We start from the raw sequence: 57,671 nt of genomic DNA, 5'->3' as shown, positions 1-57,671 counted from the left end.
AAAGGCGGGCTTAACTTTATAAGCGGCGACACGATTGATGCCGGTGAGTCTGAGTAATCAGGGGAAGTTCTCCGTTTAACATAGCGCCCCGTGCGGGGCGCATAACAGGGAAAGTTATGTCTCAATATTCAATTCAACAGTCATTAGGTAATGCATCCGGTGTCGCTGTTAGCCCGATCAATGCCGATGCGACGTTATCTACCGGTGTTGTATTAAATAGCAGCTTGTGGGCTGGTATTGGCGTATTTGCGCGTGGCAAGCCGTTTACTGTTCTTGCGGTTACTGAGTCCAATTACGAAGATGTTCTCGGCGAACCGCTGAAGCCGTCCTCCGGCTCACAGTTCGAACCAATTCGCCATGTGTACGAAGCTATTCAGCAAACGTCTGGTTATGTTGTCCGTGCTGTTCCGGATGATGCGAAGTTCCCGATTATTATGTTCGATGAATCAGGCGAACCGGCTTACAGTACGTTGCCATACGGTTCTGAAATTGAACTTGATAGCGGCGAAGCCTTTGCTATCTACGTTGATGATGGTGATCCGTGTATTTCTCCTACCCGTGAGTTAACCATCGAAACGGCAACAGCGGACAGCGCGGGTAATGAACGCTTCCTCTTAAAACTGACCCAGACGACTTCGCTCGGTGTGGTAACGACCCTGGAGACACACACTGTGTCTTTGGCGGAAGAAGCGAAAGATGACATGGGCCGCTTGTGTTATCTGCCTACGGCTCTGGAAGCCCGTTCTAAATATCTGCGCGCGGTTGTTAATGAAGAGCTGATTTCGACGGCGAAAGTAACAAATAAAAAATCGCTGGCGTTCACTGGCGGTACCAACGGCGATCAGTCGAACATTTCCACTGCTGCTTACCTGCGTGCGGTGAAAGTGCTGAACAATGCGCCGTACATGTACACCGCTGTTCTCGGCCTGGGTTGCTATGACAATGCGGCGATCACTGCGTTAGGTAATATCTGTTCTGATCGCTTGATTGATGGCTTCTTTGATGTCAAACCGACATTGACGTACACGGAAGCGATCTCTGTTGTTGAAGATACCGGTTTACTTGGTACCGATTATGTAAGCTGTGCTGTCTATCATTTCCCGTTCTCCTGCAAAGACAAATGGACCCAATCCCGCGTGGTCTTCGGTCTGTCTGGCGCGGCGTATGCGGCGAAAGCTCGTGGCGTCAAGAAAAACTCCGATGTCGGCGGTTGGCATTACTCACCGGCTGGTGAAGAACGTGCCGTCATTGCTCGTGCATCACTTCAGCCGCTGTATCCTGAAGACACCCCGGACGAAGAAGCTATGGTCAAGGGCCGACTCAATAAAGTATCTGTAGGTACTTCGGGCCAGATGATCATCGATGATGCTTTAACTTGCTGCACGCAGGACAACTATCTGCATTTCCAGCACGTCCCATCCCTGATGAACGCAATCAGCCGTTTCTTTGTCCAGTTAGCCCGACAGATGAAGCATAACCCGGACGGCATTACTGAGTCTGGCCTGACTAAAGGGATGACCAAACTTTTGGATCGCTTTGTCGCCTCCGGCGCTCTGGTGGCTCCTCGTGATCCTGATGCTGACGGTACAGAACCGTATGTGCTGAAAGTTACGCAGGCGGAATTCGATAAATGGGAAGTAGTCTGGGCCTGCTGCCCGACTGGCGTAGCCCGTCGTATCCAGGGCGTACCGCTGCTTATTAAGTAAGGAAATACAATGAGCAAAAACTTTTTTCAATCCGGGGCATTTTTGGGGAATGGACTGTCTCGTTTCGCTTTGAACTCTGATCCTGTGCAGTTGATGGCGTCTGCCCGAGCAAGCGCCGAACCGACAACAGATCCGGTTATTAATAATAATCCGGAACCGGCGGCACAGACTAACGATAACGCTCCATCTGCCACGGCTCCTGAGCAAATCCTGGAAGGGAAAGACGGTAAAGAATGGACCGTCGAACAGGCGCACCAGATGATTCTGGAAGCTGCAAATCGAAGTGCTATGCAGAATGCGTTGAGTGATGCGGCCGACGCCGTTTTCGCCTGGGCTGATAGCGGTGATCTGACTTTCGACTCCCTTGATGGTTTCGTTCAGGCTATCGCTGGTATCTCTGATGACGACGACTCCGAAGTTACAGAAGAACAGGACGATGCCTATAACGAAGCATGGGCAAATGTTGCTGACTTCCTCGCAGCATGCGGTGTAGATGATGACCTGATCGAAGCACTGGCTGACGATGAAGACGACGACGCAGCTGCTGATGTTGGTGCCTCTATCGCTGGTTTAGATAGCGACGACCGCGACGAACTGGAAGCGGCGTTTGTTGTTGCTGGCACTTCTGATGAAATGCTGACTGAAGCATTTAAGAAGGTTGTTCGTAACGGTGAGATCAAACTCATCCGTAAACGCCTGCGTAAAAAACGTCTGACTGCGGCTCAAAAATCGGCGCTGAAAAAAGCGCGTCGAAAAGCCCAGACCGGCGCGGCAAAACTTGCCCGCAAAAAGTCAATGAAACTGCGCCGTAAGCGCCTTGGCTAAAGGAGGAGGCCGGAGAACTCCGGCCTTTAACTTGAATGGCTCCTATAGCTTATGGGGTTTACAGCCAGGCTGACGGTGTATCGCCATATCTGAAAGTTACTTTAACGAACTCTCAGTACCAGGTTACCGGATATATCAGCCAGGGAGCGGCAATGAACATGGCCCAGAATTGGGAAGCGCCGTTTACCGGTATGTCCATGGGATCTGTTTCTGGTACTCTGGGTGGTTTTGTGCAAGTAGGTACTGAAACAACGTCGGTTGCCCGTTGGAATAGCTTAATGGTTTGGGAAGGGGGGACTCCGCCGACGTTCACGCTGCCTGTAACTTTCATTGCTTTGAACAATCCATTCATTGAAGTTTCAGGCGCTATCGCCGCGTTGACAGCCATGATTAGCCAGGAACTAAAAGCGGCCAATGTTGGTGGTCGAATCCCGGAGCGCGTGACGCTAAACATTGGTCGCCGGATCAACATCACCGATGTCGCCATCCAGGACTTAAGTTTTGATCTCGATGCGCCAAGGGACAGTAATGGATATTTCCTGAAAAACACCGTCAACCTCCAGTTGACCGGTTCTTCGATATATAACAGCTCCGATATTGTTCGGGCGTTCCAGTAAAAGGATTTTATATGGGGCACAATAACACTAAGGGAAACCGTAAATTTATTAAGGGCCGCTATACTGCCAACGCGGCCAAAGGCGAACGACTGGTATCTTCTGAATTCCAGCTCACTTTTGCAGGCCATGAAGATATCAGCGTACTGGTTCGCACGTCGCAAATCCCTGAAATGACTCGAGAGAATGTGGAGGACTATGGTCCGAATGGTGTGAAGTTCAACCAGCACGGACCAATTCGAAACTCTGGGGAAATCCAGGTCCAGTGCGTGGAGACTATCGAAGGCGATATTCTTCAGTTCATTAAGGATCGCATTGCGGCGAAGGACTATGTTGATATCACGATGGCTGCTACCCCTGAATCCAAATCTTCCGGGGTTAACGCTGTGACAAAAGCTGCTACAACAATTGAAATGTTGGACTGCAAAATCTACAGTGATGCAATCGACTTTAGTACCGAAGATGTGACTGCCGCTGTGCGCCCGTCACTTCGTATCGTCTACAACTGGATTGAGTGGGATTAAGAGTCATCCCTTGTATTTTAAAGCTCCTTCGGGAGCTTTTTTATTTGGAGAGGAAAGGGTGCATTGAGGATACCTGACACACGAAGAGTGGCGGGGATCTCTCCCATAAGCGCTAACTTAAGGGTTGTGGTATTACGCCTGATATGATTTAACGTGCCGATGAATTACTCTCACGATAACTGGTCAGCAATTCTGGCCCATATTGGTAAGCCCGAAGAACTGGATACTTCGGCACGTAATGCCGGGGCTCTAACCCGCCGCCGCGAAATTCGTGATGCTGCAACTCTGCTACGTCTGGGGCTGGCTTACGGCCCCGGGGGGATGTCATTACGTGAAGTCACTGCATGGGCTCAGCTCCATGACGTTGCAACATTATCTGACGTGGCTCTCCTGAAGCGGCTGCGGAATGCCGCCGACTGGTTTGGCATACTTGCCGCACAAACACTTGCTGTACGCGCCGCAGTTACGGGTTGTACAAGCGGAAAGAGATTGCGTCTTGTCGATGGAACAGCAATCAGTGCGCCCGGGGGCGGCAGCGCTGAATGGCGACTACATATGGGATATGATCCTCATACCTGTCAGTTCACTGATTTTGAGCTAACCGACAGCAGAGACGCTGAACGGCTGGACCGATTTGCGCAAACGGCAGACGAGATACGCATTGCTGACCGGGGATTCGGTTCGCGTCCCGAATGTATCCGCTCACTTGCTTTTGGAGAAGCTGATTATATCGTCCGGGTTCACTGGCGAGGATTGCGCTGGTTAACTGCAGAAGGAATGCGCTTTGACATGATGGGTTTTCTGCGCGGGCTGGATTGCGGTAAGAACGGTGAAACCACTGTAATGATAGGCAATTCAGGTAATAAAAAAGCCGGAGCTCCCTTTCCGGCACGTCTCATTGCCGTATCACTTCCTCCCGAAAAAGCATTAATCAGTAAAACCCGACTGCTCAGCGAGAATCGTCGAAAAGGACGAGTAGTTCAGGCGGAAACGCTGGAAGCAGCGGGCCATGTGCTATTGCTAACATCATTACCGGAAGATGAATATTCAGCAGAGCAAGTGGCTGATTGTTACCGTCTGCGATGGCAAATTGAACTGGCTTTTAAGCGGCTCAAAAGTTTGCTGCACCTGGATGCTTTGCGTGCAAAGGAACCTGAACTCGCGAAAGCGTGGATATTTGCTAATCTACTCGCCGCATTTTTAATTGACGACATAATCCAGCCATCGCTGGATTTCCCCCCCAGAAGTGCCGGATCCGAAAAGAAGAACTAACTCGTTGTGGAGAATAACAAAAATGGTCATCTGGAGCTTACAGGTGGCCATTCGTGGGACAGTATCCCTGACAGCCTACAAAACGCAATTGAAGAACGCGAGGCATCGTCTTAACGAGGCACCGAGGCGTCGCATTCTTCAGATGGTTCAACCCTTAAGTTAGCGCTTATGGGATCTCTCCCCGCCAGGTCTCTTACCTTTCAGATTCGTAGGCTATGAAGACAGTGACCTCCGTCTGGCCGGTTCGGATTCGTACCTCGCAGAGGTCTTTCCTCGTTACCAGTGCCGTCACAATGACGGTTAAACAGATGACGATCAGAGCGATTAATATCGCTTTTTGCTGCTTCATAGCCTGCTTCTCCTTGACCTTTTGGTCGGTAAGAGGCTAATCTACGTATGCTAAGCATAGATATTGCCTCAGATTAATGTTAAGCGTCTTGCAGGACGCGTAATGTTATCTGGGGCTTTCTTCTATCTGCTTTTCGGGTAATGCCTGAAGCAGATAGCCTCAAGCACCCGCAGCGATTGTATCAATGTCTGGCTTTTTTTCTATAGAAATCACCTGGAAGGGTGAATATCCACATCAGAAGAAACGTTGCAGCAAACATGACCCCTAATGGCCAGACCGCGCCAAAGAAAATCCATAGTGACTGCTCCCCGCCCTGTCGGGCGAGGCTTCTCACTGAATCGCCACAGGTTTAATAGACACCTCAGAGTCATTTAAGATGACTTAAAGAGAGGTGCCCATGAGTGGTAAGCGTTATCCCGAAGAGTTTAAAATTGAAGCAGTCAAACAGGTTGTTGATCGCGGTTATTCTGTTGCCAGCGTTGCAACACGTCTCGATATCACCACCCACAGCCTTTACTCCTGGATAACGAAGTACGGTCCGGATTCTTCCACTAATAAAGAACAGTCAGATGCTCAGGCCGAGATCCGCCGTCTCCAGAAAGAGCTGAAGCGGGTTACCGACGAACGGGACATATTAAAAAAAGCCGTTGTAGATTCAATCTGTCAATGCAACACCCCTTTCAATTATCTCTTTCGGTGTTTTGAACTTCAGTGTCTTTCTCGGTCTGTTGTTTAGCTGAGCAGCAACCAGATCTAGTTCATGTTGAGTATATTGGGCAACACCTGTTGCTGGCCTGTTCGCCTGCTCTGTCGGGTGCTGGATGTTCATCCCAGTGGTTTATACGCCTGGCTTCAGCAGCCGCATTCACAACGCCATCAGGCAGACCTGAGACTGACAGGACAGATTAAACAGTTCTGGCTGGAATCGGGATGCGTCTATGGTTATCGCAAAATCCATTTAGATCTGCGGGACCGCGGGCAACAGTACGGAGTGAACAGAGTCTGGCGACTGATGAAACGTATCGGGATAAAGGCTCAGGTCGGATACCGGAGCCCGCGGGCTCGTAAAGGCGAGGCCAGTATCGTGTCGCCCAACAGGCTTCAGCGACAGTTCAATCCGGATGCTCCGGATGAGCGTTGGGTAACGGACATAACCTACATCAGGACCCACGAAGGCTGGCTGTATCTTGCCGTGGTTGTTGATCTGTTCTCACGCAAAATTATCGGCTGGTCCATGCAATCCCGGATGACAAAAGACATTGTCCTGAACGCACTGCTGATGGCTGTATGGCGGCGTAATCCCCAAAAACAGGTGCTGGTTCATTCGGATCAGGGCAGTCAATGAATGGCAGTCGTTCCTGAAATCACACGGCCTGGAGGGCAGCATGAGCCGTCGCGGTAACTGCCATGATAATGCGGTTGCAGAAAGCTTTTTCCAGTTGTTGAAACGCGAACGGATAAAGAAAAAGATCTACGGAACGCGGGAAGAAGCCCGCAGCGATATTTTTGATTACATCGAAATGTTTTATAACAGTAAGCGTCGGCATGGTTCCAGCGATCAGATGTCACCGACAGAATATGAAAACCAGTATTATCAACGGCTCGGAAGTGTCTAAATTATCCGTGGCGATTCAATTCCACGAAAACCGTCACCACTACCGACGGGCCGATGGAATTACGTACTCCACGTGATCATGATGGTTCCTTCGAACCACAACTGGTGAAGAAAAATCAGACCCGCATTACCGGCATGGACAACCAGATCCTGGCACTGTATGCCAGAGGGATGACTACCCGCGAAATTACCTCAGTCTTCAAAGAAATGTACGATGCAGACGTCTCTCCAGCGCTGATATCGAAAGTAACCGATGCCGTAATCGACTAGGTTGTTGAATAGCAAAACTGTCCTCTGGATGCGATTTATCCCATTGTTTATCTTGACTGTATTGTCCTGAAAGTACGGCAGGACAGCCGGGTTATCAACAAAGCGGTGTTCCTGGCTCTGGGTATTAACCTTGATGGTCAGAAAGAGTTGCTGGGTATGTGGCTGGCCGAAAATGAAGGTGCAAAGTTCTGGCTGAATGTACTGACGGAACTGAAAAATCGCAGCCTGAACGATATCCTTATCGCCTGCGTGGACGGCCTGAAAGGCTTCCCGGAAGCGATTAATGCCGTCTCCCCGGAGACGCAGCTCCAGTTGTGCATAGTACATATGGTACGCAACAGCCTGCGATTCGTGGCGTGGAAAGACTATAAAGCGGTAACCCGTGATCTGAAACAGGTTTACCGCGCAGCCACGGAAGAAGGCGCGTTGCAGGCGCTGGATGCGTTCGGGAAGGAATGGGATGCACGGTACCCGCAGATAAGTCGCAGCTGGCGGGCAAACTGGCCGAATGTTGCCACCGTCTTTGTGTACCCGGAGGCGATCCGCAAGGTTATCTACACCACTAACGCAATCGAATCGCTGAATAGCGTCATCAGACATGCGATAAAGAAACGGAAAGTGTTCCCGACAGATGAATCGGTGAAAAAAGTGGTGTGGCTGGCTATCCAGTCAGCCTCACAGAAATGGACGATGCCACTTCAGGACTGGCGGATAGTAATGAGTCGCTTTATTATCGAATTCGGTGACCGCCCTGACGGTCACTTCTGAGAAAGACATTTACACCGAATGATGGACAGGCTCGAGGTGTCACATTTTCAGGCCCCCGTTTCGTTTCTGATCCGTGCATTGATATATTCCACAGCCTGATTGACGTTCATAATGCCGTTAATCGCATTCGTCACCCCTTGCCCAATGATAATCTCTGCCTGACGCAGGTTAAAAGGCTCACCTTGACTTCCCTGAGACTCACGTATTCCCTTCATGCCTTTTTCATTCAGCAAATTAAACCACGGGTAGAGATTGAGAACGTTTTGATCGTGACATATTCCAGACCAAGCGCTGTTGCCCCCCAACAGAACCAGATGACGCGAAATTTCATCGGAATAAAGCCAATGAAAAAACTGCTCAACCTGTTTTTTCTTCTTACTGTAGCGAGACATTCCAATAGAACCACCACCCAATTGTGGAAGCTGCCCTGGAACGGGAGCATAGCCGATCGTGGGAGCGATGGTCGTATGCGCAACATCGTTAAACAAATTGAGATACATAATCAGCATGGCGAGATTTCCACACTCAAACTGTTTAACAGCATCGTTCCACCACTCACCGGCAATATTCACGGCAACAGGCAACTGTTGTAGATATTCTTCGAGTGCAACGGCAGCAAGCGAAGTATCAAGTTGTATCGGCTCGCCTTCACGCACCAATCGCCCACCTAACGCGTAGTAACGCAGCAAGTACTCAGTGGCAATAAGTCCTGAACTGCCCAACGTTACCGCAGTTCCCATTGGACGCTGTTTATTTTTTGGCTGATGCCGTTGACTAAAGAAAGTAGCAATCTCATCAAATTGTGCGAAATTCTCTGGTAGAGTTAACTCTTTTCCTGTGGATTCATAAAACATCCGTTTAATCGTTGCATCTTCAAACAGATCTCGTCGATAAAACAGAAGCTGCATACTGGCATCAAAGGGAATTGCCCATGCAGTCCCATTCACCAGGCTGAAGTACTGTTGAAGTTGCTCAGAGAAGTTATCCAGCAATAACGGGAGCTCAGGGGAGACCGATTCCAGCGGTAATAATGTTTTTTCTGCAAACCAGGGAAAACACGCCATATCGATTCGCAGTAAATCGTAATAAGGGTGCAAGTGAAGATGAGAGAGAATTTCAAAAACTTCATCATACGGATAAACCGCAAGATTAACCTTAATGCCGGTCTGACGATAAAAGTGGGGTAACAATTTCTTCAGCGCATCGGTCGAAGGGCTGGGCAAAATTAACATATTCAGTGTCGTCTCGGTCTCATGAGACGGAGCGCATTGTCCATTCCAAGAAAAACCGCAATTCGTCAGAATATGGTGCTTCTTTTTACTTTTGGGTTGGCGAATACATGCAGCAATAGTTGTTCCCAGGCGGGCATAATCCATCTGATAGCTGGTGATTCCATCAAAAGATGCAGGAAGATTGTCACTCAGTTGTACTATCGGCGGGCAGGGCTGAGAACTTCCAAACCAAGCCGCCTGCGTCAGTGCGCGCGTCTTCTCACTGTCCTGAACAATAAACAGATCGGGTATGACCCCTTGGAAAAATTCAAACGCGACAGTGTTAACTTCACTGGCATGCGCGGGTATAATTGTAAGCTTTGTGTGCAGGCTTAACTTTCGGCATACCATTTGTATCGCTTGAGTAAAGCGCGCGCTGTGGGAAAATTCCAGCGGTTCACAGAAAACACCAATATGACCCGGGTGCTGCTGCAGTGCCCTCCTTGCAGCTTCTTCCCCTGCGGTCACGTAGTCAAGGCTAAAATAACAAACTGCACTGGCGGGCTGACGATACGCAAAAAACACATTCTCCGGGGAGAGCCTGAGCATGTCGTAATAGGGCTGGCTGTTATCCAAGCAACTCACAGTGACAATAGCCTGGTAAGACTTTGCCGCCAGCGTTTGTAAAATATCCAGTTCCAGATTAGGCAAATCATTAGTCAGGTAAAGATCAATCGGTTCGCAGAGTGAAGGTTGCAAGACCTGGTGTAATCCCCGATAAAGTTGATAGTAACGTTCCGCATTGATGCCTGGCAGAATCAAGGCCACTCCCTGACTTTTGCTAGCTCTCAATGATTGAGCCTGCGCATTTAACTGATAGCCAACTTCTTGGGCCGCACGTTGAACCGCTTCAATCTTCTCAACGCTTACATTTCCTCTGCCATTGAGCACATTTGAGACAGTCCCATGCGACACACCGGCAATTCTTGCTATGTCTTTGATAGTTGGCATTTTTACATCACTCCCCTAATGCTTTTATGCTAGCACTGCGCTCATCAGAAAACTATCTTCAGCAAGATAATTTGAACGTTACAAAATAAAAAAGTGTATTTTATCAACACATCCTTATAACCACTTCTCAACACCACACGACTCATACACATGAGTTAAAATTTCAATATATTGAAAAATAAATATAAATTTTTAAATCTTTGAAGAGGATCACTTTTAAAGAAAAAGATCGTTGTTGGCTTGAGTTTGCAAGATAATAATTGACACGTTCCAATAACGTCTTATTACATTTTTTTTCAAAAAACAACACTCTGTTTTGAGTAAGAGGGAAACATGAAAATTCATTTTCTGGGAACCGCGGCATCCGAAGGGATACCCAATCCTTTTTGTCGTTGTGAGCACTGTCAGCAAGCCCGTATACGTAAGGGAAAAAACATTCGTACACACTCTTCCGCGATTATTGATGATCAACTGTTGATTGACGTCGCGCCGGAATTTAGCCAACAGCTGCTGCGCGACGACATGGATGCAACTGAAATCAGGTCGCTTCTGTTTACCCATACTCATCCCGATCATTTCAACGTCGGCGATCTTTTCAGCCGAATGGAGGGTTACGGATTTGAGATTACCCATCCGCTGAATATCTTTGGTAACGATCGTGCGATTAACGGTGCGGCAGAGGTTTTGCCGGGCTATAGCGCAGAGCGCTTTGCCTTTCATTGCCTGGTACCCTTCGTCACCGTAGATACCCGTGGCTATCGGATAACTCCGCTGCTGGCTAACCATGCTAAATGGGAGCTTTGTTATACCTGGTTTATCGAAAAAGAAGGCCAGTCAATATTTTACGGTCATGACTCTGGCTGGTTTCCTGAGCTCACCTGGCAGTGGCTGGAAGGGAAAAAAATTGATCTGGCCGTTCTGGAGTGTACCTACGGCTTTAATGGAGAAAATCGTACCAATAACCATATGAGTTTGGAAACGGTGTTCGCTGCCAGGGACAGACTGGCGGAACTGGACTGCCTGAAGAAAACAAGTCAACTTGTCGTCTCGCATATTTCACACAGCGGCGGTCTCCTGCACGATGAGCTAGTAGCAGCATGCGATAAAGAGAACATTCTTGTCGCTTGGGATGGGCTTAACCTGAGTATCAACCAATAAAGGATATGCAATATGGACCTGAATAAAACCCCACGTCTGCTGGTTATGATGTTCATACAATATTTCATGCAGGGTGCCTGGAATATGACCATGGGACTGGTATTAAGTACCTATGGTATGGCAACCATTATTGGCTCATCTTATGCCTTGCTTGGTCTGGCGACCATTCTTTCTCCACTCTTTATTGGTATGGTCGCCGACCGTTTTTTCTCGTCACAAAAAGTCATGGCAATCCTGCATTTAATTAATGCTGGTGTACTGTTGTTTGTTCCACAATTTATTGAGGCACAAAACACGGGTATGACGTTGACCATGATCTTCCTAGTCGGTCTGTTGTTTTATCCAACAACTGCGCTGGCTAACAGTATCAGTTTCAGCCACATTAACGGGGTGAAATATTTCCCCTTTATTCGTGTGTTCGGCACATTTGGCTTTATGGTCATCGGTTTTATTATTGGTGAAATGGGCTATTCCGGAAATACCATCACCTGGTATATAGCATCAGCCTCCGGTGTCGTGCTTGGCCTTTACTGCTTTACATTACCACACACACCACCGAAAGCAAAAGGTAGCGTATTTACACTCCGCGATCTGTTATGTCTGGACGCTCTGGCACTCTTCAAGGACCGTAGTTTCTCGGTTTTGATGCTCAGCATTTTTGTCCTGATGATCCCTAAAACAGCTTATTCCGCTTATATCCCAGTCTTTTTAAAAGCGCTTGGATTCGAGAACGCCGCGTCAATGATGCAGGTCGGCATAGCCTGTGAAGTCATTTTTATGTTCCTGCTCTCGTTTTTCTTACTGAAAGCCGGCTTCAAAATTACTCTCATGTTGGGTGCCGTATGCTGGATTATCCGCACCCTGTTGTTTGCTCATGCATCACTGGATGCCAACATGATGTTTGTGCTGATCGGTCTGATGTTGCAGGGATTTTGCTGGGACTTTTTCTTTACCGTGGGCGACATTTATGTTGACCGTAAAGCCGCGCCAGAGATTAAAGCGCAAGCCCAAAGTTTACGATTCATCGTCTCGAACGGCGTCGGTTTGCTATTTGCCTCTACCGTATGCGGGCAAATATTTAACAACACTGTGACGGAACAAGGCCCACAAGCGTTACCGCAATGGGAAACATTTTGGCTGGTTTCAGCAGGCGTTGCCGCAGTGGTCAGCGTATTCTTCCTGATATTCTTCCGGGACGATATTTCAAAACGCAAAGCAGATCTCCCATTGAAAAAAACGCACTACTAATCGTTAAAGACTTTTTTCATTAAGGTAATTGCATGAATAATCTGGCCGCCATCATCAATGAGCAAGGATTGTTGCCTTTAACTACGATCATCAAAATCAGCATTTCATTTATTCTGGGTGGTATTATAGGATTGGAAAGAGAATCGAAAGGGAAACCAGTCGGCTTCAAAACTTGCGTTATTTTATCTGTAGCCAGCTGTGTGTTAACTGTTGTATCAATACAATCTGCTGAATACTATGCTGAAATTTCGATGAATATCCGTAGCGATCCTATGCGCCTAGCGGCTCAGATTATCAGTGGTGTTGGTTTTCTTGGTGCGGGAGTCATTCTGCACCGACACGACGATGCTATTTCAGGTCTCACGACTGCGGCAATTGTCTGGGCATCTGCCGGGGTGGGAATCACCTGTGGCGCTGGTTTTTACTTTCATGCTTTTTTTTCCACGGCTTTATTTTTATTGGCAATCAAACTAAGTCCATTCATTATTTTCTTACAGACTAAAGATCAGTTTCCCGGAAAAGTAAAAGTCCGGGTTATTCTTGATGAACGCGATGCACTCGAAAATCTGATAACACGCATCCATCAGCAGAAAAACATTATTGAAAACATAACAATCAGGGATATTAAGAAGGGTAAAATTGAGGTTAATCTCAAAATAGTAATTCGTAAGAAGATGACTTTGCCTGACTTGTACCACGATCTCACCCATGTTGAACACGTCTGCACTATTGCCCTTGAACATTAATACTCTTTTGTGAAGTCCGGTAATGTCTCTGTCGAAGGCTGAGCGCACTTCTTCTGATACCGGATGAAACAGCCCCTCAGAGTAATAACACTTTCACGCAGAATGTTTTATCACGGGTATCATTCCCGCAGAACGCCATCTGCGTCCGGATGTTTCTGTATTAATTAATACTGGTATTATCACTAGAGTTACAGTTGGCAATTACTGGTGCGCCAGTGAAAAATTACGAACAAACCAAAGCGCTCATTGATGCCGTTGACTTTGGTGTACTCTTTCGCGAAATAAGCAGTGTGCTCCAGCGCATCCTGAAGACAGGCATCATCGCCACACACTCCAGCTACACTACCAGCCAGGCCGGCAGCAACCGTTGCCAGTGTTGAGACCGTCTGCTTCTCTGTCTCGCTCAGTTCACTCACCGGCTTACCGTACATCTGTGTGGCGATCATTCCTACCACCTCGCCGGTGGCAGCACCTGCGGCACCGACAAGGGCATTATTTCCCTGTGCCACCGCCAGTGTGACATTCACCACGGCATGGGCTGCCACATTTGCAACCTTATTCACCTCACCGGTAAACGAGGCTGTGCTCATGGAGTACATTCATTGCAGTGTATTGAGTAACTCAGCCATTACATGAGACGCATCCTTTTTATAAGCTAATTCCCAACGGGTCTGAATCGCCACGGATAATTTAGACACTTCCGAGCCGTTGATAATACTGGTTTTCATATTCTGTCGGTGACATCTGATCGCTGGAACCATGCCGACGCTTACTGTTATAAAACATTTCGATGTAATCAAAAATATCGCTGCGGGCTTCTTCCCGCGTTCCGTAGATCTTTTTCTTTATCCGTTCGCGTTTCAACAACTGGAAAAAGCTTTCTGCAACCGCATTATCATGACAGTTACCGCGACGGCTCATGCTGCCCTCCAGGCCGTGTGATTTCAGGAACGACTGCCATTCATTGACTGCCCTGATCCGAATGAACCAGCACCTGTTTTTGGGGATTACGGCGCCATACAGCCATCAGCAGTGCGTTCAGGACAATGTCCTTTGTCATCCGGGATTGCATGGACCAGCCGATAATTTTGCGTGAGAACAGATCAACAACCACGGCAAGATACAGCCAGCCTTCGTGGGTCCTGATGTAGGTTATGTCCGTTACCCAACGCTTATCCGGAGCATCCGGATTGAACTGTCGCTGGAGCCTGTTGGGCGACACGATACTGGCCTCGCCTTTACGTGCCCGCGGGCTCCGGTATCCGACCTGAACCTTTATCCCGACACGTTTCATCAGTCGCCAGACTCTGTTCACTCCGCACTGTTGCCCGCTGTCCCGCAGATCCAGATGGATTTTGCGATAACCATAGACGCATCCCGATTCCAGCCAGAACTGTTTAATCTGCCCTGTCAGCCTCAGGTCTGCCTGATGGCGTTGTGAATGCGGCTGCTGAAGCCAGGCGTAAAAACCACTGGGATGAACATCCAGCACCCGACAGAGCAGGCGAACAGGCCAGCAACAGGTGTTGTCACGGATAAAGGCGTACCTCAGTCGGACAGCTTTGCGAAGTACGCCGCTCTTGATGTCACACTCCCTGAACAGTTCTCGATAATCGGGAAACTCAGAGCGCATTATCCTGTGGTCACACTCTGCCATGTGTTCGGGGTTCATCGCAGCAGCTACAGATACTGGAAAAACCGTCCTGAAAAACCAGACGGCAGACGGGCTGTATTACGCAGTCAGGTACTTGAGCTACATGGCATCAGCCACGGTTCGGCCGGAGCAAGAAGCATCGCCACAATGGCAACCCGGAGAGGCTACCAGATGGGACGCTGGCTTGCTGGCAGGCTCATGAAAGAGCTGGGGCTGGTCAGCTGTCAGCAGCCGACTCACCGGTATAAACGTGGTGGTCATGAACATGTTGCTATCCCTAACTACCTTGAACGGCAGTTCGCCGTGACCGAGCCAAATCAGGTGTGGTGCGGTGATGTGACCTATAGTGTGCCCGGAGTTCAGGGCGGGCATGGATGCTTAAATGAACCGCGAGTCTGTCTGGAATATTGAACCGGTAACTCACGATGAGAAACCCAACAATCCCACCGGGTGTGACGGTGGAGAACCTGAGCGGCAGTGACCTGCGGCATGCCCGCAGGGTGATGTAACCCGCTGACAACGGGGATTGAGGCGAGATCACTAAGCCGAGATGATCCTCAAGGTTAAGTACTGAAAGGCTGAAGAACATGAACCCGTTAATCCGCCTCTGTGGGTTGAAAACGTCACCACGGCCTACGTGATTAATCCGCCTCTGTGGGTTGAAAACGTCACCACGGCCTACGTGATCTGACAGGCCGTGCAGGAGGAACTGGCAGTGATACGTAAGCACTGCCGGTCGAAGGTGTTTTGACATGTATGCGAAACACCGGGGCAGCAGCGTCTATCACGCTTGCGTTGCTGACTTCTGCCAACTTGCGGCAAGCAAGGATAAAGAGTGCGACGGGCAGCCTCCTCAGTATGCCTGAGTCCAGGCAGGTAAACCGGGGAAGGTCAGCGACGGATGTTAAGGGGGCATGGCTCCGATGACGCGCTGGCTGGCGGAGCTTCCGTAGTAGTCCGCGATGGGGAAAGCCCATTACATGGCGAAGGGAAGCAGTTTGAATGTGTTTGCGACGTGAATTAACTGACCTAACTAGGTGAAGACCTTTGATAATCAGCGAAATGCAACGCAAGCTTGCCACATGGGCAGTCACCGATCCGTCCCTACGGATTCAACGGCTGCTGCGTCTGATAACACAACCAGAATGGCTGGCTGAAGCGGCGCGGATCACGCTTTCATCAAAGGGGGCCCATACCCCCGGCGTTGATGGCGTGAACAAAACAATGCTACAGGCCAGACTGGCTGTTGAGCTGCAAATCCTCAGGGATGAATTACTCTCAGGCCACTACCAGCCCTTGCCCGCCAGACGGGTTTACATCCCTAAAAGCAACGGCAAACTGCGACCACTGGGTATCCCCGCGTTGCGGGATCGTATTGTTCAGCGGGCCATGCTGATGGCGATGGAGCCGATATGGGAGAGTGATTTTCATACGCTCTCATATGGCTTCCGGCCTGAGCGCAGTGTCCACCACGCGATCCGCACGGTGAAATTACAGCTCACGGACTGTGGTGAAACCCGGGGACGCTGGGTGATTGAAGGCGACCTGTCCAGTTACTTCGACACCGTACATCATCGACTGCTGATGAAGGCTGTACGCCGCAGGATCAGTGACGCACGTTTCATGACTCTGCTGTGGAAAACCATCAAGGCGGGACATATCGATGTCGGTCTCTTTCGGGCGGCCAGTGAAGGTGTGCCACAGGGCGGTGTTATATCGCCGCTATTATCGAACATCATGCTGAATGAGTTCGATCAATACCTGCATGAGCGCTACCTGAGCGGGAAAGCCAGAAAAGATCGGTGGTACTGGAATAACAGTATCCAACGGGGCCGAAGTACGGCGGTCAGAGAAAACTGGCAGTGGAAACCCGCGGTGGCGTACTGCCGCTATGCCGATGATTTTGTCCTCATCGTCAAAGGCACCAAAGCACAGGCGGAAGCCATCAGGGAGGAGTGTCGGGGTGTGCTCGAAGGCAGTCTGAAACTCAGGCTGAACATGGATAAGACTAAAATCACCCATGTTAATGACGGCTTTATCTTTCTGGGGCACAGGATCATTCGCAAACGCAGTCGTTATGGCGAGATGCGAGTGGTCTCAACGATCCCGCAGGAGAAAGCCAGAAACTTCGCCGCATCGCTGACAGCACTGTTATCAGGCAACTACAGTGAAAGCAAAGTCGATATGGCTGAACAACTCAACCGAAAACTGAAAGGCTGGGCCATGTTCTATCAGTTCGTTGATTTTAAGGCCAAAGTCTTCAGTTATATCGACCGTGTCGTGTTCTGGAAGCTGGCTCACTGGCTGGCCCGCAAATACCGTACAGGTATCGCTTTCCTGATGAGGTGGTGGTGTAAATCACCGAAACCGGGTCAGAGCAAAACGTGGGTTTTATTTGGTAAAACCAATCACGGCAAGCTCAGCGGCGAAATACTGTACCGGTTGGTGGGGCAAGGCAAGAAGCTGTTCCGCTGGCGGCTACCCGAAGGTAATCCCTATCTGAGGACGGAGACCAGAAACACGTATACATCGCGCTTTACAGAAGTGGCAATGGCGTTCGCCAGCATTTAAATGGAGAGCCGGATGCGCTGAAAGGTGCACGTCCGGTTCGGGGAGGAGAGGCAGGGAAATAGTCCGACTACGCCCTGCCTCTTACTCTACTAAGGACCCACGAAGGCTGGCTGTATCTTGCCGTGGTTGTTGATCTGTTCTCACGCAAAATTATCGGCTGGTCCATGCAATCCCGGATGACAAAAGACATTGTCCTGAACGCACTGCTGATGGCTGTATGGCGGCGTAATCCCCAAAAACAGGTGCTGGTTCATTCGGATCAGGGCAGTCAATGAATGGCAGTCGTTCCTGAAATCACACGGCCTGGAGGGCAGCATGAGCCGTCGCGGTAACTGCCATGATAATGCGGTTGCAGAAAGCTTTTTCCAGTTGTTGAAACGCGAACGGATAAAGAAAAAGATCTACGGAACGCGGGAAGAAGCCCGCAGCGATATTTTTGATTACATCGAAATGTTTTATAACAGTAAGCGTCGGCATGGTTCCAGCGATCAGATGTCACCGACAGAATATGAAAACCAGTATTATCAACGGCTCGGAAGTGTCTAAATTATCCGTGGCGATTCATTGTTAACCAGCTAAGAAACTCAGCTTTCTGGTTCACCAGCTAAAACTGCGGTTCACGTTCCCTGATTCTTTGCTCGGGGAGGGGAGAGCAGTCCGAGTCACAGGCTATTTCCTCCTCACCTTTTTCAACCAGGTCAACAACGGCTATTTTAGAGGATAATCACGTTGGGGGCGTTTGAACTCAGTCATCGTCACGTTCTCCGGATTTAAGTCAGGAACATGTCAACGATATTCAGGGCGGGTTACTTTCTTACTAAGTGAAAAATCATGTTAACTATAAAATATATTCTATTTGTTTGTGTTGTTAATTCGATTTTTTCTACCAATTAGAAGTTTGCATGGAAATTTTTGTAACGTGTAAAGCTCGTATATACAATGGAGTTGAAATATTAACACCATCAGGTAAAGAAATATAAATCTTAGTTACACAAGCATCAACGATATTGAGGATATAATGTTTTGAATGTAATTTATCTAATAAGAACTGAAGAACATCTTCATATCTATAATATCATGTGTCTTTATAAATGGGGGTATTCAGGCTATCAGAAAACTAATCACAGAAAAGGAAACCACTGTATAATATATTGTTTATTCGGTAATTTTCACATGGTGTAAAGTTTTCATGAATAAAGACAACAATGATTCTCATTCACTTCAAGCATCTAGAATATGGGTTAAAAGGATTATTATGCAGTCTATTTTCGAACACTGGATGCGACAACGCTATGGAAAACGTTACAGTCTTCAGCGCGATTGCCATGGATTTTATTGCTGCGAAGTTGTGAAGAGAATGTATGATGTTTGGTGTTTCTGTAATCAAAAACACCTGCATTAAAGTAAATTTAAATTATTGAAACGAGAGTTACTATTTCAGTTAGTAACTCTCAGAACTACAAAATTGTAGGGACATGATAGGCGTCTTTCCTAAAGCTACCAGAGCCATACTTATACTAGCTATTGTTTAAGCATGGTAAGGTAAGCACTGTTGACGATAACTTGATTTTTCCATTTATATAATAATGTACAGCAGACACCAATACATGTGGTAACTTCATAAGTGGATACTCTTTGTGTATAAGTTCTATGATTGCCAGCTGTTTCACTTCTGGTTGGACGAGTGCATTGGGATTAGTTTTACTGGTAAATATACGTCGTCTGTTGTAATGAATTTTATCAACCCAGCGATCGTGCACATCACTGCAGCTATAACCCAGCATCCTGAGTGAAAACGCAAGGCAGCAGCCGGATTAACATATGGGTGATGCTGCCAACTTACTGATTTAGTGTATGATGGTGTTTTTGAGGTGCTCCAGTGGCTTCTGTTTCTATCAGCTGTCCCTCCTGTTCAGCTACTGACGGGGTGGTGCGTAACGGCAAAAGCACCGCCGGACATCAGCGTTATCTCTGCTCTCACTGCCGTAAAACATGGCAACTGCAGTTCACTTACACCGCTTCTCAACCCGGTACGCACCAGAAAATCATTGATATGGCCATGAATGGCGTTGGATGCCGGGCAACTGCCCGCATTATGGGCGTTGGCCTCAACACGGTTTTACGTCACTTAAAAAACTCAGGCCGCAGTCGGTAACCTCGCGCATACAACCGGGCAGTGATGTGATTGTCTGCGCTGAAATGGACGAACAGTGGGGCTACGTCGGTGCTAAATCACGTCAGCGCTGGCTGTTTTACGCGTATGACAGGATACGGAGGACAGTTGTGGCGCACGTTTTCGGTGAACGCACTCTGGCCACACTGGAGCGTCTTCTGAGCCTGCTGTCGGCCTTTGAGGTCGTGGTATGGATGACGGATGGCTGGCCGCTGTATGAATCACGCCTGAAGGGAAAGCTGCACGTTATCAGCAAGCGTTACACTCAGCGCATTGAGCGACATAATCTGAATCTGAGACAACATCTGGCAAGGCTGGGACGGAAGTCACTGTCGTTCTCAAAATCGGTGGAGCTGCATGACAAGGTCATCGGGCATTATCTGAACATAAAACACTATCAGTAAGTTGGAGTCACTACCCGTAACCAGAGTTGAATAAACATCCATTTTTTTGTGTTTTTTTAACCTCCCCGGGTTTTTAATTCCTGTCGATTAAAAGTGTTAGATTATTTGGTTAAGAGTTCTCTCGTCCTATTTATTCAGGCGTTATCACGGATATGCAGATCGCTAAGTCAGTTGTAAGAAAACCAGACAGTGCACATCATTATACCTAGGTCTTCTCTGGAAAAATACTTAGGAATAATTTATGTAAAACAGGTTGTCGTCTTCATGATTTAAACGCAGTACATATATATACTCTATAATAAATTAGACTGGCCCCCTGAATCTCCAGACAACCAATATCACTTATTTAAGTGATAGTCTTAATACTAGTTTTTAGACTAGTCATTGGAGAGCAGATGATTGATGTCTTAGGACCGGAGAAACGCAGACGGCGTACTACACAGGAAAAGATCGCTATTGTTCAGCAGAGTTTTGAACCGGGAATGACAGTCTCCCTTGTTGCCCGGCAACACGGTGTGGCAGCCAGCCAGTTATTTCTCTGGCGCAAGCAATACCAGGAGGGAAGTCTTACTGCTGTGGCCGCAGGAGAACAGGTCGTTCCTGCCTCTGAACTTGCAGCCGCCATGAAGCAGATTAAAGAACTCCAGCGCCTGCTCGGCAAAAAAACGATGGAAAATGAACTCCTTAAAGAAGCCGTTGAATACGGGCGTGCAAAAAAGTGGATAGCGCACGCGCCCTTATTGCCCGGGGATGGGGAGTAAGCTTAGTCAGCCGTTGTCTCCGGGTGTCGCGTGCGCAGTTGCACGTCATTCTCAGACGAACCGATGACTGGAAAGATGGTCGCCGCAGCCGTCACTCAGATGATACGGATGTGCTTCTCCGTATACACCATGTTATCGGAGAGCTGCCCACATATGGTTATCGTCGGGTATGGGCGCTGCTTCGCAGACAGGCCGAACTTGATGGTATGCCTGCGATCAATGCCAAACGTATTTACCGGATCATGCGCCAGAATGCGCTGTTGCTTGAGCGAAAACCCGCTGTACCGCCATCGAAACGGGCACATACCGGCAGAGTGGCTGTGAAAGAAAGTAATCAGCGATGGTGCTCTGACGGGTTCGAGTTCCGCTGTGATAACGGAGAAAAACTGCGAGTCACGTTCGCGCTGGACTGCTGTGACCGTGAGGCACTGCACTGGGCGGTCACTACGGGCGGCTTCAACAGTGAAACAGTACAGGACGTCATGCTGGGAGCGGTGGAACGCCGTTTCGGCAACGAGCTTCCGGCGTCTCCAGTAGAGTGGCTGACGGATAATGGTTCATGCTACCGGGCTAATGAAACACGGCAGTTTGCCCGGATGTTGGGGCTTGAACCGAAGAACACGGCGGTGCGGAGTCCGGAGAGTAACGGCATAGCAGAGAGCTTCGTGAAAACGATAAAGCGTGACTACATCAGTGTCATGCCCAAACCAGACGGGTTAACGGCAGCAAAGAACCTTGCAGAGGCATTCGAGCATTATAACGAATGGCATCCGCATAGTGCACTGGGTTATCGCTCGCCACGGGAATATCTACGGCAGCAAGCCAGTAATGGGTTAAGTGATAACAGGTGTCTGGAAATATAGGGGCAAATCCAGGTTGATAAAAAATGCATCACTAAAGAAAAAACAGTATGAATAAGAATATACGAATTTTACAATTTCTGGTCAGTATAATTTATTCTGTGCAGTCTCATTTTTCTGGTGCGCAAACAATACAACTGAATGGTAATGGTATACCTAAAAGTATAACCAGGAGTATTACAGGTGTTGATGGAAACGCGGCGCTTAATATCAGCGTGCCGTATAAAACAAGTTATACTCAAAATATACTATCTGTTGAAAGCAGTATTAACATCAAAGGAGGAACAAGCAATACATCAATCGGTGGTGCAGGTGTCTACGGTGAAAACTTTACGCTAAATAATAATGGTAGTGTTTGGGGAGGAGATGGATATAATGGTGGAATTGCTGTTAGTGGCAACAAAATATCTATAAACAATTACAGAAATGTATATGGGGGTAATGGTCTTGGTGGCTCAGGAAGTAGCGGAGGTGCAGGGTTAAGCGGGGATGATATTATAGTTGATAATTACAGAAGTATATACGGAGGTGATGATGTAGGTGGGACAGGTGGTTCCGGTGTAACCGGTAGCAATATTACAGTGCATAATTCCGGAGGAATATTGGGCGGTAATGGCGTAAACGGTGGTGATGGTATTAATGGTAGTAATCTTTTCATTACTAACGACAACATGATATCTGGAGGATATGGAATAAAACAAGGGGGAGATGCTATTTCTGGAAATCAAATCACTTTGAATAATAACGGTATTGTTCAGGGGGGATATGGCCCCGACGGTGGTTGCTCTGTTTATGGAGAAGATATCCATATTAATAATCATGGTAATCTTTCAGGATTATATAATAGCCAAAAAGATGCTTATAATACATCAATAATTTTTTCTGGCGGGTATAATTCATTAGATATTTATTCAGATTCTGTGATTAATGGTGATATTAAACTAGCTAGTATACCTGTTAATGGTACAAATGAATTAATTATTAAAAACATCAATAACGCAACAGCAATTAATGGTGGGCTAATGATTGGGAATGGCTCATCTGTTTATCTGTCAGGCAAGAACTCCATTTTTAACGGAAATATAAGTATTGATGAAGACGCATCTATGAACCTGTCTGTAGGAAATGCTAATGTTCACGCAAATACTATTACATTAAAAAGTGATTCATGGCTTAATATAGACACATCAATTAAGAACTGGACTCAGGACTATTACACATTATTGTCGTCAGACACAGGTATCTCGATCGCTGATAATAGTCACATTGTACAATACAATGTATTACTGACAGAAGGTGCTGAAAGTTATGTTTATACGTCTTTAAATGACGACGATAACAAACTGATATCCATGCTGAGATGGAATAATACAAAAGGCATGGGATATGGAACCTTTAATATAGAAAAAGATGCCACTCTGAACATAGGCGTTTCTCTTTCCGATAATCTTTCACCTTTATTATATGATGGCTGGGACGGCAAAAGTCTGACAAAATCAGGTAATGGTACTCTTATACTTTCTGCAACAAACAATTATACAGGAAATACAGAGGTTAAATCTGGCGTATTAATTCTTGCTGCACCTGATGCTCTTGGTCGGACTGAGTATTTATATTTATCCCGTGGCGCAGAACTGGATATGAATGGGTATCCTCAGACAATAAGCAAACTACTGACGGCTGCAGGCTCTGTGCTGAACATTCATGGCGGAAGCCTGATACTGAATAATGGAGGAGAATCTGCAGGTACTATTGCAGGGGATGGTTCTCTGAACATAAATGGGGGAATGCTTGATATAACGGGTAATAATCGTAATTTTTCCGGTGTTTTTACCGTGAATAAGGGGGCTCATTTGGCTGTATCCACGGCTGATAATCTGGGGACAGCCTTTGTTGATAACTATGGCACATTAACTCTGAACAGTACATCAGCATGGCAGCTTACCAACAATATCAGTGGTTATGGTAATGTTCGCAAGACGGGAGCAGGTGCACTGAACATTAGCGATAACGCAAAATGGACCGGGATGACAGATATTATTCAGGGGACAGTGATACTGGGGAACGCAGATTCACCGGTGATGCTCGGCAGTAACCAGGTCATTGTTGAAGAGCAGGGCAAACTCTCCGGGTTTGGGGGCGTTGCAGGAAATCTGAGCAATAGTGGTATAGTCGATCTCACTACATATATGCCGGGTAATATACTGACTGTCGGAGGGAATTACACTGGCAGAAATGGACTTATTCTCCTCCAGACAGAAACAGGTGGTGACAATTCGAAAACAGATCGTCTGGTGATTAAAGGTAATGCCAGTGGCCGTACCCGTGTCGCTGTTACTCAGGCCGGTGGTACTGGTGCAGAGACACTTAATGGGATTGAAGTGATTCACGTCAGTGGCAATGCTGATAATGCTGAATTCATTCAGACGGAACGTATTACAGCCGGAGCTTATGATTACATACTGAAACGTGGTCAGGGGATTAACAGCACTAACTGGTATCTGATTAGCAGAAAAGACATTCCTGTACCACAACCTGAAGCTGTACCGGAAAACCATGATAATAATTTGCGTCCTGAGGCAGGTAGCTATGTTGCCAGTATTGCTGCTGCAAATAATCTGTTTGTAACGAATCTGTATGAACGACAGGGACAGGAGTTGTATATCAGCCACATGACAGGAGAAGAAAATGAAGCAGGTATCTGGATGTATAATAAAGGAAAACATAATCGCTGGCGTGACAACAGTAGTCAGCTGAGAACCCGGGGGAATAGCTACGTTGTGTTAATAGGGGGAGATATAGCTCAGTGGAGCCTGAATGGTACCGATCGCTGGCATACAGGTATGATGGCTGGCTATGGTCATAATAATAACAGTACGAATGCCCTGAGCACCGGATACCATTCGGAAGGAAGAATGAATGGATACACAGCGGGTCTTTATGCAACATGGTATGCCAATGATGAAACACACAATGGTTCTTATCTTGATAGCTGGCTGCAATACAGCTGGTTTGATAATCATATAAATGGAGAACGGCTGCCTGCTGAGTCATGGAAGTCAAAAGGGTTTACGGTATCTCTGGAAGCAGGATATTCATGGAAGGCTGGAGAGTTTACCGACAATTACAAGGGAAGTCATGAATGGTATGTTCAGCCGCAGCTTCAGGTTGTCCGGATGAATGTAAAATCAGACAAATATCATGAAAGTAACGGAACCAGTATTGAAAATACCGGTAACGGAAATATTCTCACCCGCCTGGGAGCAAGAACATGGCTTACCAGTAAAAACGGTAAAAATACGCGGTATGCGGTTCCGTTCAGACCATTTGTGGAGGCACACTGGTTGCACAATAGTCGTGTTTTCGGCACCAGTATGAATGGTGTAAGTATATACCAGGATGGTGCGCGTGATATCGGAGAAATAAATGGTGGTGTTGTGGGAATGATAACACCAGAAGTAGCATTCCGGGCTGATGCAGGCATTCAACTTGGAGAACATGGATACCATAATACATCTGCCATGTTGAGTGTGGAATATCGTTTCTGATGTGTCTTTATATTATAAATATCCTTCACAAAATATTGTTGATAAGACATAGTTAGGTGGTGAGCTGCCTCGGAAAATATGACGACAGTAATGATTTCTAAGAGATTTGAAATGCGTTGATAACAAAATCTGAAATATAGGAGTCTGTTTAGGATTGTGTGTAAATGCCTTTTCTCAAAAGTAACCGTCCAGGCGGTCACTGAATTCGATAATAAAGCGGCTTATTGCCATACCCCAGTCCTTCAACGGCATCGTCCATTTCGGGGACGATGCCTGTATTGCCAGACACACCACTTTTTTCACCGGCTCGTCTGTCGGAAACACTTACGCTTTTTGATCGCATGGCGGATCACGCTGTTTAGCGACCCGATGGCATTCGTCAGCGACAGCGACAACTCTTACCGCTGGAACGAAATGGATAAGCGCTTCAGTGTCGACGACACGCCGAACGAGCCGAACCGCTTCGGCTGGGTGGGGGAAATCGATCCATATGGTTATTTTTCAGAAAATAATAAGAACATCTGTGCTTTATATAACCAGATAAAACCACGCAATAAGCATAAATATTAAAGGTGATAATACTTTTATTTATCACTTCGGTTATATTCAATAAACATAATAACTTTCTCTGAAATCACAGGTCCGGCCATTGCAGTTGTTTCAGACGTTGATTAGGATGCCAGTGCATTTGCAGGGATGGTTTGTGTATCCACCGGGTATAATGCGTGACATCATTAATTTCAACACTGACTGTGCGATTGTCTGTTATGCCTGCCCACAGGGTAGGCTTTTTTTCTGCATGCAGGAAAAGAATCACTGAAAAAATGGAAGCAGGTAAGAAAGAGTGCTGACCAGGATATTATTTCATCCGTTCACTGGCGAGATGATAAACGTTGCTGCGTTCACGTTTACCTACTGCGACGACCGCAATAATTAACATATCATCAATAACCTGATAAACCAGACGAAAACCTGATGCGCGAAGTTTGATTTTATAGCAGTCCTTTAATCCACGTAGTTTTGCAGAAGCTATATGAGGATTTTCACTGCATTTTTTCAGTTTTTTTGCGAACTGCTGCTGAATGGTCTTGTCCAGTCTGAGCCATTCTTTCAGTGCATCATCCCGGAATTTTACTGTATAAGTCATAAATAACTGTCCAGGTCCACATCATGCAGAGGCTGACTGCTGCGTTCAGTAACCAGTTTTACCAGCTCCTGGTCATCCAAGGCATCAAGCATTCTTTCATAGAGCTCAGCAGGGACACAGTAGAATGCTGGCTGATTCCGGTTAAGAATGGCAACAGGATACCCCTCTCCGGCACTGACAGTTGCCATCGGATTTTTTTTCAGCTCACTGACGCTTGCACTGGTGTCAGACAAAATGATACTGGGCATAACACACCTCTGAGACTATTTAACAGGTCTTCAGATTACACCCTGAAAGACTGCTTAACAAGTCTGTTTGATGTTAATGTGCGCCGTCACTCTTCAGTTGTCCTGATGCCGCGCCAGCGGCATGGAAGGCGGCACTCTGTTGTTTCATATGATACCGGAGTAAAACCGCCGAAGCCCGGCGTAAGCCGGTACTGACTGATAGATTTCACCTTACCCACCCCCGGCCCTGCTAAGCCATACCCGTTTTCAGCCATGACAGAGCCTTTGTGCGCGGTCGGAGTGGTCCCGACGAGGGTTTACCCGAAGTCGGGGCGTATCTCCGCGTTAGCGGGCCGTGAGGGCCGCTTACGAGCGTGTACTGAGGACTTCCAGCCAGAAGACTGACAGCGATGACAATGTACTTACAACATTCATAATTAAAAGCGATGTTGTTCCCGCCCTTCGGGCGGGGGCGGCGGCGCTTTTCAGTTATGAGGGGGGGTACAGTGCTGTGTTTGTGTGGTGTTTTTTATTCCTGATGTTTTTTTGTTGTGGTTTCAGAACGGTGAGATTCGGGGCCCGCGCGTTAGCGTGGGAGGTGCTCCTGTTCTTGGTACTGATGGCACTCCAGTTATGCGCGATGCCCTAAAACTGGCAGATGAAGCCACTATCACGGCGCGGATGAACGCGATCCCGCACTCAAATTACCGTGCAGTCGTGTTTACCAAAGAACAATACGCCCGCATTCCGCTACGTGATGACACCGTAGATGAGCATGCACAGGATATGCTTTATGACTTCGTTGCCGCCGGGCGCGTAGCCAGCGCAATGGACTCCGACTCCCACCGCAAAGAGGCCGCGCGTCGCCGGGTATTGTCGGAGTATTCAGATACCGGTACCAAAAAAGCAGAGAAGTATCCGTACTTTGAGGATATGGGCTTCGATAGTGTGATCGCTGACGAAGGTCACAACTACCGCAATAGCTATAAAAATGGTCGCGAAGCGTCACAACTGGCCTATCTGCCCACCAGCGCGGTGGCGCAATCGGCGCGGGATATGGCAATTAAAAACGCGTACCTGATGAAAAAGAATGGTGGGCGCGGACCGGTTCTCCTGACTGCAACGCCAGTCGTTAACACCCCGATCGATGCATACAACATGCTTTCTCATGTGCTGCCGAAGGAATACTGGCAGAAGATGGGGATCTACGGTCCTGATGACTTCGTTAAATTCTTCGGCAAGACCAGGCTGGAAACGGTACAGAAAATCAGCGGTGAAGTTGAAGAAAAAATGGCGCTGGTGGGCTTTGAAAACCTTGATGCGCTGCGCGGCATATTCCATCGCTGGACAACGCTTAAAACGGCGGAAGACGTTAAGGATACCGTGGAGATCCCGGAACTGGACGAACACCAGCAGGATGCACCACTTACTGAAGAACAACTGGCGGCGTATGAAGAATTACGCCAGCAGGCGGAAGCGGTGGCCAAAGCCAACAATGGCGTAACGACCTCGGTCGATGAAGACGGAGTGATTGAGCACGAGAAAGCCCGTCCGATCTTCTCAATAATCAGGGATATGGACCGCGTATGTACTGACATGGACCTGTACTATCGCCGGATCACCTATCGTTTCCTGCCGGAGTACGCCGATGCGGTGCAGCAGCTGGCGGACAGTTTGCCTAAACAAGCCACCAGCGAAGACGACGACAGTGATGATTCAATCACGCAGCAATCGCAATACTCCCTGATAGATAAGGGCGAGTTTATTCAGTTGCAGGTTCCGGAAGCGTTCGAGCAGGAAGTGAATAAGCGCCTGGCCAGGTTTGGCATTGACGAACAGACCGTAACTCACCCCGTTACGCCCAAATACGCGAAGCTGATTGCCACGCTGAAGGAGTTTTTCCCGGAAGGGAAGCAAATCATCTTCACCGACGAAAAAACGCAGCACCAGAAGCTCAAGCGCATTATCTGCAATGTTCTTAACCTTGAACCTTCAAAGGTAGGGATCCTGAATGCTCAGACGGTTGCCGAGGCAGGTAAAACCGGTAAGAAACTGAAAGCGGTTAAACCGCCGAAAGAGTTACCGGATGAACCAACAGATGCACAGATAGCAAAATACAACGAGCAAATGGCTCTGTATGACGCCTATATCGCGCAGCAAAATGAAATGTCGTTGGGCGGTCTGGAAAAGATTGCAGCCGACTTCCAGGAGGGCCGGACTCCGATCATCATCTGCAACAAAAAGGCAGAGGTGGGTATCAACCTGCATCGAGGAACGACTGACATCCATCATCTGACGTTGCCATGGACACCAGCCAGTGTCGCACAGCGTAACGGTCGCGGTGCCCGAGTTGGCTCCAACCGTGCAAGCGTTCGCGTTCATTACTACTGCGGCAAGGGTTCTTTCGATGAATACCGACTGAAGACGCTGAAGCGTAAAGCAGGCTGGATCTCCGATATCCTCCGTTCAGATAAGTCAGAAATGGAGAACGCCGACGCCAACGATATGATCGAAATGCAGATGTATACCGCTAAGGATGATGGCGAACGTCTGGCAATGATGCAGGTTCAAATGGATAAGGCGAAAGCCGCGCAACGCGCCCGCCAGAAAGAACAGGCCGCTATCGACCTTCAGAACTACATCAAGGCGCAACATGCAGCTGGCGAGGATGTTGCGGCTCTTACCGCTGAATTAGAGCGAAGTAAAGCGGAACTTGAAAAGACCACCGCCGAGGTAGCTAAATTCAAACAGGCGGTAATGGCCAAAGCAGCTGATAATGCAGACTGGAAGGCCCGCTGGGGTAGCGTCCATCACACAGACCGTACGTTGTTAGCACATTATCGCGCGTCGTTGAAAAGCGCCATTCAGCGCAAGGCTAATATCACTCAAGCCATCTCCCGCTATGAGAAATTATTGAACCGTACTCAGAAGGCCGCGACGGATATCAAACGCCTGCGCCCGCTGGTGGAGGATGCAATAAATAAAGGCATTCTGGATGTTGATCCTGATCTGGTTAACCATGCGAATGAGTTCCTTGTTATCGGCGATCGCTCATGGCGTGTAGGCCAATACTACGATTGTGCCGGTGATATCGTTCGCATTAAGTCGCTGGACTTCGACAGCCAGCGCGCAGACGTGGAGATCATCTTTACCTTCAAAGGCACCAAATCGGGTAACTGGGATGTGAAGACGCTGGATAAACAGGTGGATGTAACTCCCGATGAAGATGCTGTTATGCAGAAAATCAGTGGTGGCGTCTCCATCGCCGGGATTAACGACATCATTTCCTGTGACGATTTCTACCGTTTCCAGCAGCGCGGCATGATCAAAATCACTGACTCATACGGCGTTCAGACTACAGAGTCAGGCTATAGCATTGATTTTGTTGGTACCTATACGGACCCACTGAAGCATGCGGTTTACCCGGATCGCCGTGACGGCGCGCTGAAGTCGTCAATTGCAAAATGGGTGCTTGGTATGATGTCGGAAGGGAATAACCGCCAGGTCCGTTTGGCAGAAGTATTCCTGACTGAACTGTTTGGCTCCAATTATGGCGAAGTAATCGCGTCATACGGAGATACGCTATCCCCTGAAGCAATTCAGGAGAAAATAGTGGATGCGATCGCCAGAATGCCGGAGAAAACAAGCCAGGGGGCTACTCGTAACGGGGATTCTGAACTTGAGGTCACCAATGCCATTTTCGGTACCCATGAGTTCCGGGCGTCAGATTATGAGATCACCACAGCACAGTTTGGCACCATTGGCATTTACAGCAATAAAGACGAGATCAAGCAGGCAATGGGCGCTGCAAGCGCGCGTATTGCAGCAGAACGGAAAGCCAATCTGAATCATGCAGTCGCCGCGCTGACTCAATCGTGGGTAACAGCAATCAGGGAGGCCGCCACCACAGGGAAAATCACACCGGCAATTGCGGATGTCGTAAACGACGGCTCTAAATTTATGGATGCCTATCAAATGGATGCGGTGCAGTTGCCATCAGCCTATGGGCAACTCAGCTATCGCATGACCTACAACCTGGTATCAATGTTTTCCGACCTTGCCATCCTTGGGCTGGTGGACCTTAACGAGGTTACGCCGGAATTGCTTAGCATGCGCAAGAATCATGTTGAGATATTGCAGAGAATTAACACGGTTCTTGCCGGGCGCACCGATGAAGAGAAACAGGCCGACGCTGATCGGATAAACCTGGCCCTAGGCAACATCACGGAGGAAGAAATTGCCGCCAGAAACGAGAAACAAGAAGAGTTATCATCAATACAGGGTGATGCCACCAGCATAGCTCAGTCTCTTGGTCTGAATTATCGCGTATCCACCGCCGACCTGAAGATGATGTACGCACCAAAATTCGCAGCTGGTGAGGTATTTGGGCTTCAGGAGGCGTCCGGCATGAAAGGCGTTCTTTTCCGTGCTAAAGACGCAATCAAGGAAAAATTCGGCGCTCGCTGGCTGCCAGCGAAGGCGAAGAACAGCGATTTCCCGGGCAACTGGTGGATTATCGAGACAAAACACAACGTGGCGGACGTTCTGGCCGTCATCCAACAATACGCATAACAGGAGCGCCCGGTTCGCCGGGCGTCGCATAATATGGCCACACTATCTGATACAATAAAACCGAATAAAACATATCTTGAGGCGGTACTCCGTACAGCGTTGTTAGGAAAGACAGAAGACGAATACGTTGATTTCTTCCTGTCAGGGCTACGCGGGCGATTACTGAAAAATCCCCGCCTGTACCGCAGCTATGGCCCATACTGGCCGGAAATTAAAAAATTATTACTGGAGCGCGGTTATGGTAATTTCGGTCGTCTCGTTGACCGTGACGTTCGCAAATTTTACCGTTATGACCGCCCGGCGCTAACACTCATAGCCGCGACGCTCTACAGCCAGGAGCGTTTTGATAATGGTCAGATATACTCAGCCTGGCATTTACTGCCAGTCCCTGAAGAAGTTGACGACCAGGACTATGAGTTTGAGTCTTACGATTTGGAAGTTGAAGCCTTGGCACAGGCTGGAGAGAAAACTTGAAAAAGCGATACTACACAGTAAAGCATGGGACGCTACGAGCATTACAAGAGTTTGCTGACAAGCATAACGTTGAGGTGCGCAGGGAAGGGGGAAGTAAAGCTCTGCGCATGTACCGTCCGGACGGGAAATGGCGGACGGTCGTCGATTTCAAAACAAACAGCGTTCCCCAGGGCGTCCGCGACCGGGCATTCGAAGAATGGGAGCAGATCATCATAGATAATGCTCTGCTACTAAATGCTGACTGAGTTTAATATTACAATATTATCTGGGAGATAAATGCATCTTATTTCCCAGATGATAACTGATGTTTTACATATTCACATGGTGTACAATTATAATACTGCCTAAATAGGCACACAAAGTACGATATGCTACTAAAACCACAACTTTTTGATACTTGTTTGAGGGGGCGGTTTTGCTTTAGTAATTTAATAGCAAAAGCCATTCGTGTATCAAGTAATAACTTACTGAAGGAGGTGTTTTCTAATAAGAGTTTTTTCTTTATTAAACTCTCACTATGTATAGATAATCAGTTAAGTCTCTTAGTTTCCAATGTTTAGATACATCTGAAAGAAATATGCTGCGTACTTTCCCTGAGAAAGTAGGCATACCAGACTTAAGAAAAGCTCTAAGGTTGTCAACATCACTAAAAATTGAAAGTAATGAAAAAGTTAAAGCATCCTTAAAATCAGGATGTATATGATTCTGGTCACTTATATTATCGATCATCCTGATTAATAAATCAGGATAAGCAAAAGACTTTTTTAGCAAATGTGGGCATTTATCCAGAAGTTGCTTCCCTTGGTGATTGTGACAAGATAAATAGTTTCTTACGGCACTATCATTAAGTTCGAATTCGATATATTTATCTGAATAGGTTTGTAAGAATTCGCGTTCAGAATGTTTAAGCAACAGCACATCACCATAATTTAATATTAAGAAATCCTTAAGAAATTGAAAATTTATCGGTTTCTTTATAAGGATGAAGTAACAGACTCCTGACATAGCTACCACCATTCTAAAGAGGCTTTGAACAAGAATAGAGATACAGCAGCACTGAAATCAAGAAGTTGTGCAAAAAATAAAAATATTGATTTGTGTCATAGTTGTTGCTTTTTATTATTTAATTTTTATCAATTTCACTACAGATAAATAAATTGACATAGTGTGTAACCCCTGTAAATATAAAGGGCACTTTATCTGCTAAAGCCAACCAATTTAAAAATAGAGGGTGGGAGCATGGAAGTTATCTACATAGTAGAACCAATCATTTCCACAAGCACTAACAAGTTGATAGCAGTGGAAGTGTTGAGCAGATTTTATTCCAACGAGGGGGCTATTCTTTCTACTCAGAAAGTATTAGGTATGTTTACAAGCAAGATGAAGATTAACTTGCTAAAATCTCAACTTAACACAATAATCAAATATAAGTATTTTTTTTGAATGCCATAATATATTATGCTCTATCAATGTAGATTATGATACCTGTTTATATATATATGGCAATAAACAAATTCAAGAACTACTAATAAACAATAAATTTATAGCGATTGAGATATCAGAAAACTATCCTGATTTAAGCGATGAGGATTACATCATATCCTTTCTACTGACTTTGACAGATAATGTTTGGCTTGATGATTTTGGAAGTGGTAACGCCACCATGAAAGCATTAATTAAAAATAAATATCATGCAATAAAACTTGATAAGTCATTTTTTCAAGAGCATATGATTAAGCCTCATTTTGATGTCATTATTAGCAATTTAAAAAAGTTATGTCCGAATATCATCGCTGAAGGCGTCGAAAACATTGATTGTCATAAGTTATCAAAAGGGATAGGGCTATGGGGCGCTCAGGGATATTTTTTCCCATCAATTCCGCTGACGGAGATTGAGTCCATAGATAGTAAGTGGCTATCAGATTTATGAGATGCAGAGAGTTAGGATATTGATATGAACATCTAAGCACCTCATTACTGTGCTTAAAAGATGTTATCCTTACCTGTTAATTTACCTTGAGGAACTTTAGTGAGCTCCATCCGATAAAATGCTTTTATCATATTTACAAATGGCTCATATGGTGAATATTCGTTGTCTTGTTTAGTAACGGTGTCTGTCATTGTCCTGATGTAGTCTGCGCTTACCACGTTGTTGTATTCTGTTGCGAAGCAGCATAACAACGTCAGAACATGCTCTGTCGTTATTTCGCTCCAGTTGATGTTGAAAAACTCATCGCCTTTTTTATCGTGTTCGGAATCGAAGATGCTTTGGTGGAGGATGTATTTGCCGGATTCCTTGCGCGGTAACTTGATCGCTTTCTGGCGTTCCAACTCCTTGTAAATCTGCATTGCTTCAATTAGTACCGGCCTGCCGTTCATGAAGGGATCACGCAACCTTACACGCTGGCCAACTCGACCGGTAATAAAGCTGTTTTCCTCTTCCACCAGCACGATAAAACCCTTTTCCTCTTTTTCTCGCAATTCGCGCAGCAGCTGGAGTTCCATATCGCGGCGGCGTTCAGGGTAGCTGGTCCGCTCAGCCATTATCAGCTCGTTGTTGATCCATGCAGCAGTCATTGACGCCGGTTTACCGACGCTCATCGAAACAACGCATATTTTCTTATCCATATCGCCCCCTATAAAAAAGAAAAGCCACCAGCGGCGGCTTAGCAATACAACAGAAGGTAGCGCCCGGTACTCAGACTGTGCCGTCCATGGAATATTTGAAAAGGGATCCATCCGTACCGGGCGTGTGATGATTCTGACTCAAGTCACTTGTCAGTTGTCAATCATTTAAGATTAAAAATAATATATTTATTAGTGCATGATGTTTGCCATTTCATAGGCGTCAGCCAGCAACTCCATCTCTGACTTGTTCAGCAAGGTGAATTCTTTCTTGCCTCCAACCACACCATCGGCATGAACAGGGACCAGCCAGGGGTATTTTTCTCTTACTTCAGCCGGTGCTGCATGCTGGTGGTGCCATCTACAAAGTGGCAATTGCTTTTTGTGACAACCAGGCGCGGTACGACCGGCGATATGGTGCAGAGACACCTCATTAGATATTACTCCAGGCATATAGCAGGCAATGCAGGGGAGAGCGCCAAGAGCATTGGCGATGCGCCGTTCCTCCGTCGTTGGTGGGCTCCGTTTGGGAAACGGAAGATATTGTACGTTAAGATGATTTTTTGTACTGGCTGACATCAATAAGCCTTAAAGGACGATACTTCCCTTCAATGCGTCAGATCTGTACCCGCTTTCAGCAGACATATTCCTGAAACCTGAGAGCCAGAAGAATGGCCTGATATCATCCAAATATGGCATTATTTCAGTGGCAGGCAGGCCTGATTTAATCATAATTATCACATTAGGCCATCATGATATGGCTCTGATGGTTATTAACCAATACAGGACTTGCTAAAATGAAGATCATCCAGGTACGTAACGCCACACAACTCATTTCTTACGCTGGTAAAAAATTTCTTGTCGATCCGATGCTTGCGAAAAAAGAAGCCTATCCGGGATTCGAAGGAACGGCCCGGTCAGATATCCGCATCCCGATGACTGAGCTGCCTTTTGACCTTGATGTACTGCTGGATGTGGATGCCATTATTGTCACCCACACACACCCTGACCACTGGGATGAAGCGGCTGTTGCGCACATCCCGAAAGATAAACTGATTTATGTTCAGAATGAACATGATGAAAAGATCCTGCGTTCCCAGGGCTTCAGCAACCTTGTTATTCTGTCTGACAAAAGCACATTTGGCGAAATTTCACTTATTAAAACCGTTTGTCAGCATGGTTCGGACGAAGCCTATGCTAACCCGCAACTCGCAGCAATTCTTGGGGATGCCTGTGGGGTGGTCTTCCAGCATCCGTCCGAAAAAACGCTCTATCTGGTTGGGGATACCATCTGGATCAAGGCTGTAGAGGATAATTTACGTCGGTTCAATCCTGGCGTCGTTATTATGAATACGGGCTGGGCGCATGTTCTCGGATTCGGCCCCATTATTTTCGGCAGGGAAGATGTCCTGAAAGCCCATCGTATCGTACCAGAGGCACTGATTGTGGCAACGCACATGGAGGCCGTAAACCACTGTCTGCTGACCCGTCAGGAACTGCTGGAATATGCCCGCGATAACCAGATCCAGGCGTCAGTTGTCGCTCCTGCTGATGGTGAATCAGTTACGATTTAACCCGGAGGCCATGGCATGTCCACCATCACTGTCGCTATAGTGATCACCGAAGGGTTCAGTACATTTCATGTCTCCGTTCCATTAATCCTGTTCGGGGAGATACTGGAAGGGAAGGCCCTCTTCAGCCGCCGGGTATGTGCGGAAGAGCCCGGGCTTATCTGGTCTGCTGAAGGTACGGCGATGAGGGCAGAATACGGGCTTGATGCACTGGCAGAGGCCGATATCGTTATTATTCCTTTCTGGAAACACATCCATGAAAGGCCTTCTGAAACTCTGCTCAGTGCCCTGGTTGCAGCCTGGAAAAATGGAGCTCAGGTGGTGGGCCTGTGCCTGGGGAGTTTTGTTCTGGCTTACACCGGTCTGCTGGATGGTAAACGGGCGGCCACGCACTGGGAGGCTGAACGGGATTTCCAGATGCTTTTCCCGGCGGTTCATCTGGACGTGAACGTGCTTTATGTTGAGGACGAGCGGATTATCACCTCAGCCGGTACAGCCGCAGCACTGGACTGTTGTCTCCATGTGATCCGGCAACGCCTGGGCAGATATACGGCTAATCAAATAGCCCGCCGGATGGTTGCTCCTCCTTACCGGGAAGGCGGACAGGCACAGTACCGGCAACTGCTTATTCCCAAAAGTACGTCCGATAACCGCATAAACCAGCTGCTGGAATACCTGTCCGCAAATCTGGGATTACCACATGATATTGACACTCTGGCCCATTTAGCCTCCATGAGCCGAAGAACGCTTACACGCCATTTTCATTCGGCCACAGGAATGACGGTCTGGGAGTGGATCACCACAGAGCGTCTCCGGCGGAGTCAGGAACTGCTGGAAAGTACAGATATTGCAGTGGAGCGGGTTGCCGAACTGGCAGGCTTTCAGTCCACCATTACTTTCCGGCAGATATTCCGGCAGCGGATGGGAGTCAGTCCCAGTGAATGGCGAAAAACATTTAACGGAACGCCGGAAGGCAATATTCCGGCAGGTAAAGAAACTGAAAAATGAGGTGCAATATGTCTGTTTAAGAAAATATCAAAACGGTTAAAAAGTTTTATCGTCTGATTGAAGAAAATAAATATGATGAGGTGAAAAACCTCTGCCATCCGGATTTTAAATTCTATTCTCAGGTGGATACACCGCTGAACAGTGAGCAGTTTATCGTACAGGAAAAAGGCCATATGGATGCTTTTCCGGGATTTACAATGCGTATCCACGAAATCTTTGCCAGAGACGATAAAGTCGCCTGCTATCTTATCTTTGAAGGCGTGCAGACCCGTGAATTCCTTGGGCATCCTGCCAGCGGCAGGAAAGTGCGCTTTTCTCTGATGTTTATGATCACTCTGAAAGACGGGAAATATATAGAAAAACGGGCTCATTATAATACAGCGGATATCCTCCGACAGTTGTCAGCCTGAGTGGCAACACATTGCCCAGTCTGTATTATTACAGGCAGGGCTGCGTATCTGACAGGAGCAATGAGCTTAGCCTGGAAAGGTAATCCATTAACGCCTGGGCTACTTTTTATTCCGATTCAGGCTCTCTATAAAGGGCTTGAATGCGGCATATCTGTGAAGGACTGTACCCTGTCGCATCTGCCGTTTCATGGATACTTAGTTTCTTGACCTGCCAGTAGTACAGGACTTTCTGATGCCGTTCCTGATCGGCCTGTTATCCCCGGTATTTACCCAGCGTATGAGCCCGTTCAATTCCCTGTTGTTGCCGTTGGCGACGGCTCAGCCAGTCCTTATGCGACATCGCGGCCATCAGGTCGATAAGCATGTTATTGATGGCGGTTATCACGGCGCGGGTGATTGGGTCAGCCTGCGAAGGGTCTTTATCTGACAGCGCCTGCCATGAGGTGGATACATCCAGGCGACAATCCGCAGTTCGTGTTGTTCTATCTGCTTTTTCAGCGTAATCCAGTCACTGTTACTCAGACGGGTCAGGCGGTCAATTTGCTCGACCAGTAAAATATCATTGCGGTGGCTGTCCATCAGTAAGCGTCCCAGTTCCGGCGGTCGAGTTTTGTACCGCTTATGTTCTCCCGGTAGTAACTGGCTATTTTATGTCCCCGCTCCTGAACAAACTGCCCCAGCATCTCTTTTGCCCGATCGGCAAACTGATCTTCCGTTGATGCCCTTAAATAAGCTCTGATGAACATTTTTCCACCACGTTATCGCTTTTAGGTTATTGCATTTAATCTATCGCAATGGCAGAGTCCTGTCCGGGAACCTCGCGGGCTTCTCTGGAAAACATGCAGGCATGGTACATCCGAGATGAAACCTACTCTGCTGCCCTGGCGGAACTGGTTAAGTAGGTAATGGCCACGTCTTCGTAGTTGACTAACGCCACGGCTCAATTATAACAATCAATTAGAGCAATGTTATATTGTTTATCTTCAGTCACATTTTTTCACTTTAGTATCTATGTGCTATACTCCTTTCTGATTGATTGGATGCGGAACACAAACCCGCTCTTTTGTGCAGCCTGGTTCCTTGCCAGGCTTTTTTTATTTCATCATGGAAGCTGTTAACGCTTTGGATCTTGCTGAACTGATTGAAAGGACATTGTTAACCTTATCCAAGAGTTCGCCAAAGTCAGACACTACTTTAGCAAAACCGCGCCGTGCTTCTTCCTCGGTGGCATTCATCACGAAATGTTCAGCACCACGCATACTTTTGACAGGGAACGCAACGGATATTGAGTCAATATCAGGCATTCTATCGCTCAGCTTTACAGTGACAATGACGGCTGGCGACTGAATATTAGTGCTTACAGACAGCACTACATATTTTCCGTCGATGTTGAAATCCTTTCTCATATGTCACCATAAATATCAAAGAATTAGAACAATCATTTACGCGTTAATGGCTAATCGCCATCTTCCAGCAGGCGCACCATTGCCCCTGTTTCACTATCCAGGTTACGGATATAGTTCATGACAATATTTACGTTGGTCCAGCCACCAGCTTGCATGATCTCCGGTATTGAAACTCCGGCGCGGGCCATATCTCGCGCGGCTCCGACACGGGCACTGTGTCCAGACCAGGCCAGGTACCTCTGGCCAGAGTCATCCTTAGCCCCGTAAATCAATCGGTGAGTTGCTTCAAAAATCCCTTCCAGGGCGCGAGTTGATAGCTGGCTGGTGGCAGATGGCGCGGCAACACCATTTTTTCTGACACGGCAAAACAAGTAGTTATTCGGATCATCAGCCACACCAGAGACAGAAATCCATCGCTCAACCAGTTTAGTTACCCCCAGACTAAGTGCCTTCTCTACACCAGCGGTGCTAACCAGCGTTTTCGTTCTGCCAATATGGATTAACATTCTCCCACCGTCAGTACGTGAGATATCTTTAACTCTGATCCTAGAAATTTCGGCTATACGTAACAGGGTGTTATAAGCAATCCCCAGAAATGCCAGATTACGTATATCCTGGCAGCGATCGCTATTTTCCATGAGTGAACGAACCTGGTCGAAATCAGTGCGTTCGAACGCCAGCGCCTGTTTTGCACGCTCACCGGCATCAACGTTTTCTTTTCGGATCCGTCGCATGACCAGTGAAACAGCATTGCTGTCACTTGGTCGTGGCAGCCCGGACCGACGATGAAGCATATTTAGCTGGCCCAAATGTTGCTGGATAGTTTTCACTGCCAGACCGCGCGCCTGAAGATATAGAAGATAATCGCGAACATCTTCAGGTTCTGCGGGAAACCACTTCCGGTTATTCAACTTGCACCATGCCGCCCACGACCGGCAAACGGACAGAAGCATTTTCCAAGTATGCTCAGAAAACGCCTGGCGATCCCTGAACATGTCCATCAGATTCTTGCGAACCTCATCACTCGTTGCATCGACCGGTAATGCAGGCAAATTTTGGTGTACGGTCAGTAAATTGGACATTTAACACTCAGATAATGGTTTTAAGTAAAGTGTACAGGATCGGCTCTGCCTTTACCTGTTTATGGTTCTCGTCATAGAAACGCCAGCGACCGCGCGTGCGTTCTATTTTTTCTTCACCGCGCGATAATGACAGTTGGCAACTATCACGATCAAACCCTTTTGCCCGCCAGTAACCACGGTTTTTCTCAAGCTCAAGATGAGTGGACACTTTAGCAGTTGAATATCCCATTTTTCACCTCTGATTGATTGGTGGTGCTAAGTGCGCTACGCGAAATCTGTAGGACTAACACCGCCAATTTTTCACAGATTTTACGTAGCGCAACCTTGATCAAATGATCAAGTGATCACTATTTGACCTGCCAAGGTATTGAACTGTATGGATTTACAGGTAAATTGATCATATTCAATAACCCTTAATATAACTTCGTATAATGTATGCTATACGAAGTTATCAGGTCCGAAGAGGAGTTTACGTCCAGCGGCGCACAAAAATCAAGAATTATTAGAGCAATAAATTTTGAGAGAAAAATCCCACCCCACCAGCTAAAAACTGGATTGTTTTTCATAGTTGTTTGACAATTGCTCTAATAAATTATAGTTTTGCCGCCGTTACGTAATACGACTTTGGATTCACTATTTAATGTGTCTTCAGCGTTGTAGAGCGGCTCAGAAGGAAATGAGCAAACAGGGAAACCTTATACAACGGCATTACAGCTATGCATTGCTCATCTTACACACAGCGCAATGTTGTTAGATTACCCCAGCATGGATCATGGGTGAAACAGTAGGTCAGAGCTTCAGGCTCTGTGTTGTCAATACAGTGAGGCATAATTATGGCTTTCATTCAACCAACCATCGACGACGTTAGACATTGCTCTAACGCTTTATCTGTAGACCCTGCCGAAACCGACGCTGCCCGCGCCATTGCTGAACACTACTCAAAGATATCCAATCAGGAGTACCGCATCACCCAAGACGACCTGGATGACCTCACTGACACAATCGAATATCTCATGGCAACTAACCAGTTATACTCACAATAAATGCACTAATAAATCTATTATTTTTGTTTGATCCCTCTATAATATAGGTCAGTAATGACCGGTTTTCTCAGCCGGGCGTTATTGACCATGTCAATTCTGGAGGAGGATCAATGATAAATTATGTCTACGGCGAACAACTGTACCAGGAGTTCGTCAGCTTCAGGGATCTCTTTCTAAAAAAAGCTGTTGCACGCGCCCAACACGTTGATGCCGCCAGCGACGGTCGTCCTGTACGCCCGGTTGTCGTTCTACCGTTCAAAGAAACAGACAGCATTCAGGCTGAAATTGATAAATGGACTTTAATGGCGCGGGAACTGGAACAGTACCCAGACCTCAATATCCCAAAGACTATTTTATATCCTGTGCCTAACATCCTTCGCGGTGTGCGTAAGGTTACGACTTATCAGACAGAAGCTGTGAACAGCGTCAACATGACCGCTGGCCGCATTATTCATCTGATTGATAAGGACATTCGCATCCAAAAAAGCGCGGGGATCAATGAGCACAGTGCGAAATACATAGAGAACCTGGAAGCAACAAAAGAGCTAATGAAGCAGTACCCAGAGGATGAAAAATTCCGTATGCGCGTACACGGCTTTAGCGAAACAATGCTGCGCGTCCACTACATTTCCAGTAGCCCTAACTACAATGATGGTAAATCAGTGAGTTACCATGTGCCACTGTGTGGCGTGTTTATCTGCGATGAAACTCTCCGTGATGGAATTATCATCAACGGTGAATTCGAAAAAGCAAAATTTAGCCTTTATGACTCCATAGAACCGATCATCTGCGACCGCTGGCCGCAAGCAAAAATATATCGCCTGGCAGATATTGAAAATGTAAAAAAACAAATTGCCATCACTCGCGAAGAGAAAAAGGTTAAGTCAGCCGCATCAGTTACGCGCAGCCGTAAAACCAAGAAGGGGCAGCCAGTAAACGACAACCCCGAAAGCGCGCAATAAATTATGCCCGGCATCAACCGGGCATTCTTCCATTATTCAGCCGCCACCGGTTTTAACAAGCCAGCATCGAGCAGTTTACGCGTCAACCACTGCTGGCCTTTACCCGTTAATTGAGGCGTCAACCGTATCTGGTAGCCATCTTCATCATCCTGCACCACTTCTTTCACCGTGAAATACCCCGCGTTGATGTACTGCTGGAACGGTACATTTTTACGGCCTCCGGACGCTATCAGAATGCCGTTCTCCCGTAACCAGGCAAACAGCGCATTTTGTTTAAGTCCAACGACCTTTGCAAAATTCCCAATCAGGATCCCTTTAGCTACTGATACCCGGTCGGCAAAATCGACTTTAGGAGCGGCGGCCACCAGCTGCTGATTTAGCTGGTGGGCTTTCTGTTCCAGAAGTTGCTTTTGTTCAGCCAGTTCGGCAGCCAGGCGTAGGGCTTCAGGAAGCGTCTGGGGGATTGCGATCGGTTGCTGTTCTTTTTGTCGGAAGTAGCTGTCTTCCAGTTTTTCAAAGAATGCCCATGCCTAATCGGTTTCGAGCATTTTAGCGTGGCGGGCTGCGCCGCGTTCTGTCCAGAGGGTGAGTGAGCGAACATTGCGAGCAATTTTTACAGAGTAGTTTAAAGCTACTCTGTGCTTCAACTCGCGCAATGATTCTCCTTCAACTTTGAAAAAGTGCTTCCCTTCAACAAAGCGTACTTTGTTCTCATGATGATTTTGGCGAATACGGATTGTTTCTGTCCCATACCCTCTAGCAAGAGTCTCGGTTGTCACTACACGCACTCCCTGCCATTCCAGAACGGGAATTTCATCCGGCTGATTCTGAACAACCACCAGCTCCGATTCCTGAACTGAAGGTGCATAAATTTTTTCTGATTTAACGTTAGTTGCTTTCATTCTGTGTGCCTCCTTGCGTGCTTCGGCTGCGACGGTTGCGTAATTCAGATGACCCTGTTCGAGCAGGTATTCACGGATATCGGTTAGCAGAATGCGGTGAACCGCGTGTTTGTCCTTTCTCCGGTAAAGTTGTTTGGTGATCATGAAGTAGTTGGCAATAACGCCCGGTATATCCCTGGTACTGATACAGGCAGTGTGCTGTTCAATTGCCTCGATCATCTCTTCACGGGTGACTAATGACGTTCTCATAGTCCCTCCTGAGCAGAAGCGTTAACAGGGAGGCACCAGTAACTGAGAGAATTGCGCGAATCGGTAGAAAAGCGGGCAGAGAAAATACAGGGAGCATCCGGAAGCTGAGAACGTGCCTCATCTTCTGTCGGTGCAATAACGAAGTGATAGTGACGTTTTTGGCAGGAGTAAAAGCGCCAGATAAATTCAGGATGAGCAGGGGTAGGGATAGTAGCCACAATGGCAGCCTCCTTTTGCTAATTTAAGGAGCTACCGCGTGAGGTCTCAATCTCAATGGCGGTAGCACTGACTGGGTTGAGACTACCGGCGCAAAAGGTCTCGTACGATGTTATTCGTGAGTGATTTATTTCCATGAAGTGGCGTCCCTGCCAGTTAAGTAACATCCTGTCACCTACTGATTAGCCCATGTCAACTAATCAACGTGGAATATAATACCCTCAATTAAAGAAATAGCAATACATTAGAGCAATTTTATCTAACGCTCGACGAGTGACTTGTGATAGCGCCGACTCCAAGCGCGTAATCAAAGAACAATCGTTGATGCATCGCCAGCCTACCGTGCGTCTTCTCCCAATTATCGCGGTCACGCTCAATATCACGCTGGCATGACTGGCACAGAGGAATTGCGTAAATGTCATGCGCGCATAATCGACTATGAGGAACGATATAAGGCGTAATGTGAGCGCCAGCTCCCGCCGCTCCACACCCACAGCATGGACGGGAAGCAACAAAGTCCATGTACTCAGGTAATTTTAGCGATTGCAGTTTTGGTATTTTGAAATGCGCCATGCCAGGGTCGGAGTCAACATCCACAGGGCATACTTTTGCACGCATCGGCGCGGCGCGTTCTTCCATCATCTGGACATATGCTGTAGCGCGATCGTCATACGGGCGAATATCCGCCTCTTTCAGAGGTCCGCTATCCTGCGTTGCAGCCTTAATCTTATTTATTGATATACGGCAGACTTCTTCCGGCATCAGGTGCATCATGTTGCGCATGAAAGCCCACCAGCACAGCTCCTGAATACTTAAATCATGGCTATTTGAAAGGCCCATTTCCTGACGGGCGACATCCAGTATCCAGTTAACGCGATTATTGTGCAGCGTTTCTTTCAGCTCATTAAAACCACGCATCCGGTAATGGTTATCGTGATGCCAGCACAACAACACCGCGCTATTGTCTCGTTTAGCGTGGACAATATGGTTGTCACACCAACTACGATCTGCGGCCTGGCATTGACCCTCTTTCCTACGCAACCACGCCACCAGCGCGTCAATTCCACCAATACGGCGAAACAGTTCATCGCTGTTAAAAAACGGCTGCAACGCCTCATTTGTTGCCATAGTTTGCTCGGAAACAACGAGGCCGTCGTCCATGTGCTCGATTAACTCACGCGGCACCGAATTTACGGCCAGCCTCCACCAGCTTTCTGACTTCCTGATCCACTTTGAATGTGGCGACGCCAAGCTCTTTTTGTACAAGGGGAGTAATAATGGCTTTCACATCACACCTTTCATCACTGATTGGGCTTTATCTGCTGCCCGGCATTCTCTGTTTAAGCACAACCATTTCCTGACGGCATAACACAGCAATAGCGGTCCTGGCACCAATTTGCTTACCAACCAGGTATTGCTTTACCTCGCGGCGACTCACACCATCAAGAAGCATCTTTAACGCTTTATGGGACAATTTGTTGCATTTGCGTGCCATTAATCTACTCCGCAGAACCATACAATCTACGTAACGTGGCGGCGACAGTAGATACAGATATCTCGCCAGTCGCAGTCCCTACGGTAAGGTCTGCCAGTTCAGGTGAATCAAATACCTGCACCCCGTTACGGCGTAGAAATAGCAGCGCACTGTTTAGCGCGGTACGCTTATTGGCATCATTGAATATATGCCCTCTCGCTGTAGCCACCAGGTAGGTGGCGGAGACTTCGAAAAGGTCGGTGATCTCTTCGTACACAACTCTGGCCTGGACTCTCCCGATAATGGCCTCTGCCCTGCCCGGATCTGACATGCCAGGCAGGCCGCCGTAGCGGCTTATATTCGCATCATGAAGCGCTATAAGTTCTTCCGGTGATATATGCCTCATTATCGGTTAACCAGTTCCTTGTTGGTGGAGTCCAGGGTGTCAAACAGGGATGCAAATTCAGCATCCAGCGCCGCTTTTTTGTAGGCTTCGAAAGTAGCCTTGCTGACAATTACTGCTGGCTCACGGCCTCTGCGGGTGATTTCAACCTCTTCCCCGGCTTCAACATTGTTGAGCACTTCAGAAAGGTTGCCGCGCGCGGTACGGAAGTTAATGGATTGCATAAACACCTCGTGTACTCGTTATGTGTACACAATTATAAACTTCACAGGCATAAAGCACCAGCACTTTGCGGCTTAACAAACCTCTAGGCAGGTCATTCGTAGCCTAATGTCCGAACTGCTAAAGCATCCAAGTTGCTGTAGAATCACCGCCAATTACATAAGCCTGAAATAAGTGGATGAAAATGACAAGTATTCAACAACGTGCAGAGCTTCATCGTCAAATCTGGCAAATTGCTAACGATGTCAGGGGTTCGGTCGATGGATGGGATTTTAAGCAATACGTTCTGGGCGCACTTTTCTACCGTTTTATCAGCGAAAATTTTTCCAGTTATATTGAAGCCGGTGATGACAGTATCTGTTATGCGAAACTGGATGACAGCGTAATTACTGATGACATTAAAGACGATGCCATCAAAACTAAAGGCTACTTCATCTACCCCAGTCAGCTTTTCTGCAACGTAGCGGCGAAAGCAAATACCAATGACAGATTGAATGCAGATTTAAACAGTATCTTCGTTGCTATCGAAAGTTCTGCTTACGGTTATCCTTCAGAAGCTGACATCAAAGGTTTGTTTGCTGATTTCGATACCACCAGTAACCGCCTGGGTAACACCGTTAAAGATAAAAATGCCCGCCTGGCTGCGGTTCTGAAAGGGGTTGAAGGGTTAAAACTTGGTGACTTCAACGAACATCAGATTGACCTGTTCGGTGATGCCTATGAGTTCCTGATTTCTAACTATGCGGCAAATGCCGGTAAGTCAGGCGGTGAGTTCTTTACACCGCAGCACGTCTCCAGGCTGATTGCACAACTGGCTATGCACGGGCAGACCAGCGTTAACAAAATCTACGACCCGGCAGCGGGTTCCGGCTCACTGTTGTTGCAGGCGAAAAAACAGTTTGATAACCATATCATCGAAGAAGGCTTTTTCGGTCAGGAAATCAACCATACGACCTATAACCTGGCGCGTATGAACATGTTTTTGCACAATATCAACTACGACAAGTTTGATATCAAGCTGGGCAATACGCTGACTGAGCCGCACTTCAGAGATGAAAAACCGTTTGATGCCATCGTTTCTAACCCGCCGTATTCGGTGAAATGGATTGGCAGCGATGACCCGACGCTGATTAACGATGAACGTTTTGCCCCGGCTGGCGTTCTGGCCCCCAAATCAAAAGCTGACTTCGCGTTTGTATTACATGCGCTGAACTATCTTTCGGCCAAAGGTCGCGCCGCGATTGTCTGCTTCCCGGGTATTTTTTACCGTGGCGGCGCGGAGCAGAAAATCCGTCAGTATCTGGTCGATAATAACTATGTCGAAACCGTGATTTCACTGGCACCGAACCTGTTCTTTGGCACCACCATTGCCGTAAATATTCTGGTGCTGTCTAAACATAAAACGGATACCAAAGTTCAGTTTATTGATGCCAGCGAACTGTTCAAAAAAGAGACTAACAACAACATTCTGACCGATGCTCATATCGAACAGATTATGCAGGTATTTGCCAGCAAGGAAGATGTTGCCCATCTGGCGAAATCTGTCGCGTTTGAAGCCGTTGTCGCTAATGACTATAACCTGTCGGTGAGCAGCTATGTTGAAGCGAAAGATACTCGCGAAATTATCGATATCGCTGAGTTGAATGCAGAGCTGAAAATCACGGTCAGCAAAATCGACCAGTTGCGCAAAGATATTGATGCGATTGTGGCTGAAATTGAAGGCTGCGAGGTGCAGAAATGAGCGAGATGAGTTATCTGGAAAAATTGCTGGATGGGGTTGAAGTTGAGTGGAGAAATCTTGGTGATACTTCACTCTTCGAAATAGCGAATAATGGAAGAAAGCCAGTAAAAGCCTCTTTGCGCATTGCAGGCGAGACGCCCTATTATGGTGCTAACAACATTCAAGACTATGTGGATGGATATACCCACGATGGTGAGTATGTCTTAATTGCAGAAGATGGCTCGGCTAGTTTAGAAAATTATTCAATTCAATATGCAACTGGTAAATTCTGGGCAAACAACCATGTTCATGTCGTACGAGGAAAAGAAAGAATTCATTCTAGATTTCTATATCATTATTTATGCATCGTTAATTTCCTCCCCTTCCTTACCGGGGGAGGAAGGGCAAAATTAACTAAAGGACAATTAATTGAGATACCTGTACCAATCCCCTGCCCAGAAAACCCGGAAAAATCCCTTGCCATCCAGTCTGAAATCGTTCGGATTCTGGATAAATTTACTGCACTTACCGCTGAGCTTACCGCTGAGCTTACCGCTGAGCTTAACATGCGTAAAAAACAGTACAACTACTATCGCGACCAGTTGTTGAGTTTTAAAGAGGGTGAGGTTGAGTGGAAGACTTTAGGAGAGATCGGAAAATGGTATGGGGGAGGGACACCATCAAAAAATAAAATTGAATTTTGGGAAAATGGAAGCATTCCATGGATTTCCCCGAAAGATATGGGCCGAACACTTGTAGACTCTTCGGAAGACTATATAACTGAGGAGGCTGTTCTACAATCGTCAACAAAACTGATTCCAGCAAACTCGATTGCAATCGTTGTTCGCTCAAGCATATTGGATAAAGTATTACCAAGTGCATTAATAAAAGTACCTGCTACGCTCAATCAAGATATGAAAGCAGTCATTCCTCATGAAAACATCTTGGTTAAATATATTTATCATATGATTGGGTCTAGGGGGAGTGATATTCTGCGAGCAGCGAAAAAGACAGGAGGGTCCGTAGCTTCTATTGACAGTAAAAAATTATTTTCATTTAAAATTCCGGTCCCTAACATCAATGAACAACAACGAATTGTCGAAATACTCGACAAATTCGACACACTGACTAACTCCATCACCGAAGGTCTCCCGCGTGAAATTGAGTTGCGCCAGAAACAATACGAATACTACCGTGATTTACTGTTCAATTTCCCGAAACCTGAAACTGTCAGTAATTAATTGACCATTGCTACCGGCCGGACCACCTTAACATCCGGTCTGTATATAGACTATTTTTTACGCGCCGGAAGTCACCCTTAACTCCCTTCCGGCCCTTGCCAGACGGCACAAAGGATGCGCTATGACTCATCAAACACACACCATTGCTGAATCCAATAACTTTATCGTTCTTGATAAGTACATCAAAGCTGAGCAAACAGGCGACAGCTATCAGAGCGAATCGGACCTGGAACGTGAACTGATTCAGGACCTGCGGAATCAGGGCTATGAATTTATTTCCGTAAAATCACAGTCGGCGATGCTGGCCAATGTTCGACAACAGCTTCAGAACCTCAATGGTGTGGTGTTTAATGACAGCGAATGGCGGCGTTTCACGGAGCAGTATCTGGACAACCCGAGCGATGGCATTCTGGATAAGACCCGTAAAATCCATATCGACTATATCTGCGACTTTATTTTTGACGACGGGCGACTTGAGAACATCTATTTGATAGATAAAAAGAATCTCATGCGCAACAAAGTGCAGATTATCCAGCAGTTTGAACAGACGGGTTCTCATGCTAACCGTTATGACGTCACGATCCTGGTTAATGGTTTACCGCTGGTGCAAATCGAACTAAAAAAACGCGGGGTGGCGATTCGTGAGGCTTTCAACCAGATACATCGTTACAGTAAAGAGAGTTTTAACAGCGAAAATTCCCTGTTTAAGTATCTGCAGCTGTTCGTCATTTCCAACGGCACTGATACCCGTTATTTTGCCAACACCACAAAGCGCGATAAAAACAGTTTTGACTTCACCATGAACTGGGCTAAATCAGACAATACACTGATTAAAGACCTCAAAGACTTTACCGCTACCTTTTTCCAGAAACATACTCTGCTGAATGTTCTGGTGAACTACAGCGTTTTTGACAGCAGTCAGACACTACTGGTAATGCGACCGTACCAGATTGCCGCCACCGAGCGCATTCTGTGGAAAATTAAGAGTTCCTTTACAGCGAAGAACTGGTCAAAACCGGAAAGCGGTGGGTATATCTGGCACACTACCGGTTCTGGTAAAACCCTCACCAGCTTTAAAGCCGCGCGTCTGGCAACAGAGCTGGACTTTATTGATAAAGTCTTCTTTGTGGTCGACAGGAAAGACCTCGATTACCAGACCATGAAGGAATATCAGCGTTTTTCGCCAGACAGCGTCAACGGCTCGGAAAATACCGCAGGCCTTAAACGAAATCTGGATAAGGACGATAACAAAATTATCGTCACTACTATTCAGAAACTCAATAACCTGATGAAAGCAGAAAGCGACCTGCCTGTATATAATCAGCAAGTGGTGTTTATATTTGATGAATGCCACCGCAGCCAGTTTGGAGAAGCGCAGAAAAACCTGAAGAAGAAATTCAAACGCTATTATCAGTTTGGTTTTACCGGCACCCCTATTTTCCCGGAAAACGCCTTAGGCTCAGAAACAACCGCCAGCGTATTTGGTCGTGAATTGCATTCGTATGTAATTACCGATGCGATTCGTGACGAAAAAGTGCTCAAATTCAAAGTGGACTACAACGATGTGCGGCCACAGTTTAAGTCTTTAGAGACAGAAACTGACGAGAAAAAACTAAGTGCGGCTGAAAATCAGCAGGCGTTTCTTCATCCCATGCGTATTCAGGAAATCACGCAATATATTCTGAATAATTTCCGCCAGAAAACTCACCGTACCTTCCCTGGCTCAAAAGGTTTTAATGCTATGTTGGCAGTGAGCAGCGTGGATGCCGCGAAAGCCTATTATGCGACGTTTAAACGGTTACAAGAAGAAGCCGCTAATAAATCGGCTACCTATAAACCGCTGCGTATTGCGACAATCTTCTCCTTTGCCGCCAATGAAGAACAAAATGCCATTGGTGAAATTTCCGATGAAACTTTTGATACCAGCGCAATGGACAGCAGTGCTAAAGAGTTTCTGGACGCTGCAATTCGTGAATATAACAGCCATTTTAAAACTAACTTTAGCACCGACAGTAACGGTTTTCAGAACTACTATCGTGATTTAGCCCAGCGGGTTAAAAATCAGGATATCGATCTGCTAATTGTCGTGGGGATGTTTTTAACCGGCTTCGATGCTCCAACATTGAACACGCTATTCGTCGATAAAAACTTGCGTTTTCACGGCCTGATGCAGGCATTTTCCCGCACCAACCGTATTTATGATGCAACTAAAACCTTCGGTAATATCGTCACTTTCCGGGATCTGGAACGCTCAACTATTGATGCCATAACGCTGTTTGGTGATAAAAATACCAAAAATGTGGTGTTAGAAAAGAGTTATGCAGAGTATATGGAAGGCTTTACTGATGCTACTACTGGTGAAGCTAAACGCGGCTTCATGACAGTAGTTTCAGAACTGGAACAACGGTTCCCTGACCCTACCAGTATTGAAAGTGAAAAAGAGAAGAAAGACTTCGTTAAACTGTTTGGCGAATACCTGCGTGCCGAGAACATCCTGCAAAACTATGATGAATTTGCCACGCTAAAAGCCCTGCAACAAATCGATCTTAGCGATCCTGTTGCGGTAGAAAAATTCAAAGCAGAACATTATGTGGATGATGAAAAGTTCGCTGAATTGCAAACAATTCGTCTCCCTGCTGATCGCAAGATTCAGGATTATCGTTCTGCCTATAACGATATTCGCGACTGGCAGCGCCGTGAGAAAGAAGCTGAGAAAAAAGAGAAATCAACCACTGACTGGGATGACGTAGTTTTTGAGGTCGATTTGCTGAAGTCTCAGGAAATAAACCTGGATTATATCCTTGGACTGATTTTCGAACACAACAGACAAAATAAAGGCAAGGGCGAAATGATCGAAGAGGTCAAACGCTTAATTCGTTCAAGCCTAGGGAACCGTGCTAAAGAGGGCCTGGTGGTCGATTTTATTCAGCAAACGAACCTGGATGATTTACCGGACAAAGCCAGCATCATTGACGCATTCTTTACGTTTGCTCAACGCGAACAGCAACGTGAAGCAGAAGCATTGATAAAAGAAGAAAATCTCAATGAAGATGCAGCAAAACGCTATATTCGCACGTCTTTAAAACGCGAATATGCCACCGAAAATGGCACAGAATTAAACGAAACATTACCAAAACTTAGTCCGTTGAATCCGCAATATAAAACGAAAAAACAGGCAGTTTTCCAGAAAATCGTCTCGTTTATTGAGAAGTTTAAAGGCGTAGGCGGAAAAATATAGCCCAATTCGTGTTTTTCTTGCGGGTTCTTAATTAAACCCGCAAGAGACCGTGGGGTTCCAAATGGCTAATATACTCCCCTTACCTATGCGCGACAATGCTGCCAAAAGTGATAAAGAACAGCCAGAAATAGATCGCGGCCATAATGATTTTGAATGCCGTGCTCATATTTTCAGCTCCTGTGATTGATTGGATACATGCCGCGCCTTGCGGCATGTTTTTATTTTCACTTTCTCTGTTTTAAAAATCAATATTTATTTGAGCAATTATTGCTGATGAAGAAGCGCATTTTCATACTCCCTGACCATTAACGTAAGCACGCCGTGCCTCCTGAAAACACGCGCCACTTCAATCTTATCTTCCAGCGCGAACGCGATTTTACTTATACCAATTTTCTTAAGGAGATCAATCTTTGCTGGGCCGTCATTTCTGTCATCGGTGGCAGGACGCATAGATAGCAAAGGCTCAGCCCCGTTTGTTACGTACTTCCGCAGCCAGGCTCGTGTTTTATCCCTTGCGATCTCACAGCGCCCGGTTACAAACCAGACCGTGTAAACGTTAAATAACTGGCGCACCATATCAATAACTGGAGTGATAGGAGTATCGGTGTCACAGGCGAGATTAAACTCGTTCCAGTCCTTTGTTAATGCACCTTTACCTGGTGGCGGAAGCAAATGCAGTCTGTCTTCAGTTGCCTCTGATATTGTTCCATCAATATCGACTATGACGATATACGGACGTTCCTGGTGTGCGTGTTTATTGAAAATACTCAAATGCCCTCCTCATTGGACGAAAAAAATGCTGGTGGGCGCACTCCACCAGCATTAAAAGTGACACTGTAACTATTAGCGGACGTAAATAGTGCCGCCGTTCTCTTTTTCCCATGCATCGCTAAGTGCATAGCAAACATCAAGAAGTCTTCTTGCCGCTGTTTCCTCTAAACCCAATTCGACAACCAACTGCTCATGACGGCGGGTAACCACATCAAACAGGGTATGCAGCCCTTTAGTTGCCAGATCATCAATGAATTCCGGTTCGAACGGCAGCTCTGCATCTGCCAACATAACCTCTTGCGCCCACTCAACTCGACGGACCAGTTCCGGGCGGCGGCTTTCCATCTCTTTACAGATCAATTCATGGAAGAACTCTACCCAACCTTCCGGCTGGAACTCGCGGAAAATTGCCAACGGCTGGAAGTTTGGCATCAACCATTCGTTGATTCGGATATCAATGGCATAGCCCATGTCGCAGCAGAACTGATAAGCAAAGTCCAGCTTAGAAACGATATAAGGACGCTCGTTATTGAACTCTTTAGGCGATGAGATCCCATAAGCCAGGAGGCGCGGGAAGAAGGAGATTTGCCCTAACGTCGGATGAAGTTTGCTTGCAGGGAAACGTCGCTCAGTAATGCCATACATTTCCTTCTTGAGCGTCGCAAATTTAGCATTTTCATTAACCAGCTCGGTAACCTCTGCTTTTTTATTAGCAAATGCCACGCGCGCCTCGCTTGCATCTTTAATAGCCTTTTTGAGCTGTTGGTTAAGGTCAGCGACCTGCTTACGCAGTTCCTGTCGCTCACTTTTGGCTTTGTTATGGCGTTTCTCAAGGTTAAAAGGATCAAGTTTCATGATCTCTTTATATTGAGATTTTAGCGTTGAAATCTGTGAGTTCCGCAGTTCAACCATCGCGGTCATTTCATTGAGTTTTGTTTCCAGCTCAATGCTTATACGTTCGGCATTATCAGCACGCTGGTTGGCGTCATGCGTCGCATCGTCGATCGCGTCCTGTTGCTGGCGTTTCAAATGTTCAATTTGCAGCTGAAGCTCTTCAATTTCTTTACCCTTCAGACCGAGATCCAACTGCATATTTTCAGCTGCATCTACCAGGGAGTTATGGCTATCAGCTTCTGCGTTATAAACATCAATAAGCTGTGCGTGAAGCATCTCCGCTGACTGAACCGCATTATCAAAAAAACGTGCTGTGAGGTCATCACAACTAACGCGGCGTTGCGCGGCCCGGATGTTCTGGATAATGGCCGGGATACCGGCATTCAGGACATCCGGGATAGATACATTTTCGATTGATTGGTTTTGTGCTGAAGTGCTCATTTCAAAGTTCCGTATTAGCTTGTGCTTCGGTCATTTTTCCTAAGTATGAAGGAGGAAGGACTACGCAATTTGTATCCAGTCCCTCACCTATGGCAGCCTGTAAAATTCTGGCTAAGGTGAGTCTCTTGTTGCGATACCTGGTGATGACATGCCTGATACCGCCGGTCGGCGTAACAAAGGCGATCAGCCAGTAGTGATATTTCCGTCGGAATGGCCACATAGTGCACCTTTTGGATTGCTCTAATAAAAAACATGATGAGTGTACATCACGTTTTAAAAATATGGAATTATTAGAGCAATATTATTCTGATTTATCGCTCAAAAAACGAGCTAATAAGGGGAAGCCAATCCTCTGACACTTCGCGAGGTCGCGGTTTGCCGTGGAAAAAGATTATTCGGCAGTCCTTTGGTAATGCCCCATTCCCCCTGGAGTAACGCGCGCTCGCATATTTTGAACCAGGTTCCACAACATCGGCCTTGTAACTTACAAACCATCCTGGATACAGATCCTGAAATGCTGGTGTATCATCGCCCATAACCTTCCGTAAGAACCCCTGATCACCCCAGCACTCAGTAGTGACACAACGAGAAATCCAACCTTCCGGATCTTGCCAGAATGAACTCCAGATATGCGCTTTTACACTATTTGGTATCCACAGGGCACTGCTACCACGATAATGTGGATGGTAAAAATCCCTAAGCATGGTGAAGCTGGTTGGTGGATTCTCAAGGATTGGGCGTATATCACCGGCAATAACTGTGTCCAAATCCAGATAGAACAGATCATCTGTTATATCCGGTCGGAACAACTCTATTTTCGCCCACCAGCCACGGCACTTTTGCCACTGGTTGATCAATGGGACAACTTTGACGCCAGGTACATGTAAACGCTTCAGGTCTGTCAGGCAAATAATTTCATAGCCTTTTGGCAGTTGATTAACCAACCACTGCACATCGGAAGCGTTATAGTCACCACCAGAGCGAAAAACTAAAGCAATCTTCATGCTGCACCATCACCTTTCACTTTCATCAATGTCAGGTTTCCGCAAAATACGGCACCAGTGTCGATATACTGCTGATTCCAGAATGTCTTCGGGCTTTTCACCGGAGTGTGACCAAAGATAAAACGATCTGCGCCCGAAATTTCGCCACCAATATCATCCATCGAATCACTGATACGCTCGCGCGCCCAGACAACGTTGAAAAGCGGCACCTCCTTACCGAATTGGTATTCATTATCCGGATAGTCGGCATGGGCTATAACGATAGTTTCTTGCCCGGTGTTCAACTCAATGATATAGGGCAGACGCTTTACCAGCTCCACCAGCGCCCAGGCTAATATTTCCTGATCAGTGTCCAGCATGAAGAACCATTGTCCACCATTCATTAGCCAGTTATTCACGTTGCCATCTGGACTTAACGCATCAATCATCAGCCGCTCATGGTTCCCCATCACTGCCCTGAACCAGGGCATCTGCAATAGTTCCAGACATTCGACATTTTCAGTACCGCGATCGATAAGGTCGCCGACCGATATCAGTAAATCCTGCGCCGGGTCAAAATCCACACGATGGAGTTCGGACATCAGTCTGGTGTAGCAACCATGCAGATCACCAACAACCCAGACATTCCTGTATTTGGTACCGTCGATACGGTGATAAATTGTGGGTGCCATCATGTATTCTTCAGCCATTCTTTAAGAGTCATCTGCGGAATACCTCCCATTTTCCCGCATGAAACAACGTCAATCTGTTCACGCGCAGACTGGAATAACAAAGGCAGGTGACTTAGATTTTTTGGCGTGCCGCCGGAGTGAACGCGTGGTTCTTGTGTAGCGTCAACGCCCACCAGGGCGACATGTTTGAATCCGATATGGAAAGCCAGGTTCAGAGCACCATATGCACTATTGCCGCTGGCAATTTCATTCTCATCTTCGCAAAGGCCGAAATGTGCGGACCAGCGCCACGCCCACCACTCGGGAGAATTCGTATTTTTTGGCTCCGTGCCGCGCTCAGCCACACGACGGAAGCACAGAACGCCATCTCTGACTTCACGTTCTTTAACATCGGGTAGTGCCATGCAATAACAAACACCACGGCGACGGCGGCCACGACCAACGCGCCGCATATTGTCTGGCGATGGATCAAGGGTGAAAAAATAAGAAGCGCGGTTAAGCCAGTCGATGGCCCCATTGACCGCTATAATCGGCACTCCGCGCGGCGCAACAAAGTTTGCGGCGCTTGGGCCACTGCCGACGATAATAACGCGATCACTGCCTCTAAATTTATTCTTGGGAAACATTGAATTGCACTGCTCCTACTTGCATTCAAAATATGTAAATCTGCGTGTTTTTTGCGGGTATCCAGGAACTGCTGTTGCCATTTTGAAATAGACACCTGCGTTGGATTCCGTAGGGCTTGAGGGTGCGCGCCATGCCAATGAAGGCCGTTTTGCAGAGAACAGTCATAGCCGACTAATACCACTACTTCAGCCCCTGATTCAGCAGCCAGACTGATAGCCTGCGCGCCGCTATTTACCCCTTCCGCCGGTCCACAATATCGCCTGTACTCCAACGAAAATGATTTCGCCGCCGCCAGGTTGGCTGTCACTTTGCGGAATCTCCCTCCCGGTATGGTGGATCCGTATTGCTTCCACCATGACAAATCACCGGCGTATAAGGCATAAATGTCATCGAACATCTGCCAGGAATTGTTAACCGCGATGATTGAACAGCCAGTTTTTTCTATAGCAGCACAGTCCTCACGAGTGAGTGACGGACCGCTACCGACAAAAAAAACAGTCCTAGTCGCCCTGGGTGGTATGTTCATTCTCAGCTGCAAATTCAGCCTCCAGGCGAGCATTCATTTCAGCGATTACCGGGTCCACTACAGCATCTGCTTCCTGTTCATTACGCGGCATGATCGATGCCAGCGATTCATAATTAGCCTTGAATGACACGATTATTCTCCCGATGTTAATGTGCGCTATATCAAAGAGCACATATGCACTAATTAATTTATTATTTTAAGCAGCATACAACCACTTGTCGCCGTTCAATACATGCTCAATAGCCTCACCCTTTTTAAGGCTTATGTATTCCAGGATGGCGGTTATCGCTTGTTCTGCACCATACGCAAGAACGACGTAGTAACCTTCCTCTCTAAGCCTGCGCATCCAGGCGATCTGCTCTTTCGTCGGGGCTTTACCATTTGGTTCTTTAAGCTCAATTCGCATGCCGTGATAAATACCGCATGCTTTATCGAGACTCATGTCCGGATAACCTTTTTTCTGCCCTTCAGCCTTCATTTTCCCGGCGGTTGCTTTTGAACGTTTCCCTCTGAAGTGGTCAACAAAAACTGGCCACCGAGTTAGAGTTTTTTCCAGTATCGATTTTCCGATTCGTTTGGTGGTAACCCACCATTATATTCGTGCGGTCTTAATGCGCTGTAATATCCAACGATATAGTCCGTTATTGCGTGAGCTGCATCGCTGAGGCTTACATAGCCCGTCGCCGGCACCCATTCGTTCTTCAGACTCCTGAAGAAGCGCTCCATTGGGCTGTTATCCCAGCAGTTTCCACGCCGACTCATACTCTGCCTGATCCGGTATCTCCACAGTAACTGCCGGAACTGCCTGCTCGTATAATGACTGCCTTGATCGCTGTGGAACATCACCCCGACGGGCTTACCACGGGTTTCCCATGCCATTTCCAGTGCTTTCATGGTAAGCCTGCTGTCCGGCGAGAACGACATGGCCCAGCCCACTGGTTTTCTTGCGAACAGGTCGAGAACAACGGCGAGGTACGCCCAGCGCTTACCCGTCCAGAGTAGAGTAAGAGGCAGGGCGTAGTCGGACTATTTCCCTGCCTCTCCTCCCCGAACCGGACGTGCACCTTTCAGCGCATCCGGCTCTCCATTTAAATGCTGGCGAACGCCATTGCCACTTCTGTAAAGCGCGATGTATACGTGTTTCTGGTCTCCGTCCTCAGATAGGGATTACCTTCGGGTAGCCGCCAGCGGAACAGCTTCTTGCCTTGCCCCACCAACCGGTACAGTATTTCGCCGCTGAGCTTGCCGTGATTGGTT

General features: G+C 47.1%; 46 protein-coding genes and 15 pseudogenes (1 of these 61 running past the window's edge). 31 read left to right on the top strand and 30 right to left on the bottom strand.

What is annotated here, in order from left to right:
- The 3 genes in view from LG381_RS22180 to LG381_RS22170 are tightly spaced (at most 59 nt apart) and all read left to right on the top strand, a layout consistent with a single transcriptional unit that may run on beyond the window.
- Positions 1–57, top strand: partial view of a hypothetical protein gene (locus tag LG381_RS22180; RefSeq protein ID WP_104698932.1) — the final stretch only. It extends 1,650 nt beyond the left edge of the window; only the last 57 of its 1,707 coding nucleotides appear in the window; its start codon lies beyond the left edge, outside the window; its stop codon occupies positions 55–57.
- Between the two features lie 59 nt (positions 58–116).
- Positions 117–1,706, top strand: coding sequence for a hypothetical protein (locus tag LG381_RS22175; RefSeq protein ID WP_171960589.1), 1,590 nt, complete (start codon positions 117–119; stop codon positions 1,704–1,706).
- A 9-nt stretch (positions 1,707–1,715) separates the two neighbouring features.
- The gene (locus tag LG381_RS22170) at positions 1,716–2,531 is read left to right on the top strand and encodes a hypothetical protein (RefSeq protein ID WP_113417652.1); all 816 of its coding nucleotides are present in this window, start codon (positions 1,716–1,718) and stop codon (positions 2,529–2,531) included.
- A gap of 112 nt (positions 2,532–2,643) precedes the next feature.
- Here LG381_RS22170 and LG381_RS22475 read toward each other — a convergent pair whose 3' ends face one another.
- Positions 2,644–2,862, bottom strand: a complete 219-nt coding sequence (locus LG381_RS22475; protein ID WP_106505464.1) for a hypothetical protein — start codon at positions 2,860–2,862, stop codon at positions 2,644–2,646.
- 46 nt (positions 2,863–2,908) lie between these two features.
- Here LG381_RS22475 and LG381_RS22470 point away from each other — a divergent pair, with 46 nt between their 5' ends.
- From LG381_RS22470 to LG381_RS22155, 3 genes are all read left to right on the top strand, one after another.
- Positions 2,909–3,148, top strand: coding sequence for a hypothetical protein (locus LG381_RS22470; protein ID WP_306468366.1), 240 nt, complete (start codon positions 2,909–2,911; stop codon positions 3,146–3,148).
- An 11-nt stretch (positions 3,149–3,159) separates the two neighbouring features.
- Positions 3,160–3,669 (top strand): hypothetical protein, encoded by a 510-nt coding sequence (locus LG381_RS22160; RefSeq protein ID WP_000509940.1) that lies wholly within the window; start codon positions 3,160–3,162, stop codon positions 3,667–3,669.
- Positions 3,670–3,828: 159 nt separating this feature from the next.
- Positions 3,829–4,941, top strand: coding sequence for an IS4-like element IS421 family transposase (locus LG381_RS22155; RefSeq protein ID WP_001300563.1), 1,113 nt, complete (start codon positions 3,829–3,831; stop codon positions 4,939–4,941).
- Positions 4,942–5,134: 193 nt separating this feature from the next.
- On the opposite strand, the gene LG381_RS22150 is transcribed toward LG381_RS22155, so the two are convergent.
- The gene (locus tag LG381_RS22150) at positions 5,135–5,290 is read right to left on the bottom strand and encodes a Hok/Gef family protein (RefSeq protein ID WP_113417309.1); all 156 of its coding nucleotides are present in this window, start codon (positions 5,288–5,290) and stop codon (positions 5,135–5,137) included.
- Between the two features lie 397 nt (positions 5,291–5,687).
- On the opposite strand from LG381_RS22150, the pseudogene LG381_RS22145 reads away from it, so the two are divergent.
- Positions 5,688–6,906 (top strand): annotated as a pseudogene (locus tag LG381_RS22145) (IS3 family transposase).
- A gap of 20 nt (positions 6,907–6,926) precedes the next feature.
- Positions 6,927–7,943: pseudogene (locus LG381_RS22140) on the top strand (IS256 family transposase); the annotation flags it as partial.
- A 47-nt stretch (positions 7,944–7,990) separates the two neighbouring features.
- On the opposite strand, the gene LG381_RS22135 reads toward LG381_RS22140, so the two are convergent.
- A complete protein-coding gene (locus LG381_RS22135) occupies positions 7,991–10,165 on the bottom strand; it encodes an extracellular solute-binding protein (RefSeq protein ID WP_032176963.1) in 2,175 nt (724 codons plus the stop codon).
- A 333-nt stretch (positions 10,166–10,498) separates the two neighbouring features.
- Between LG381_RS22135 and LG381_RS22130 the strand changes: the two genes are divergently transcribed.
- From LG381_RS22130 to LG381_RS22120, 3 genes are read left to right on the top strand one after another with little or no spacing between them, the layout of a single operon-like run.
- Positions 10,499–11,323, top strand: a complete 825-nt coding sequence (locus LG381_RS22130) for an MBL fold metallo-hydrolase (protein WP_032203560.1) — start codon at positions 10,499–10,501, stop codon at positions 11,321–11,323.
- Positions 11,324–11,335: 12 nt separating this feature from the next.
- A complete protein-coding gene (locus tag LG381_RS22125) occupies positions 11,336–12,571 on the top strand; it encodes an MFS transporter (protein ID WP_032177316.1) in 1,236 nt (411 codons plus the stop codon).
- Positions 12,572–12,603: 32 nt separating this feature from the next.
- On the top strand, positions 12,604–13,317 hold the full coding sequence (locus LG381_RS22120) for an MgtC/SapB family protein (protein WP_032177315.1): 714 nt from the start codon (positions 12,604–12,606) through the stop codon (positions 13,315–13,317).
- 188 nt (positions 13,318–13,505) lie between these two features.
- On the opposite strand, the gene LG381_RS22115 is transcribed toward LG381_RS22120, so the two are convergent.
- The gene (locus LG381_RS22115; protein WP_077875119.1) at positions 13,506–13,907 is read right to left on the bottom strand and encodes a VENN motif pre-toxin domain-containing protein; all 402 of its coding nucleotides are present in this window, start codon (positions 13,905–13,907) and stop codon (positions 13,506–13,508) included.
- A 100-nt stretch (positions 13,908–14,007) separates the two neighbouring features.
- Positions 14,008–14,911: pseudogene (locus LG381_RS22110) on the bottom strand (IS3 family transposase); the annotation flags it as partial.
- Between LG381_RS22110 and LG381_RS22105 the strand changes: the two are divergent.
- The 6 genes and pseudogenes from LG381_RS22105 to LG381_RS22080 all read left to right on the top strand — a co-directional run.
- A pseudogene (locus LG381_RS22105) lies at positions 14,894–15,316 on the top strand (IS3 family transposase); the annotation flags it as partial. The pseudogenes LG381_RS22110 and LG381_RS22105 overlap by 18 nt on opposite strands.
- A gap of 717 nt (positions 15,317–16,033) precedes the next feature.
- Positions 16,034–17,542 carry a group II intron reverse transcriptase/maturase gene (ltrA, locus tag LG381_RS22100; RefSeq protein WP_001352025.1) on the top strand — a complete coding sequence of 503 codons (1,509 nt, stop codon included), beginning with the start codon at positions 16,034–16,036 and terminating at the stop codon, positions 17,540–17,542.
- An 80-nt stretch (positions 17,543–17,622) separates the two neighbouring features.
- A pseudogene (locus LG381_RS22095) lies at positions 17,623–18,088 on the top strand (IS3 family transposase); the annotation flags it as partial.
- Positions 18,089–19,421: 1,333 nt separating this feature from the next.
- Positions 19,422–20,119 (top strand): IS1-like element IS1X2 family transposase gene (locus tag LG381_RS22090; RefSeq protein ID WP_223400810.1). Its coding sequence is split into 2 segments (ribosomal slippage): positions 19,422–19,671 and positions 19,671–20,119, totalling 699 coding nucleotides; the frame shifts between segments, so codons are not numbered across the junction.
- 395 nt (positions 20,120–20,514) lie between these two features.
- A protein-coding gene (locus LG381_RS22085) for an IS3 family transposase (RefSeq protein ID WP_085959875.1) occupies positions 20,515–21,743 on the top strand; the annotation gives its coding sequence in 2 pieces (ribosomal slippage) (positions 20,515–20,830 and positions 20,830–21,743; 1,230 coding nt in all).
- 47 nt (positions 21,744–21,790) lie between these two features.
- Complete coding sequence (locus LG381_RS22080; RefSeq protein ID WP_001038839.1) at positions 21,791–25,288, top strand: autotransporter outer membrane beta-barrel domain-containing protein; 3,498 nt, start codon at positions 21,791–21,793, stop codon at positions 25,286–25,288.
- 174 nt (positions 25,289–25,462) lie between these two features.
- Here the strand turns inward: LG381_RS22080 and LG381_RS22075 are convergent.
- A pseudogene (locus LG381_RS22075) lies at positions 25,463–25,668 on the bottom strand (hypothetical protein); the annotation flags it as partial.
- Between LG381_RS22075 and LG381_RS22070 the strand changes: the two are divergent.
- Positions 25,667–25,780: pseudogene (locus LG381_RS22070) on the top strand (alkaline phosphatase); the annotation flags it as partial. The pseudogenes LG381_RS22075 and LG381_RS22070 sit on opposite strands and share 2 nt — an antisense overlap.
- Before the next feature lie 367 nt (positions 25,781–26,147).
- Here the strand turns inward: LG381_RS22070 and LG381_RS22065 are convergent.
- Both LG381_RS22065 and LG381_RS22060 read right to left on the bottom strand, forming a co-directional pair.
- Positions 26,148–26,435: a type II toxin-antitoxin system RelE/ParE family toxin gene (locus LG381_RS22065; RefSeq protein WP_000222771.1), complete on the bottom strand. Its 288-nt coding sequence runs from the start codon at positions 26,433–26,435 to the stop codon at positions 26,148–26,150.
- Positions 26,432–26,683, bottom strand: coding sequence for a type II toxin-antitoxin system Phd/YefM family antitoxin (locus LG381_RS22060; protein ID WP_001139206.1), 252 nt, complete (start codon positions 26,681–26,683; stop codon positions 26,432–26,434). The genes LG381_RS22065 and LG381_RS22060 overlap by 4 nt, the downstream gene beginning before the upstream one ends.
- A gap of 660 nt (positions 26,684–27,343) precedes the next feature.
- On the opposite strand from LG381_RS22060, the gene LG381_RS22055 reads away from it, so the two are divergent.
- The 3 genes from LG381_RS22055 to LG381_RS22045 are packed head-to-tail and all read left to right on the top strand — an operon-like array spanning position 27,344 to position 31,953.
- Entirely contained in the window at positions 27,344–31,234 is a 3,891-nt protein-coding gene (locus LG381_RS22055) for a helicase-related protein (protein ID WP_309176182.1), read from the top strand.
- A 33-nt stretch (positions 31,235–31,267) separates the two neighbouring features.
- Positions 31,268–31,708: a hypothetical protein gene (locus tag LG381_RS22050; protein WP_023352064.1), complete on the top strand. Its 441-nt coding sequence runs from the start codon at positions 31,268–31,270 to the stop codon at positions 31,706–31,708.
- A complete protein-coding gene (locus tag LG381_RS22045; protein WP_000747846.1) occupies positions 31,705–31,953 on the top strand; it encodes a hypothetical protein in 249 nt (82 codons plus the stop codon). The genes LG381_RS22050 and LG381_RS22045 overlap by 4 nt, the downstream gene beginning before the upstream one ends.
- 38 nt (positions 31,954–31,991) lie before the next feature.
- Here LG381_RS22045 and LG381_RS22040 read toward each other — a convergent pair.
- Positions 31,992–32,713: pseudogene (locus LG381_RS22040) on the bottom strand (helix-turn-helix domain-containing protein).
- 421 nt (positions 32,714–33,134) lie between these two features.
- On the opposite strand from LG381_RS22040, the gene LG381_RS22035 reads away from it, so the two are divergent.
- A complete protein-coding gene (locus LG381_RS22035; protein WP_308011176.1) occupies positions 33,135–33,638 on the top strand; it encodes an EAL domain-containing protein in 504 nt (167 codons plus the stop codon).
- Between the two features lie 53 nt (positions 33,639–33,691).
- On the opposite strand, the gene LG381_RS22030 is transcribed toward LG381_RS22035, so the two are convergent.
- A complete protein-coding gene (locus tag LG381_RS22030) occupies positions 33,692–34,447 on the bottom strand; it encodes a hypothetical protein (protein WP_072649769.1) in 756 nt (251 codons plus the stop codon).
- 78 nt (positions 34,448–34,525) lie between these two features.
- Positions 34,526–34,858, bottom strand: a pseudogene (locus LG381_RS22025) (Ref family protein); the annotation flags it as partial.
- 272 nt (positions 34,859–35,130) lie between these two features.
- Between LG381_RS22025 and LG381_RS22020 the strand changes: the two are divergent.
- The 3 genes from LG381_RS22020 to LG381_RS22010 are packed head-to-tail and all read left to right on the top strand — an operon-like array spanning position 35,131 to position 37,322.
- Complete coding sequence (locus LG381_RS22020; protein ID WP_000691857.1) at positions 35,131–35,907, top strand: MBL fold metallo-hydrolase; 777 nt, start codon at positions 35,131–35,133, stop codon at positions 35,905–35,907.
- Between the two features lie 15 nt (positions 35,908–35,922).
- Entirely contained in the window at positions 35,923–36,912 is a 990-nt protein-coding gene (locus LG381_RS22015; RefSeq protein ID WP_000104482.1) for a GlxA family transcriptional regulator, read from the top strand.
- Between the two features lie 26 nt (positions 36,913–36,938).
- Positions 36,939–37,322: an ester cyclase gene (locus LG381_RS22010; RefSeq protein ID WP_198290423.1), complete on the top strand. Its 384-nt coding sequence runs from the start codon at positions 36,939–36,941 to the stop codon at positions 37,320–37,322.
- A 106-nt stretch (positions 37,323–37,428) separates the two neighbouring features.
- Here LG381_RS22010 and LG381_RS22005 read toward each other — a convergent pair.
- Positions 37,429–38,068, bottom strand: a pseudogene (locus LG381_RS22005) (recombinase family protein).
- A gap of 48 nt (positions 38,069–38,116) precedes the next feature.
- Here LG381_RS22005 and LG381_RS22465 point away from each other — a divergent pair.
- On the top strand, positions 38,117–38,224 hold the full coding sequence (locus LG381_RS22465) for a Tn3 family transposase (protein ID WP_071595431.1): 108 nt from the start codon (positions 38,117–38,119) through the stop codon (positions 38,222–38,224).
- Positions 38,225–38,416: 192 nt separating this feature from the next.
- Here the strand turns inward: LG381_RS22465 and LG381_RS21995 are convergent, their stop codons facing one another.
- Genes LG381_RS21995 through LG381_RS21985 form a run of 3 tightly spaced genes read right to left on the bottom strand, consistent with a single transcriptional unit; the run spans position 38,417 to position 40,039 of the window.
- Positions 38,417–38,728: a hypothetical protein gene (locus tag LG381_RS21995; protein WP_016246567.1), complete on the bottom strand. Its 312-nt coding sequence runs from the start codon at positions 38,726–38,728 to the stop codon at positions 38,417–38,419.
- A 50-nt stretch (positions 38,729–38,778) separates the two neighbouring features.
- Positions 38,779–39,810, bottom strand: a complete 1,032-nt coding sequence (locus LG381_RS21990) for a site-specific integrase (RefSeq protein ID WP_000067534.1) — start codon at positions 39,808–39,810, stop codon at positions 38,779–38,781.
- Between the two features lie 7 nt (positions 39,811–39,817).
- Entirely contained in the window at positions 39,818–40,039 is a 222-nt protein-coding gene (locus LG381_RS21985; protein ID WP_000542385.1) for a hypothetical protein, read from the bottom strand.
- 604 nt (positions 40,040–40,643) lie between these two features.
- Between LG381_RS21985 and LG381_RS21980 the strand changes: the two genes are divergently transcribed.
- On the top strand, positions 40,644–40,853 hold the full coding sequence (locus LG381_RS21980; RefSeq protein WP_063501801.1) for a hypothetical protein: 210 nt from the start codon (positions 40,644–40,646) through the stop codon (positions 40,851–40,853).
- Between the two features lie 110 nt (positions 40,854–40,963).
- Positions 40,964–41,815, top strand: coding sequence for a phage repressor protein C1 (locus tag LG381_RS21975; RefSeq protein ID WP_000611656.1), 852 nt, complete (start codon positions 40,964–40,966; stop codon positions 41,813–41,815).
- A gap of 32 nt (positions 41,816–41,847) precedes the next feature.
- Here the strand turns inward: LG381_RS21975 and LG381_RS21970 are convergent.
- The 6 genes and pseudogenes from LG381_RS21970 to LG381_RS21945 form a co-directional block, all read right to left on the bottom strand.
- Positions 41,848–42,966, bottom strand: a pseudogene (locus tag LG381_RS21970) (phage antirepressor KilAC domain-containing protein).
- On the bottom strand, positions 42,963–43,184 hold the full coding sequence (locus LG381_RS21965; RefSeq protein ID WP_001361625.1) for a host cell division inhibitor Icd-like protein: 222 nt from the start codon (positions 43,182–43,184) through the stop codon (positions 42,963–42,965). The pseudogene LG381_RS21970 and the gene LG381_RS21965 overlap by 4 nt, the downstream one beginning before the upstream one ends.
- Positions 43,185–43,437: 253 nt before the next feature.
- Positions 43,438–44,470: pseudogene (locus LG381_RS21960) on the bottom strand (DUF968 domain-containing protein).
- 27 nt (positions 44,471–44,497) lie between these two features.
- On the bottom strand, positions 44,498–44,677 hold the full coding sequence (locus LG381_RS21955; RefSeq protein ID WP_001411052.1) for a hypothetical protein: 180 nt from the start codon (positions 44,675–44,677) through the stop codon (positions 44,498–44,500).
- Positions 44,678–44,681: 4 nt separating this feature from the next.
- Positions 44,682–45,062: a type II toxin-antitoxin system death-on-curing family toxin gene (locus tag LG381_RS21950; protein WP_063501799.1), complete on the bottom strand. Its 381-nt coding sequence runs from the start codon at positions 45,060–45,062 to the stop codon at positions 44,682–44,684.
- Positions 45,062–45,283: a type II toxin-antitoxin system Phd/YefM family antitoxin gene (locus LG381_RS21945; RefSeq protein WP_001190712.1), complete on the bottom strand. Its 222-nt coding sequence runs from the start codon at positions 45,281–45,283 to the stop codon at positions 45,062–45,064. The genes LG381_RS21950 and LG381_RS21945 overlap by 1 nt, the downstream gene beginning before the upstream one ends.
- A 182-nt stretch (positions 45,284–45,465) precedes the next feature.
- On the opposite strand from LG381_RS21945, the gene LG381_RS21940 reads away from it, so the two are divergent.
- The 3 genes from LG381_RS21940 (at position 45,466) to LG381_RS21930 (ending at position 51,480) form a co-directional block, all read left to right on the top strand.
- Positions 45,466–47,022 carry a type I restriction-modification system subunit M gene (locus LG381_RS21940; protein ID WP_112045387.1) on the top strand — a complete coding sequence of 519 codons (1,557 nt, stop codon included), beginning with the start codon at positions 45,466–45,468 and terminating at the stop codon, positions 47,020–47,022.
- Positions 47,019–48,242, top strand: a complete 1,224-nt coding sequence (locus LG381_RS21935; RefSeq protein WP_225763007.1) for a restriction endonuclease subunit S — start codon at positions 47,019–47,021, stop codon at positions 48,240–48,242. The genes LG381_RS21940 and LG381_RS21935 overlap by 4 nt, the downstream gene beginning before the upstream one ends.
- Before the next feature lie 121 nt (positions 48,243–48,363).
- Positions 48,364–51,480, top strand: coding sequence for an HsdR family type I site-specific deoxyribonuclease (locus LG381_RS21930; RefSeq protein ID WP_171960601.1), 3,117 nt, complete (start codon positions 48,364–48,366; stop codon positions 51,478–51,480).
- A gap of 264 nt (positions 51,481–51,744) precedes the next feature.
- Here the strand turns inward: LG381_RS21930 and LG381_RS21925 are convergent, their stop codons facing one another.
- From LG381_RS21925 to LG381_RS21885, 9 genes and pseudogenes are all read right to left on the bottom strand, one after another.
- The gene (locus LG381_RS21925) at positions 51,745–52,251 is read right to left on the bottom strand and encodes a 3'-phosphatase 5'-polynucleotide kinase phage-associated protein (RefSeq protein ID WP_032214395.1); all 507 of its coding nucleotides are present in this window, start codon (positions 52,249–52,251) and stop codon (positions 51,745–51,747) included.
- 72 nt (positions 52,252–52,323) lie between these two features.
- Positions 52,324–53,586 carry a hypothetical protein gene (locus tag LG381_RS21920; RefSeq protein WP_113417600.1) on the bottom strand — a complete coding sequence of 421 codons (1,263 nt, stop codon included), beginning with the start codon at positions 53,584–53,586 and terminating at the stop codon, positions 52,324–52,326.
- Between the two features lie 311 nt (positions 53,587–53,897).
- Positions 53,898–54,590, bottom strand: a complete 693-nt coding sequence (locus LG381_RS21915; RefSeq protein ID WP_171960600.1) for a hypothetical protein — start codon at positions 54,588–54,590, stop codon at positions 53,898–53,900.
- Positions 54,587–55,264, bottom strand: coding sequence for a metallophosphoesterase (locus LG381_RS21910; protein ID WP_001354545.1), 678 nt, complete (start codon positions 55,262–55,264; stop codon positions 54,587–54,589). Before LG381_RS21910 ends, LG381_RS21915 begins: the two co-directional genes overlap by 4 nt.
- Positions 55,261–55,887 carry a hypothetical protein gene (locus tag LG381_RS21905; RefSeq protein ID WP_000484116.1) on the bottom strand — a complete coding sequence of 209 codons (627 nt, stop codon included), beginning with the start codon at positions 55,885–55,887 and terminating at the stop codon, positions 55,261–55,263. Before LG381_RS21905 ends, LG381_RS21910 begins: the two co-directional genes overlap by 4 nt.
- A 501-nt stretch (positions 55,888–56,388) precedes the next feature.
- Positions 56,389–56,544 (bottom strand): hypothetical protein, encoded by a 156-nt coding sequence (locus LG381_RS21900; RefSeq protein ID WP_001567997.1) that lies wholly within the window; start codon positions 56,542–56,544, stop codon positions 56,389–56,391.
- Positions 56,545–56,610: 66 nt separating this feature from the next.
- A pseudogene (locus LG381_RS21895) lies at positions 56,611–56,922 on the bottom strand (VRR-NUC domain-containing protein); the annotation flags it as partial.
- A gap of 10 nt (positions 56,923–56,932) precedes the next feature.
- Positions 56,933–57,422: pseudogene (locus tag LG381_RS21890) on the bottom strand (IS3 family transposase); the annotation flags it as partial.
- An 80-nt stretch (positions 57,423–57,502) separates the two neighbouring features.
- Positions 57,503–57,671 (bottom strand): annotated as a pseudogene (locus LG381_RS21885) (group II intron reverse transcriptase/maturase); the annotation flags it as partial.

The organism is Escherichia sp. Marseille-Q3837, from assembly GCF_916618735.1.
Lineage (GTDB): Bacteria > Pseudomonadota > Gammaproteobacteria > Enterobacterales > Enterobacteriaceae > Escherichia > Escherichia ruysiae.
Note: the sequence above shows the minus strand (reverse complement) of the source record. Positions and strands in the feature narration are given on the sequence as shown.

What these genes read in the sequence shown, in the direction of transcription:
- LG381_RS21980 (WP_063501801.1), top strand. Translation starts at nt 40,644, where the DNA reads ATGGCTTTCATTCAACCAACCATCGACGACGTTAGACATTGCTCTAAC.
- LG381_RS22020 (WP_000691857.1), top strand. Translation starts at nt 35,131, where the DNA reads ATGAAGATCATCCAGGTACGTAACGCCACACAACTCATTTCTTACGCT.
- LG381_RS22155 (WP_001300563.1), top strand. Translation starts at nt 3,829, where the DNA reads ATGAATTACTCTCACGATAACTGGTCAGCAATTCTGGCCCATATTGGT.
- LG381_RS21975 (WP_000611656.1), top strand. Translation starts at nt 40,964, where the DNA reads ATGATAAATTATGTCTACGGCGAACAACTGTACCAGGAGTTCGTCAGC.
- LG381_RS22120 (WP_032177315.1), top strand. Translation starts at nt 12,604, where the DNA reads ATGAATAATCTGGCCGCCATCATCAATGAGCAAGGATTGTTGCCTTTA.
- LG381_RS22055 (WP_309176182.1), top strand. Translation starts at nt 27,344, where the DNA reads ATGAACGCGATCCCGCACTCAAATTACCGTGCAGTCGTGTTTACCAAA.
- LG381_RS22130 (WP_032203560.1), top strand. Translation starts at nt 10,499, where the DNA reads ATGAAAATTCATTTTCTGGGAACCGCGGCATCCGAAGGGATACCCAAT.
- LG381_RS22050 (WP_023352064.1), top strand. Translation starts at nt 31,268, where the DNA reads ATGGCCACACTATCTGATACAATAAAACCGAATAAAACATATCTTGAG.
- LG381_RS21990 (WP_000067534.1), bottom strand. Translation starts at nt 39,810, where the DNA reads ATGTCCAATTTACTGACCGTACACCAAAATTTGCCTGCATTACCGGTC.
- LG381_RS22170 (WP_113417652.1), top strand. Translation starts at nt 1,716, where the DNA reads ATGAGCAAAAACTTTTTTCAATCCGGGGCATTTTTGGGGAATGGACTG.
- LG381_RS22015 (WP_000104482.1), top strand. Translation starts at nt 35,923, where the DNA reads ATGTCCACCATCACTGTCGCTATAGTGATCACCGAAGGGTTCAGTACA.
- LG381_RS22135 (WP_032176963.1), bottom strand. Translation starts at nt 10,165, where the DNA reads ATGCCAACTATCAAAGACATAGCAAGAATTGCCGGTGTGTCGCATGGG.
- LG381_RS22060 (WP_001139206.1), bottom strand. Translation starts at nt 26,683, where the DNA reads ATGCCCAGTATCATTTTGTCTGACACCAGTGCAAGCGTCAGTGAGCTG.
- LG381_RS22175 (WP_171960589.1), top strand. Translation starts at nt 117, where the DNA reads ATGTCTCAATATTCAATTCAACAGTCATTAGGTAATGCATCCGGTGTC.
- LG381_RS21920 (WP_113417600.1), bottom strand. Translation starts at nt 53,586, where the DNA reads ATGAGCACTTCAGCACAAAACCAATCAATCGAAAATGTATCTATCCCG.
- LG381_RS22160 (WP_000509940.1), top strand. Translation starts at nt 3,160, where the DNA reads ATGGGGCACAATAACACTAAGGGAAACCGTAAATTTATTAAGGGCCGC.
- LG381_RS22150 (WP_113417309.1), bottom strand. Translation starts at nt 5,290, where the DNA reads ATGAAGCAGCAAAAAGCGATATTAATCGCTCTGATCGTCATCTGTTTA.
- LG381_RS22115 (WP_077875119.1), bottom strand. Translation starts at nt 13,907, where the DNA reads ATGAGCACAGCCTCGTTTACCGGTGAGGTGAATAAGGTTGCAAATGTG.
- LG381_RS22475 (WP_106505464.1), bottom strand. Translation starts at nt 2,862, where the DNA reads ATGAAAGTTACAGGCAGCGTGAACGTCGGCGGAGTCCCCCCTTCCCAA.
- LG381_RS22080 (WP_001038839.1), top strand. Translation starts at nt 21,791, where the DNA reads ATGAATAAGAATATACGAATTTTACAATTTCTGGTCAGTATAATTTAT.
- LG381_RS21995 (WP_016246567.1), bottom strand. Translation starts at nt 38,728, where the DNA reads ATGAGAAAGGATTTCAACATCGACGGAAAATATGTAGTGCTGTCTGTA.
- LG381_RS21955 (WP_001411052.1), bottom strand. Translation starts at nt 44,677, where the DNA reads ATGGCACGCAAATGCAACAAATTGTCCCATAAAGCGTTAAAGATGCTT.
- LG381_RS22125 (WP_032177316.1), top strand. Translation starts at nt 11,336, where the DNA reads ATGGACCTGAATAAAACCCCACGTCTGCTGGTTATGATGTTCATACAA.
- LG381_RS21910 (WP_001354545.1), bottom strand. Translation starts at nt 55,264, where the DNA reads ATGATGGCACCCACAATTTATCACCGTATCGACGGTACCAAATACAGG.
- LG381_RS21930 (WP_171960601.1), top strand. Translation starts at nt 48,364, where the DNA reads ATGACTCATCAAACACACACCATTGCTGAATCCAATAACTTTATCGTT.
- LG381_RS21915 (WP_171960600.1), bottom strand. Translation starts at nt 54,590, where the DNA reads ATGAAGATTGCTTTAGTTTTTCGCTCTGGTGGTGACTATAACGCTTCC.
- LG381_RS21940 (WP_112045387.1), top strand. Translation starts at nt 45,466, where the DNA reads ATGACAAGTATTCAACAACGTGCAGAGCTTCATCGTCAAATCTGGCAA.
- ltrA (WP_001352025.1), top strand. Translation starts at nt 16,034, where the DNA reads ATGCAACGCAAGCTTGCCACATGGGCAGTCACCGATCCGTCCCTACGG.
- LG381_RS21985 (WP_000542385.1), bottom strand. Translation starts at nt 40,039, where the DNA reads ATGGGATATTCAACTGCTAAAGTGTCCACTCATCTTGAGCTTGAGAAA.
- LG381_RS21950 (WP_063501799.1), bottom strand. Translation starts at nt 45,062, where the DNA reads ATGAGGCATATATCACCGGAAGAACTTATAGCGCTTCATGATGCGAAT.
- LG381_RS22065 (WP_000222771.1), bottom strand. Translation starts at nt 26,435, where the DNA reads ATGACTTATACAGTAAAATTCCGGGATGATGCACTGAAAGAATGGCTC.
- LG381_RS21945 (WP_001190712.1), bottom strand. Translation starts at nt 45,283, where the DNA reads ATGCAATCCATTAACTTCCGTACCGCGCGCGGCAACCTTTCTGAAGTG.
- LG381_RS21935 (WP_225763007.1), top strand. Translation starts at nt 47,019, where the DNA reads ATGAGCGAGATGAGTTATCTGGAAAAATTGCTGGATGGGGTTGAAGTT.
- LG381_RS22030 (WP_072649769.1), bottom strand. Translation starts at nt 34,447, where the DNA reads ATGGATCCCTTTTCAAATATTCCATGGACGGCACAGTCTGAGTACCGG.
- LG381_RS21905 (WP_000484116.1), bottom strand. Translation starts at nt 55,887, where the DNA reads ATGTTTCCCAAGAATAAATTTAGAGGCAGTGATCGCGTTATTATCGTC.
- LG381_RS22465 (WP_071595431.1), top strand. Translation starts at nt 38,117, where the DNA reads ATGGCAGAGTCCTGTCCGGGAACCTCGCGGGCTTCTCTGGAAAACATG.